Source organism: Lysobacter sp. TAF61 (assembly GCF_052113485.1).
In the GTDB taxonomy this organism is placed as follows: Bacteria; Pseudomonadota; Gammaproteobacteria; order Xanthomonadales; family Xanthomonadaceae; genus Lysobacter_J.
The window spans coordinates 341,645-399,315 of sequence record NZ_JBFRDH010000003.1 but is presented as its reverse complement, the minus strand read 5'-3'; the positions used below and the strand labels follow the sequence as shown (position 1 = coordinate 399,315).

At 67.0% G+C, this 57,671-nt stretch carries 45 protein-coding genes and 1 tRNA gene (1 of these 46 cut by a window edge); 20 read left to right on the top strand and 26 right to left on the bottom strand.

Going from position 1 to position 57,671, the window contains the following annotated elements:
• On the bottom strand, window positions 1–1,247 hold the 5' end (the start) of the coding sequence (locus AB4Y64_RS09435; RefSeq protein ID WP_441816185.1) for an efflux RND transporter permease subunit. It extends 2,227 nt beyond the left edge of the window; 1,247 of the gene's 3,474 nt are visible here — the first part of the coding sequence; its start codon is at window positions 1,245–1,247; its stop codon lies off the left edge, out of view.
• 15 nt (window positions 1,248–1,262) lie between these two features.
• Entirely contained in the window at window positions 1,263–2,399 is a 1,137-nt protein-coding gene (locus AB4Y64_RS09430) for an efflux RND transporter periplasmic adaptor subunit (protein ID WP_441816184.1), read from the bottom strand.
• Between the two features lie 300 nt (window positions 2,400–2,699).
• On the opposite strand from AB4Y64_RS09430, the gene AB4Y64_RS09425 reads away from it, so the two are divergent.
• Together AB4Y64_RS09425 and AB4Y64_RS09420 are read left to right on the top strand one after the other, a co-directional pair.
• Window positions 2,700–3,083 carry a c-type cytochrome gene (locus AB4Y64_RS09425; protein ID WP_441816338.1) on the top strand — a complete coding sequence of 128 codons (384 nt, stop codon included), beginning with the start codon at window positions 2,700–2,702 and terminating at the stop codon, window positions 3,081–3,083.
• Between the two features lie 11 nt (window positions 3,084–3,094).
• Window positions 3,095–3,529, top strand: a complete 435-nt coding sequence (locus AB4Y64_RS09420) for a c-type cytochrome (RefSeq protein ID WP_441816183.1) — start codon at window positions 3,095–3,097, stop codon at window positions 3,527–3,529.
• A 147-nt stretch (window positions 3,530–3,676) separates the two neighbouring features.
• Here AB4Y64_RS09420 and AB4Y64_RS09415 read toward each other — a convergent pair whose 3' ends face one another.
• Window positions 3,677–5,488: a hypothetical protein gene (locus AB4Y64_RS09415; RefSeq protein ID WP_441816182.1), complete on the bottom strand. Its 1,812-nt coding sequence runs from the start codon at window positions 5,486–5,488 to the stop codon at window positions 3,677–3,679.
• 19 nt (window positions 5,489–5,507) lie between these two features.
• Window positions 5,508–6,104, bottom strand: coding sequence for an NfuA family Fe-S biogenesis protein (locus tag AB4Y64_RS09410; RefSeq protein ID WP_441816181.1), 597 nt, complete (start codon window positions 6,102–6,104; stop codon window positions 5,508–5,510).
• 110 nt (window positions 6,105–6,214) lie between these two features.
• Here AB4Y64_RS09410 and AB4Y64_RS09405 point away from each other — a divergent pair, with 110 nt between their 5' ends.
• Complete coding sequence (locus tag AB4Y64_RS09405) at window positions 6,215–6,556, top strand: 4a-hydroxytetrahydrobiopterin dehydratase (RefSeq protein WP_441816180.1); 342 nt, start codon at window positions 6,215–6,217, stop codon at window positions 6,554–6,556.
• A 49-nt stretch (window positions 6,557–6,605) separates the two neighbouring features.
• Window positions 6,606–7,061, top strand: a complete 456-nt coding sequence (locus AB4Y64_RS09400; RefSeq protein ID WP_441816179.1) for an energy transducer TonB — start codon at window positions 6,606–6,608, stop codon at window positions 7,059–7,061.
• A 9-nt stretch (window positions 7,062–7,070) separates the two neighbouring features.
• On the opposite strand, the gene AB4Y64_RS09395 is transcribed toward AB4Y64_RS09400, so the two are convergent.
• Window positions 7,071–8,066 carry an RluA family pseudouridine synthase gene (locus AB4Y64_RS09395; RefSeq protein ID WP_441816178.1) on the bottom strand — a complete coding sequence of 332 codons (996 nt, stop codon included), beginning with the start codon at window positions 8,064–8,066 and terminating at the stop codon, window positions 7,071–7,073.
• A gap of 440 nt (window positions 8,067–8,506) precedes the next feature.
• On the opposite strand from AB4Y64_RS09395, the gene AB4Y64_RS09390 reads away from it, so the two are divergent.
• The gene (locus AB4Y64_RS09390) at window positions 8,507–11,719 is read left to right on the top strand and encodes an Rne/Rng family ribonuclease (protein ID WP_441816337.1); all 3,213 of its coding nucleotides are present in this window, start codon (window positions 8,507–8,509) and stop codon (window positions 11,717–11,719) included.
• A 69-nt stretch (window positions 11,720–11,788) separates the two neighbouring features.
• Here the strand turns inward: AB4Y64_RS09390 and AB4Y64_RS09385 are convergent, their stop codons facing one another.
• Window positions 11,789–12,436, bottom strand: a complete 648-nt coding sequence (locus tag AB4Y64_RS09385; RefSeq protein WP_441816177.1) for a response regulator — start codon at window positions 12,434–12,436, stop codon at window positions 11,789–11,791.
• Between AB4Y64_RS09385 and AB4Y64_RS09380 the strand changes: the two genes are divergently transcribed.
• The 7 genes from AB4Y64_RS09380 to AB4Y64_RS09350 all read left to right on the top strand — a co-directional run bounded on the left by AB4Y64_RS09380 (window position 12,384) and on the right by AB4Y64_RS09350 (window position 23,224).
• A complete protein-coding gene (locus tag AB4Y64_RS09380) occupies window positions 12,384–13,502 on the top strand; it encodes a M28 family metallopeptidase (RefSeq protein ID WP_441816176.1) in 1,119 nt (372 codons plus the stop codon). The genes AB4Y64_RS09385 and AB4Y64_RS09380 overlap by 53 nt on opposite strands.
• A 58-nt stretch (window positions 13,503–13,560) precedes the next feature.
• Complete coding sequence (locus AB4Y64_RS09375; protein ID WP_441816175.1) at window positions 13,561–14,370, top strand: isocitrate lyase/PEP mutase family protein; 810 nt, start codon at window positions 13,561–13,563, stop codon at window positions 14,368–14,370.
• A gap of 316 nt (window positions 14,371–14,686) precedes the next feature.
• Window positions 14,687–16,561, top strand: a complete 1,875-nt coding sequence (locus AB4Y64_RS09370; RefSeq protein WP_441816174.1) for a DUF1302 domain-containing protein — start codon at window positions 14,687–14,689, stop codon at window positions 16,559–16,561.
• A 31-nt stretch (window positions 16,562–16,592) separates the two neighbouring features.
• Window positions 16,593–17,951, top strand: coding sequence for a DUF1329 domain-containing protein (locus AB4Y64_RS09365; protein ID WP_441816173.1), 1,359 nt, complete (start codon window positions 16,593–16,595; stop codon window positions 17,949–17,951).
• A gap of 83 nt (window positions 17,952–18,034) precedes the next feature.
• Window positions 18,035–19,147, top strand: a complete 1,113-nt coding sequence (locus tag AB4Y64_RS09360) for a WD40/YVTN/BNR-like repeat-containing protein (RefSeq protein ID WP_441816172.1) — start codon at window positions 18,035–18,037, stop codon at window positions 19,145–19,147.
• Between the two features lie 26 nt (window positions 19,148–19,173).
• A complete protein-coding gene (locus AB4Y64_RS09355; RefSeq protein ID WP_441816171.1) occupies window positions 19,174–21,582 on the top strand; it encodes an efflux RND transporter permease subunit in 2,409 nt (802 codons plus the stop codon).
• Between the two features lies 1 nt (window position 21,583).
• On the top strand, window positions 21,584–23,224 hold the full coding sequence (locus tag AB4Y64_RS09350; protein WP_441816170.1) for a 3-(methylthio)propionyl-CoA ligase: 1,641 nt from the start codon (window positions 21,584–21,586) through the stop codon (window positions 23,222–23,224).
• Window positions 23,225–23,296: 72 nt separating this feature from the next.
• On the opposite strand, the gene AB4Y64_RS09345 is transcribed toward AB4Y64_RS09350, so the two are convergent.
• From AB4Y64_RS09345 to AB4Y64_RS09320, 6 genes are all read right to left on the bottom strand, one after another.
• On the bottom strand, window positions 23,297–23,896 hold the full coding sequence (locus tag AB4Y64_RS09345) for an RBBP9/YdeN family alpha/beta hydrolase (RefSeq protein ID WP_441816169.1): 600 nt from the start codon (window positions 23,894–23,896) through the stop codon (window positions 23,297–23,299).
• A complete protein-coding gene (locus AB4Y64_RS09340; protein WP_441816168.1) occupies window positions 23,893–24,612 on the bottom strand; it encodes a DsbA family oxidoreductase in 720 nt (239 codons plus the stop codon). The genes AB4Y64_RS09345 and AB4Y64_RS09340 overlap by 4 nt, the downstream gene beginning before the upstream one ends.
• Window positions 24,609–25,934, bottom strand: a complete 1,326-nt coding sequence (locus AB4Y64_RS09335) for an MFS transporter (protein ID WP_441816167.1) — start codon at window positions 25,932–25,934, stop codon at window positions 24,609–24,611. Before AB4Y64_RS09335 ends, AB4Y64_RS09340 begins: the two co-directional genes overlap by 4 nt.
• 45 nt (window positions 25,935–25,979) lie before the next feature.
• The gene (locus AB4Y64_RS09330) at window positions 25,980–27,035 is read right to left on the bottom strand and encodes a 3-keto-5-aminohexanoate cleavage protein (RefSeq protein ID WP_441816166.1); all 1,056 of its coding nucleotides are present in this window, start codon (window positions 27,033–27,035) and stop codon (window positions 25,980–25,982) included.
• Between the two features lie 111 nt (window positions 27,036–27,146).
• On the bottom strand, window positions 27,147–27,995 hold the full coding sequence (locus AB4Y64_RS09325) for a TauD/TfdA dioxygenase family protein (RefSeq protein ID WP_441816165.1): 849 nt from the start codon (window positions 27,993–27,995) through the stop codon (window positions 27,147–27,149).
• 13 nt (window positions 27,996–28,008) lie between these two features.
• Window positions 28,009–28,989 carry a quinone oxidoreductase family protein gene (locus AB4Y64_RS09320; protein WP_441816164.1) on the bottom strand — a complete coding sequence of 327 codons (981 nt, stop codon included), beginning with the start codon at window positions 28,987–28,989 and terminating at the stop codon, window positions 28,009–28,011.
• Window positions 28,990–29,142: 153 nt separating this feature from the next.
• Here AB4Y64_RS09320 and AB4Y64_RS09315 point away from each other — a divergent pair, with 153 nt between their 5' ends.
• Window positions 29,143–30,183, top strand: a complete 1,041-nt coding sequence (locus AB4Y64_RS09315; protein ID WP_441816163.1) for an AraC family transcriptional regulator — start codon at window positions 29,143–29,145, stop codon at window positions 30,181–30,183.
• Between the two features lie 39 nt (window positions 30,184–30,222).
• Here AB4Y64_RS09315 and AB4Y64_RS09310 read toward each other — a convergent pair whose 3' ends face one another.
• The 3 genes from AB4Y64_RS09310 to AB4Y64_RS09300 form a co-directional block, all read right to left on the bottom strand.
• Entirely contained in the window at window positions 30,223–30,654 is a 432-nt protein-coding gene (locus AB4Y64_RS09310; protein ID WP_441816162.1) for a CBS domain-containing protein, read from the bottom strand.
• Window positions 30,655–30,883: 229 nt separating this feature from the next.
• Window positions 30,884–31,246: a hypothetical protein gene (locus tag AB4Y64_RS09305; protein ID WP_441816161.1), complete on the bottom strand. Its 363-nt coding sequence runs from the start codon at window positions 31,244–31,246 to the stop codon at window positions 30,884–30,886.
• Window positions 31,243–31,437 (bottom strand): hypothetical protein, encoded by a 195-nt coding sequence (locus AB4Y64_RS09300; protein ID WP_441816160.1) that lies wholly within the window; start codon window positions 31,435–31,437, stop codon window positions 31,243–31,245. Before AB4Y64_RS09300 ends, AB4Y64_RS09305 begins: the two co-directional genes overlap by 4 nt.
• Before the next feature lie 336 nt (window positions 31,438–31,773).
• Between AB4Y64_RS09300 and AB4Y64_RS09295 the strand changes: the two genes are divergently transcribed.
• Both AB4Y64_RS09295 and AB4Y64_RS09290 read left to right on the top strand, forming a co-directional pair.
• On the top strand, window positions 31,774–32,217 hold the full coding sequence (locus AB4Y64_RS09295; RefSeq protein ID WP_441816159.1) for a fasciclin domain-containing protein: 444 nt from the start codon (window positions 31,774–31,776) through the stop codon (window positions 32,215–32,217).
• A 233-nt stretch (window positions 32,218–32,450) separates the two neighbouring features.
• Window positions 32,451–41,156 carry a GH36-type glycosyl hydrolase domain-containing protein gene (locus AB4Y64_RS09290; protein ID WP_441816158.1) on the top strand — a complete coding sequence of 2,902 codons (8,706 nt, stop codon included), beginning with the start codon at window positions 32,451–32,453 and terminating at the stop codon, window positions 41,154–41,156.
• A gap of 34 nt (window positions 41,157–41,190) precedes the next feature.
• Here the strand turns inward: AB4Y64_RS09290 and AB4Y64_RS09285 are convergent, their stop codons facing one another.
• The 3 genes from AB4Y64_RS09285 to AB4Y64_RS09275 all read right to left on the bottom strand — a co-directional run bounded on the left by AB4Y64_RS09285 (window position 41,191) and on the right by AB4Y64_RS09275 (window position 44,451).
• Complete coding sequence (locus AB4Y64_RS09285) at window positions 41,191–43,176, bottom strand: hybrid sensor histidine kinase/response regulator (RefSeq protein WP_441816157.1); 1,986 nt, start codon at window positions 43,174–43,176, stop codon at window positions 41,191–41,193.
• A 64-nt stretch (window positions 43,177–43,240) separates the two neighbouring features.
• A tRNA-Ser gene (locus AB4Y64_RS09280) sits at window positions 43,241–43,330 on the bottom strand.
• 104 nt (window positions 43,331–43,434) lie between these two features.
• Window positions 43,435–44,451: a LysR family transcriptional regulator gene (locus AB4Y64_RS09275; RefSeq protein ID WP_441816336.1), complete on the bottom strand. Its 1,017-nt coding sequence runs from the start codon at window positions 44,449–44,451 to the stop codon at window positions 43,435–43,437.
• A gap of 104 nt (window positions 44,452–44,555) precedes the next feature.
• Here AB4Y64_RS09275 and AB4Y64_RS09270 point away from each other — a divergent pair, with 104 nt between their 5' ends.
• Window positions 44,556–45,137, top strand: a complete 582-nt coding sequence (locus AB4Y64_RS09270; protein ID WP_441816156.1) for an FMN-dependent NADH-azoreductase — start codon at window positions 44,556–44,558, stop codon at window positions 45,135–45,137.
• Window positions 45,138–45,287: 150 nt separating this feature from the next.
• On the opposite strand, the gene serS is transcribed toward AB4Y64_RS09270, so the two are convergent.
• Window positions 45,288–46,580 (bottom strand): serine--tRNA ligase, encoded by a 1,293-nt coding sequence (serS, locus tag AB4Y64_RS09265; protein WP_441816155.1) that lies wholly within the window; start codon window positions 46,578–46,580, stop codon window positions 45,288–45,290.
• Window positions 46,581–46,713: 133 nt separating this feature from the next.
• On the opposite strand from serS, the gene AB4Y64_RS09260 reads away from it, so the two are divergent.
• Window positions 46,714–47,370: an energy transducer TonB gene (locus tag AB4Y64_RS09260; RefSeq protein WP_441816154.1), complete on the top strand. Its 657-nt coding sequence runs from the start codon at window positions 46,714–46,716 to the stop codon at window positions 47,368–47,370.
• Window positions 47,371–47,372: 2 nt separating this feature from the next.
• On the opposite strand, the gene AB4Y64_RS09255 is transcribed toward AB4Y64_RS09260, so the two are convergent.
• The 5 genes from AB4Y64_RS09255 to serC all read right to left on the bottom strand — a co-directional run bounded on the left by AB4Y64_RS09255 (window position 47,373) and on the right by serC (window position 53,875).
• Window positions 47,373–48,839, bottom strand: a complete 1,467-nt coding sequence (locus AB4Y64_RS09255; RefSeq protein ID WP_441816153.1) for an O-antigen ligase family protein — start codon at window positions 48,837–48,839, stop codon at window positions 47,373–47,375.
• A 128-nt stretch (window positions 48,840–48,967) separates the two neighbouring features.
• Window positions 48,968–50,305, bottom strand: a complete 1,338-nt coding sequence (gene aroA, locus AB4Y64_RS09250; protein WP_441816152.1) for a 3-phosphoshikimate 1-carboxyvinyltransferase — start codon at window positions 50,303–50,305, stop codon at window positions 48,968–48,970.
• Window positions 50,302–51,483, bottom strand: coding sequence for a histidinol-phosphate transaminase (gene hisC, locus AB4Y64_RS09245; protein WP_441816151.1), 1,182 nt, complete (start codon window positions 51,481–51,483; stop codon window positions 50,302–50,304). Before hisC ends, aroA begins: the two co-directional genes overlap by 4 nt.
• A complete protein-coding gene (pheA, locus tag AB4Y64_RS09240) occupies window positions 51,480–52,727 on the bottom strand; it encodes a prephenate dehydratase (RefSeq protein WP_441816150.1) in 1,248 nt (415 codons plus the stop codon). The genes hisC and pheA overlap by 4 nt, the downstream gene beginning before the upstream one ends.
• Window positions 52,728–52,789: 62 nt before the next feature.
• Window positions 52,790–53,875 carry a 3-phosphoserine/phosphohydroxythreonine transaminase gene (gene serC, locus AB4Y64_RS09235; RefSeq protein WP_441816149.1) on the bottom strand — a complete coding sequence of 362 codons (1,086 nt, stop codon included), beginning with the start codon at window positions 53,873–53,875 and terminating at the stop codon, window positions 52,790–52,792.
• A gap of 179 nt (window positions 53,876–54,054) precedes the next feature.
• Here serC and msrP point away from each other — a divergent pair, with 179 nt between their 5' ends.
• Both msrP and AB4Y64_RS09225 read left to right on the top strand, forming a co-directional pair.
• Window positions 54,055–55,023 carry a protein-methionine-sulfoxide reductase catalytic subunit MsrP gene (gene msrP, locus AB4Y64_RS09230; RefSeq protein ID WP_441816148.1) on the top strand — a complete coding sequence of 323 codons (969 nt, stop codon included), beginning with the start codon at window positions 54,055–54,057 and terminating at the stop codon, window positions 55,021–55,023.
• A gap of 13 nt (window positions 55,024–55,036) precedes the next feature.
• On the top strand, window positions 55,037–55,684 hold the full coding sequence (locus tag AB4Y64_RS09225; protein WP_441816147.1) for a protein-methionine-sulfoxide reductase heme-binding subunit MsrQ: 648 nt from the start codon (window positions 55,037–55,039) through the stop codon (window positions 55,682–55,684).
• Here the strand turns inward: AB4Y64_RS09225 and AB4Y64_RS09220 are convergent.
• On the bottom strand, window positions 55,653–56,450 hold the full coding sequence (locus AB4Y64_RS09220) for an FHA domain-containing protein (RefSeq protein ID WP_441816146.1): 798 nt from the start codon (window positions 56,448–56,450) through the stop codon (window positions 55,653–55,655). The two genes, AB4Y64_RS09225 and AB4Y64_RS09220, sit on opposite strands and share 32 nt — an antisense overlap.
• A gap of 81 nt (window positions 56,451–56,531) precedes the next feature.
• Here AB4Y64_RS09220 and AB4Y64_RS09215 point away from each other — a divergent pair, with 81 nt between their 5' ends.
• Window positions 56,532–56,807, top strand: coding sequence for a polyhydroxyalkanoic acid system family protein (locus AB4Y64_RS09215; RefSeq protein ID WP_441816145.1), 276 nt, complete (start codon window positions 56,532–56,534; stop codon window positions 56,805–56,807).
• Window positions 56,808–56,833: 26 nt separating this feature from the next.
• Here the strand turns inward: AB4Y64_RS09215 and AB4Y64_RS09210 are convergent, their stop codons facing one another.
• Entirely contained in the window at window positions 56,834–57,583 is a 750-nt protein-coding gene (locus AB4Y64_RS09210) for an FFLEELY motif protein (protein WP_441816144.1), read from the bottom strand.
• Window positions 57,584–57,671 lie beyond the last annotated feature (88 nt).

Genomic DNA, 57,671 nt, shown 5'->3' with positions numbered 1-57,671 from the left:
TCTCGCAGGAACAGGAAGATGATCAGCACGGCGAGCATGCCGCCGATCACCGCATCCATCTTCACGTCGCTGATGGCGTGGCGGATGAAGAGCGACTGGTCGTCGATCGTGGTCAGTTCCACGTCCGGCGGAATCTGCTCCTTGATCTCGTCCAGGCGCTTGGTGATCGCGTCGGCGGTGGCGACGGTGTTGGCGTCGCCTTCCTTGTAGATCGCCAGTTCTACCGCTTCCTTGCCGCCCAGGCGGATGATCGCCTCGCGCTCCTTGTAGCCCTGGCGGACATCGGCGATGTCCTTCAGGCGCACGGGCATGCCGCCGGCGACGACGCCGCCACCGGCAGAATTGGCGCTCTGCACCGACGCGGCTGCGGCCATCGCTTCGGCCGATCCGGTCTGCGCCGCGATCGCGGCCATCTGCGCTGCCGCATTGGCGGCCGCGTTGTCGCCACCACTGCGGGTGGTGACCAGCATTTCGCGGATCTCCGGCACGCTGGCGAACTGGTTCACGGTGCGCACCAGGTAACGCTGCGAGCCTTCTTCCAGGCGACCGCCGGAGATGTTGATGTTCTCCTGCTGCAGGCGCTGGATGACGTTGTCGATGGGCAGGTTCAACTGCGCCAGCTTCTGCTGGTCGATGTCGACCTGGATCTCGTCCTCGAGGCCGCCGCCGACCTTGACCGCGGCAACGCCGTCGACGGGCTCGAGCTTCTTCTTCAGGTCGTCGTCGGCGTAACGGCGCAGCCCGGTGAGCTGGCGCATGGCCTCGGTGTCGCTGGTTGCAGCGGTCTTGGACGACAGCGCGATGCGAAGGATCGGTTCGGTCGACGGATTGAAGCGCAGCAGCACCGGGGCCTTGGCCTCGAGCGGCAATTGCAGCACTTCCATCTTGTCGCGCACTTCAAGGCTGGCCTGGTCCATGTCGGTGCCCCAGGCGAACTCGAGCACGACATCGCTCTGGCTGGTGCGCGACACCGACTTGAGCTTGCGCAGGCCCTTGACCACGCCGACGGCCTCTTCGACCGGCTCGCTGATCAGGGTTTCGATCTCCGACGGCGCAGCACCGGTGTACTCGGTGCGCACCGTCAGGGTCGGGTAGCTCAGGTCCGGCAGCAGATTGACCTTGAGGTCGTTCAGCGCAATGAAGCCGAACATCACAAATGTCAGCGTCACCATCATCACCGTGACCCGGCGACGCGTGGAGAACTCGACCAGATTGAAGCCGGATGATTCGTTCGCAGGTTGCGTCACGTTCGCTCTCCGCGATTACTGCTTCTTGGCTTCGGTTTTGGCGGCGGCCACCTTCTTCGCCGGCTGGCCCAGCACCTGCACGACAGTGCCGTCACGCAGCGCGGTCTTGCCGGCTACGACGACCTGGTCGCCGACCTTCACGCCGGTGCGGATCTCCGCCCAGGAACCGTCCATGTAGCCCAGCTTGACCGGCACGCGCTTGGTCTTGTCGCCGGTGACCACGAACACCGCCGGGTCGCCGTCGTCCTCGAGCAGGGCCACGCGCGGCACCACCAGGGCATCGGCGCGCTGGTCGTAATCGATCTTGATGCGGCCAAACATGCCCGGCTGCAGCACGCCGCCGCCGGCAAATGCACAGACCACACGGAACGTGCCGCTGCCCGAATCCACCACCGGAGCGACGCGGTCGACGGTACCGGTAAAGGTCTTGCCCGGCAGCGCATCGACCTGCATCTGCACCGGCAGGCCTGCCTTCAGCGTGGCCAGCTCGCGCTCGGGCACGTTGAGGGTGGCTTCCAGGCGCGAGGTGTCGACGATGCGGAAGATCGGCGTGTTGATCTGGACGAAGTTGCCGGTCTTGATCGAGCGCGAGGCGATCACGCCGGAAATCGGCGCTTCCACGTTCGCGTACGACAGCTCCAGGGTGGCCATGCGGTTGGCGGCGCGGGCCTCTTCCAGGTCGAAACGCAGCTGGTCATTGTCGTTGGCGCTGAGCAGCTTCTGCTCGGCCATCTGCTTGCCGCGGGAATAGTTGGCCTCGAGCTTGCGCATGCGCGCGTCGGTCTGCGCCGCCTGCTGCTGCGAACGAGCGGCGTCGAGGCGGACCAGGGTCTGGCCGGCACGGACCTGCTGGCCTTCCTCGACCATCACGTTCAGGGCCACGCCCGAGGTCTTGGCCACCACCTGCGACTCGGCCACCGGTTCCAGGGCGGCGGTGCCGGTGTAGCTGGCCGCGACCGGGCGCCGGGAGGCCTTGGCCACCTCGACCGGGACGGCTTCGGGCCCCTTTTCGCCGTCCTTGGCCTGCGCCTCGCCAGCGCCGCCGCCCTTGCAGGAGGCCAGCAGCAGGACGCTCGACAGGGCCAGGCAAGGCAGCAGGACACGAGCGGCGCGGTCAAAACCACGGCTGCGATTTCGGGAGAGATGACGCATGAATTGAACCCCAAGGTGGCTGATTACCGGACCGTATGCCGGTGTTGTAGATAGGTATATCACCTGCCCCGTTCACCAACATCCGCCGAAGGTCATGGTGACTGGAGCCATGTCGCGACCCCGGACGCAAGCAATGATCCGGAAGGCCGCAACAACCATCGATGCAAAATGGCACCGCTTCGTTGCATCGATATCGCAGGCTATACTTGCGCACTTATGCGCGGCCCTCCCGACGGACGGCCACGCGCAGCCAGCTTCAGAACCTTTCGCTAGCCATTCGAGATTGCGGACTACGACATGATGCGACCGCTGATGATCGCCGCCTGCTTCTTCCTGACCACCGCTGCGTCCGTCGCATCGGCCCAGGAAGCCCAGGCCCCCGCCGCTGCCCCGGCCGCAGCCACCGCAACGACGGCCGCTCCGGCCGTACTGAAGGGTGATGCCGCCTCGGGTCACCAGCTGACCTACACCTGCCAGGGATGCCATGGCATTACCGGCTACAAGAACGCCTACCCGAACTTCCACGTGCCCAGGATCGGCGGGCAGTCGGCGGAGTACCTGGTCAACGCGTTGAACGAATACAAGAAGGGCGCACGCAAGCACCCGACGATGCAGGCCCAGGCGCAGAGCTTCTCCGACCAGGACATCGCCGACATCGCCGCCTTCCTTTCGTCCTTGAAGTGAGTGAGCAGACCATGACGAACAAGATCCTCGCCATCGCCCTGCTTGCCTCGCTCGGCCTCGTCGGCTGCTCCAGCTCCGACACCCCGGCCGAGCATTCCTCCGCCGACCGCGGCGAAGGCCACAGCTCCTCGTCCGCCGGCCTGCCGGCCGGGCACATTGCCGCTGGCGAGCAACTGGCTGGCAGCAAGGGCAAGGCCACCGGCCAGTCCTGCTTCGATTGCCACGGCGCCGAAGGCAATGCCCCGATCGACGGCACCTACCCCAAGCTCGCCGGCCAGTACTACGACTACATCGCCCATGCCCTGCAGGCCTACCGCAGCGGCGACCGCGAGCACGCGCTGATGTCGAGCCAGGCCAAGGACCTGACCGACCAGCAGATCGCCGACCTGGCCGCCTACTTCGGCTCCCGCCAGAGCAACCTGCGCGATCTGCATAACGCGCATTGATTGCTTGCTGGGATTGAATGAAAAAGCCCGCTTCGGCGGGCTTTTTTGTGGGGTATTGGTTGTGGCGGCTGGCCCTTCGACTTCGCTGCGCTACGCTCAGGGCGAACGGTGCCAATTGGGGAGCCGGGAGCGGCGAGCGGCTTGCGCCTAGCCGCCGGACGGCCTCACCGAGCCGTTGTCTTCCTGCAATGCCGGCTTGAACGGAATGGGCGGCGGTGGCCGTGCTTCGGCCGGCTGGTCGTTGAGGTTCGGGTCGCTCAGGCCGCAGCCGCCGCCCAGGCTCAGCATCGAGATCACGCACTCGATGCTCTTGCCCGTGCCGGGAATCGGAATGGCGACCTTGCGCACGCCCCTGCGCACCCATTCGGCGAGCAGCGACTCGTTGGGGACCCAGTACTTGTCGAAGCTGGTCGGCTCGAAGTCGTTGGGTTTGCGACGCAGCCACGTGCCGGCGCGATCGAGGTCCTTGATCTCCTCGGTGATCGTGCCCGGCGGCTGGCCGGGTGAAGCCGACCCCGGCGGTTCGGCGATCCGCACGCTGCCATCGCTGTTGTAGATCCCGGGCTGCTCGCCGCGCTGGCCGCCGGGGCGGTTGCGGGTCGACTCGCCCCAGTCGTCGCCACGTGTCGGGGTCGACCAGGTTCCCGCGGCGGGTGCGGGTTTCGGGCCAGCGCCCGCGCCGGCGACCGGCTGGGTGCCGCTGCCCGCAGGTGTGGAAGGGCGCGTCTGGCTGGTTCCAGGTGCCGAACTGGCTGCCGCCGGCGCCGTGCCGGATCCGCCAGACGTGGCGGAAGTGGCGGGCCGGGTCGCGGCAGGCGCTGTCGCCGCGCTGGCGGCCGCCGGCGCGGCCGCCGCAGGTGCAGGCGAAGGCGTCGCAGGCGTGGGCGTGGGCGGCGACGGAATTTCGGCCGTACGGATCGCCGGCGTGCTGGAGCGCACCTCCGGCACCGGCAATGGCGGTGCCGGCAAGGCGCGCACCGGCATGTTGGGCAGCTCGAGCGGCGCCGGCACCTCGCGGACGGTGATCTCGCGCTCGCGCTGCTCGATCGCCGGCGCGGCGATGTCGCGCGGCTTGATGTCCGGGCGGATCGGTTGCACGGGCTCGGCCACTTCGGCGGTGCGCACGGTTGGCGTCTCGGCGCTGATCTGCGGCGCCGCCAGGTTCGGCTCCGGCGGCCGGCGCCGGGTCGGCGGCAACACGAACACGCTCGGCGCGCTCGGCGTGGGCTCACTGACGGCCACGGGCTGCTCGACCGCCGGTTGCGGCGGCGGCAGCTTCGGCTCCGGCACGTCGCGCTGGGCGACATCGGGTATGGGTGCATCCAACGCCGGTGTCGGCGTCGCCACCGCGGGCGGATTCAATTGTGCCGTTGGCGCAGCCGACTCAGCCGGCGCTTGCGGCTGCTGCTGTGCCGGCGCGGCAGCGGCTTGCTGCTGCGGCTGTTGCGGGGCCTGCTGCGGCTGTTCGCCAGGTTCGCCGGGGCCGCCACCGGGTTCCTTCGGCGTGCCCTTGCCGACGTACTCGATCATGACGACTTCCTCACCTTGCGGTTGAGGCGCGTTGACGGCGAGGAAACGCAGATACATCAGATACAGCAGCATCGCGCTGAAGAACACGTGCCATAGCACGGTGAAAGCGGTGGCGAACCAGTGCACGCGCCGGTCCACGCGGTCCTGCTTCACGTCACCGTGCCAGCCCTGTCGCCACAACGTGGCGAAGGACTGCCAGCGGGTCAGGTCGCCGATGCGCCTGGGCGGCGGAACGGCCAGCGGCCGGGTGAGGAAGACCTCGACGATGGCCGCCGCCGTGGCGCCCTGCACCGCGCCGGCACGCTCGCGCATGCTCTCGAACCAGGCCTGCCAGCCCGCGGGAAACTCACCAGGCGGTCGCCGCAGGTGCGGCGATACCAGCTGCAGCCGTCGCTGCAGCGCGTGGATCAGGTCGGCGGCGGAGAACATCTACGTCGCCGCGCCCTGCTCAGGCCGCCGAATCGCGGGGGATGTAAGGCGCGTCGCCGGTCTCGTGATCGGTGGCGTCACGCACCGCGGTAACACCCGGCACTTTCGTCATCAGTGTCTTCTCGATGCCCTGCTTCAAGGTCACGTCGGCCATGCCGCAGCCGTGGCAGCCGCCGCCGAAGCGCAGCACCACCACGCCCTGGGCGGTGACTTCCTGCACCGCGACATTGCCGCGGTGGGAGGCCAGCTGGGGATTGATCTCGTGTTCGACGATCCAGTGCACGCGCTCGACCAGCGAGGCCGACTCGGCCGGCTCCTCGCCCTTGATCTTGGGTGCGCGGATCTGCAACTGGCCGCCGGTGGCCTGGGTTTCGTAGTCGATCTGGGCGCCATCGAGGAACTTCACGCTGGCCGCATCGAGCCAGACCGTGAAGCCTTCGCAGTCGACCGCCCACTCGTCGCCCTGCAGGTCGCCCGGTTCGGCGAACTCCAGGCGAACGTCCGCGCGCGGCGTGCCGGCGTGGACGGCCGACAAACGCACGCCCAGGCCCGGCAGGGCCTCGCGCTCGATCAGCTTGAGGAAGTGGCGCTGGGCGGATTCGGAAATGTTGATCATGGGGGCTATTCTACCGGGGTCCGCGCAACACGATGGCGCACCCTCTTGGAATGACCGCCGACGATGGCATCCGTTCAGTCGGCGGGCCCAGCGTAAAGGAATCCTTGCCGATGAACGACCTCGTCCCCCTCGCCCATGCCCACTGCCTCGCCCGCCGTGGCAGCGAACACCGGCTCAGCGAAGCGCGCGTCCGCGAACTGCTGCCGGAGGTTCCGGGCTGGGAGCTGGTCGAAGACGGCCATGCGCTCACCAGGACCTACCCGTTCGGCAACTACTACGAAACGATGGCCTTCGTGAACGCCCTGGCCTTCATGGCCCATCGCGAGGACCACCATCCCGACCTGGGCGTGCACTACAACCGCTGCGTCGTGCGCTATTCGACCCACGATGTCGGCGGCCTGAGCGAGAACGACTTCATCTGCGCGGCCAAGGCCGACGTCCTGGCCGGCTGATCGCGACCCGTCCACTCCCCATCATTCGAGGCCGTCGGCAATGGACAAGATGAGCATGCTCCCTCGCTACCCGTCCGCGGTACTGACCGCAGCGGTACTGACCGCTGCTGCCCTGCCCTTGCTGCTCGGCGCCTGCAACAAGGCGCCGGACGCACCGGCGCCGGCAGCGATTGCACCGACGGAGTTGCTGGCGGTCAACACGCCGCCGCCCGACTATCCCGAAGAACTCCTGTGCGACAACGTCGGTGGCAAGGTGGTGTTGCTGCTGACCGTCGGGCCGGACGGCAAGGCCGCTTCGGCCGAGGTGTTCCGCAGCAGCGGCCTGGCGCCGCTGGACAAGGCCGCGCAGGAAGGCGTGCGCAGCTGGACCTTCAAACCCGCCACCCGCGGCGGTGTCGCGCAGACGACGAAGCTGCAGGTACCGGTGAACTTCCACCCGCCCGCAGTGCGGCCGCAGTCGTGCTTCGTGCTCGACGAGCAACGCCGCCGGGGCGGCGGCAAGTAAGGCCTGCCCTCAGGCCAGGCGGTCCAGCACGTCGATGAGTTCTGGCGCCAGCGGCGCATTGAGCAGGTAGGGCGTCTTGCCGTTGTCGAGCGAGAACTCCAGCGTCGAGGCGTGCAGGAACATCCGCTTCAGCCCGACCTGATCGCGCAGGCGCTTGTTGACCTCGGCATCGCCGTACTTGTCGTCGCCGGCGATGGCGTGACCGATATGCTGGGCATGGACGCGGATCTGGTGGGTGCGGCCGGTTTCGATCCGCACCTCGCAATAGGATTGCCCGCCGCGGCGCTCCAGCACCTTGAAGTGACTCAATGACGCCTTGCCGGCCGGATTGACCTGGACATGGCGCTCGCCGCCCTGGCGCAGGCCGACATGCAACGGCGCATCCACCGTCATCACGCCGTCGGGCATGCGCCCGGTCAGCAGCGCCAGGTAGCGCTTGCGGATGCCGATGCCGTCGTAATCGCGGTCCTCGCGCATCAGCGCCTGCAGTTCGGTCAGGGCCGAGCGCTTCTTGGCCACGACCAGCAGACCCGAGGTGTCCCGGTCCAGGCGATGGACGAGCTCCAGGCTCTGGTTCGGGCGCAGGGCGCGCAGGGATTCGATGGCGCCGTGGCTGATGCCGCTGCCGCCATGGCTGGCCAAGCCCGAGGGCTTGTTGAGGGCCAGCAGGCGGGCGTCCTCGAAGACGATCGCCGCTTCCAGGGCATCGAGCAGCCCCTTCGGAGGCGTCGGCCTGTCGCCCTCTTCGCTGAGACGAACCGGTGGAATCCGGACCTCGTCGCCTGCCTCGAGCTTGCGCTCGGCCTTGGCGCGGCCGCCGTTGACCCGGACCTGGCCGGACCGGACCAGCTTGTAAACCAGCGATCTCGGGGCGCCCTTGAGCTGTCCGAGCAGGAAATTATCCAGGCGTTGCCCTGCCCGATCGTCCGGGACGCGGACGGTACGAACCTGGCTGACGTCCTGGCGAGGCGCCGGGCCGGGGTTGGAGGAAGCTGAATGGGTCATCCGGGGAGGGTTATCTGATACACTCGCGACGCGAGATAAGGTTTTGATTTCGCGCAGGAACTTGCACTAAAAGGCCGAAAGCCCCTGTCCTGCGATTCCGGTCCGCGTCTAACCACTGCCCCCGGGGTAGCCATGTTAGCAGCGATGGTCCGGCGGAACCGGTTCCCGCCCGGTGGGTCAAACCACCTGTGATGAACACGTCCCGTGCGGCGTTCGCGCCGCCGGCCCTAGCTGTCAGGAAAAGTAACAAGCGCTCCCGCGGCGTGCCGTGGTGTCGTAGCGCTGGAAAACTAGAAGCCGCCGCGCCCGGGTCATGCCCTGGCAGAGGCAGGCTTGCGGTATCCAGAGGCGAAACGCCCACGGCGTTCCGCGGCTGCAGGACGCATGCGTCCTGCGCCGACCACGCGCAGGAGCGCGCGAGGAACGCAACAATGAAGCGAATGCTGATCAATGCGACGCAGGCAGAAGAACTGCGCGTCGCCACCGTCGATGGCCAGACGCTGTATGACATCGATATCGAACAACCGGCGAAAGAACAGAAGAAGTCCAATATCTACAAGGGCCGCATCACCCGGCTCGAACCCTCCCTCGAAGCGGCCTTCGTCGAATACGGCGGCGAGCGTCACGGCTTTCTGCCGCTGAAGGAGATTTCCCGCGATTACTTCCAGGCTGGCGTCGACCACAACAAGGCCGGCCTGCGCGAACTGCTGCGCGAAGGCCAGGAAGTCGTGGTCCAGGTCGACAAGGAAGAGCGTGGCAACAAGGGCGCTGCCCTGACCACGTTCATCTCGCTGGCCGGCCGCTACATGGTGCTGATGCCCAACTCGCCCACCGCCGGCGGCGTCTCGCGCCGGATCGAGGGTGACGACCGCGCCGCGCTCAAGCAGGCCATGGACAGCCTCGAGATCCCCGACGACATGGGCGTCATCATCCGCACCGCCGGCGTCGGCCGCGATGCCGAAGAGCTGCAGTGGGACCTCGATTACCTGTTGCAGGTCTGGAAGGCCATTGCCGAGGCCGCGCTGACCAAGCCGGCTCCGTTCCTGCTGTACCAGGAATCGCGCCTGATCATCCGTGCCCTGCGCGACTACATGCGCCCGGACATCGGCGAGATCCTGGTCGACACGCCGGAGATGTATTCCGAGGCGCGCGACTTCGTCGAGCAGGTGATGCCGCACAACCTGCGCAAGCTCAAGCACTACACCGACGACACCCCGCTGTTCAACCGCTTCCAGATCGAATCGCAGATCGAGAACGCGTACGAACGCGAAGTGCGCCTGCCGTCCGGCGGCGCGCTGGTGATCGACCAGACCGAGGCCCTGACCGCGGTCGACGTCAACTCGGCCCGCGCCACCAAGGGCGGCGACATCGAAGAGACCGCGTTCAACACCAACCTGGAAGCGGCTGAGGAAGTTGCCCGCCAGATGCGCCTGCGCGACCTCGGCGGCCTGGTGGTGATCGACTTCATCGACATGTCGTCGAACAAGCACCAGCGCGACGTCGAGAACCGTCTCGCCCACGCCCTCAAGCAGGACCGTGCGCGCGTGCAGATCGGCCGCATTTCGCGCTTCGGCCTGCTCGAGCTGAGCCGCCAGCGCCTGCGTCCGTCGCTGGGCGAATCCAGCCAGATCGTCTGCCCGCGTTGCGAAGGCCACGGCCGCATGCGCAGCGTCGAGTCGCTGTCGCTGTCGATCCTGCGCCTGGCCGAAGAGCACGCGATGAAGGAGAACACCGGCCAGGTGCTGGTGCAGGCTCCGACCGAAATCGCCAACTACCTGCTCAACGAGAAGCGCCGCGCCCTGAGCGAGATCGAGAAGCGCCATGACGCGCCGATCCTGATCGTCGCCGATGAGCAGCTGCACACCCCGCACTACGAAGTCACGCGCATCCGCGAGAACGAGCTGGGCGAGGAATCGAGCAAGCCCAGCTACCAGCGTGGCACGCCGCGCAAGCTGCCCACGCACGCGCTGACCAAGGCCCACCTCAACATCCCGCCGACCCCGGCGGTGACCAACGTCAAGCCGGCCCAGCCGGCACCGCTGCGCGAGCCGCGTGAGCAGGCGATCGAGCAGGCCCCTGCGCCGGCGCCGGTCGTGGCGACGCCGACCCACTCGGTGGGCGTGGTCGAACGCATCCTGCGCTTCTTCCGCGGCACCCAGCCGGTTGCGGCACAGACGGCCCCGGCAGCACGTCCGCAGGACGGACGTGGTCGCAACGAGCGCAACGATCGCAACGCGCAGCGCCGCGATGGTCGCAACGGCAAGGCCGGTGGCCGCGACGGTCGCCGTGACGAGCAGCCGCGTCGCGACGAGGCACGCCGCGATGAGCCGCGCCGTGACGAACAGCGCCGCGAAAAGCAGCAGGCCCAGGGCGGTCAGCCCAACCAGGCCAAGCAGTCGCAGCAGGCCAAGCAGCAACAGCCGCAGCAGCCCAAGCAGCCGCAACAGCCCAGGCAGCCCAAGCCGCAGTCCGACGAGCGCCAGCAGGCGCAGGCCCAGCAGCAGGCACAGGGCGAAACCGCTCCGCGTCCGCCGCGTGAGCCCAGGCAGCCGGTAGCCAAGCCCGACGCAGCGCCGGTGGCAGACGCCGCCATCCTCACCGCAGCAGCACCGGTGGCCGTTGCCGCCGTGGTCGCAGGCGAAGCGGCCGAAGCTTCACAGGTCGAAATGGCCGAAAGCGTGACCAACCCGGGCGAGAACGCCGCCACCGCAGAAGCTGCGGGTGAAGGCAGCGGTCGTCGTCGTCGCGGTCGTCGTGGCGGTCGTCGCCGTCGTCGTGGTGGCGCCGGTGAAGGTGCTGCAGGCGGTGATGAAACCGGTCTGCAGGATGACCATCTGCTCGATGACGAAGACGAGGCCGGCAGCGAGCATGCTCCGACGCCGGCAGTGGCCGCGAACCGTTCGCAGCCCGAGTTCGACTTCGACGACGAGAGCGATGGCGCCATGCCGTCGGCCAAGCCCGCGCCCGCGGCTCCGGCAGCGGTCGCCGTTGCGGCAGTCGCCGCCGCGGCACCGGTCATCGCGGTTGCAGCCGCCGCCGAGGAAGTGGTGAAGGTCGAGCCGGTTGCTGCGCCTGTCGCGGTTGCCGAGCCCGTCGCGGTTGCAGAGCCTGTTGCCCCGGCTGCCGAAATCGCAGCGGCCGCGCCGCAGCACGAGGAAGTCGCCGTGACTCCGGTGGCCGTCGTCGAGCCGCAGGCTGTCGTGGCCGAAACGGTGCAGGAACCGGTGGCCGTCGAGCCGCCGGCCGTGGTCGAGGCGCCCGTCGTCGAGAAGCAGCCTGACGTGCGGCCTGAAGCGCAGCAGGAAGCGCCCACCGCCGAAGACGATGCGCAGCAGGATGTATCGAAGTCGGAACGCATCGACGAAGTGCTGATCACCGATTCGCGTCCGGTCGCTCCGGTTGCGCCGGTGGCCGACATCCCGCGCACGGCCGGTCTGTTTGACGCGCTGCCGCAGGAAGGCATCGCGCCGGTCGAAGCGGAGCCGGTGGCAGCTGCCGCCGATGCCGCAGTTGCCGGCGCCGATGCCAACGAGCAGGCCGTGGCCGAGCAGACCACTCCCGCACAGGAAGCTGCCGAGTCCACGCACGATGTCATCGCCCACGAGGCAGACAAGCGCGACGCGCAGCCCAGGCACGAGGAAGGCCACGCCTGACAGGCAGCCTTCCGTCGATCCAACGCGATGAAAGAACTGGCCGCCATTGGCGGCCAGTTTCTTTTTCGGCTACAGCGCCTTGACCGGATCGACCAGGCCGTAGCGACTGGCCATGCGTGCCAGCGCGATGCTGTCGTTGATATCGAGCTTCTCGAACAGGCGCGCCTTGTGCGTGTTGACCGTCTTCGCGCTCAGGCTCAGTCGCTTGGCGATGTCGTCCTGGCGCAACCCCTGCACCAGCAGCAGCGCCACTTCCAGTTCGCGTGGCGACAGTTCGTCAAAGGGCGACGAGTCGCCGGTGATCCCGGACAACGCCAGGTTCTGGGCAATGCTGCTGGCGAGGTAACGCTTGCCGCGCGACACGTCACGCACCGCGCGCACCAGTTCGCTGGCGTCGCCACCCTTGCCCACGTAGCCCGACGCACCGGCTTCGAGCAGGCGCTTGGGCATGGGGCCGTCCTCGAGAACGGACACGATGATCACGCGCGTGCCGTGATCGCCTCGCACCACACGCTCGGTGACCTCCAGGCCACTCAGGCCCGGCAGGTGCAGATCGCACAGGACCACGTCGGGTTTCAGTTTGCGGATCATCGGCAAGGCGATCTCGCCGCTCTCCACATCCCCCACCACATCCATGTCGGTCTCGACCGACAGGATCATGCGCATGCCCGTCCTGACCAGCGCATGGTCGTCCACGATGAAAACTCGGATCGTCATCCTTTTCTCCCGGCAGTTCTCGCAGGGGCCCGAGGCTACGCGCCACCTGAGGGGGGCGCAACCCGGTCAGGACCAATGGACCATTGCACTTGCAGCGCGCTTGGGCACACTGCGGGTTTTCCCGACAAGGATTCGACCAATGCGTCTAGTCACCACTGCTATTGCCGCGCTCCTCGTTGCCGCATGCGCGCCGACAACCGAGGCCACGCGTCCGAATGCCGATGCCAACGCGGCAGTTGCCGCCAGCTCGCAGGCAGCACAGTGGCTGGGCGACGTTCGTGCGATTTCCGACGCCGGCGAGAATGCGCAGCGCCGTGCAGTGATCGCGCAGCGCATGGACGCGATGGGCATCACCTGGCACAAGGCGACATTCCAAGACGGCAAGCGACAGGGCGAGAACCTGATCGCCGATGTCGGCGGCCCCGAAGGCGCGCCGCTGCTGCTGATCGGCGCGCATTCCGACCGCGTCGAAAAGGGCAAGGGCGCCACCGACAACGCCTCCGGCAGCGGAACGGTGCTTGCCCTCGCACGACGCCTGCAAGCCCAGCCGCTGCAACATCACCGGGTGGCAATCGCATTCTGGGACCTCGAGGAAGCCGGGCTGCTGGGCTCCAAGGCGTTCGTCACCGACGGCAAGACCAGGCCCGCCCTCTACGTGAACTTCGACGTCTTCGGTTGGGGCGACACGCTGTGGATGATGGCGCCCGCGCAGGGCCAGTCCGCACTGGTCGACAGCAGCCGCGCCGCGACCAGGGCCGTGGGCATCGGATTCTCGCCCGGCGAACAGTACCCGCCCACCGACCACCTGCCCTTCATCCGCGCCGGTTGGCCGGCCGTCTCGTATTCGCTGGTTGGCGCCGACGAGGTCAAGCTCGTGCTGGAGGCTTACGCCGGCAAGAAGCCTTCCGCTCCAGCCAAGGTAATGACGGTCATCCACAGCGACGCCGACACCATCGACCAGGTGGATGCAGCCGCTGCCATTCGTGGCGTCGACGCCGTCGAACAGGCACTGCGCAGTTGGGATGCCTCCTCCGCGCCGGCGAAGACGTCCGGAAGCGGCCAGTAAGCCAGCGTCGCCCGTGCAACGCTTCGCCTCTCCCCCCAATGACTTCGTGAGAAACGCCATGTCGAGCAGCACTCCGCAAGCAACCCGGTTCCGCCAGCTGCATGCACAGGGCCTGCTCTTGCTGGCCAATGCCTGGGATGCCGGAAGCGCGCGCCTGATCGAGAGCCTGGGCGCGAAAGCCATCGCCACCACCAGCGCCGGCGTCGCCTGGGCGCATGGCTATGCAGACGGCGACCAGTTGCCCATCGGGCAGCTGGTCGCGTCTGCGGCGTCGATAGCGCGCGTGATCGCAGTACCGCTGAGTGTCGACGTTGAAGGCGGCTATTGCGATGATCCGGCAACGGTCGCCGACAACGTCGTGCGACTGGCGGAGATTGGCGCGGTGGGCATCAATCTCGAGGACGGTGCCGGCACGCCGGAGCTGCTCTGCGCAAAGATCGAGCGCATCAAGCGCGAGTGCGCGCAGCGCGGCCTGGAGGTCTTCATCAATGCCCGCACCGACGTCTACCTGCGTGGCCTTGCGCCCGCAGGCCAGCGGGTTGCCCCCACCCTTGCCCGCGCCGCGCTGTACCGCGCCGCCGGCGCCGATGGCCTGTTCGTACCCGGGCTCACCGAAGCGGCGGAGATCGAAGCCATCGCATCGCAGGCGGGACTTCCCCTGAACGTGATGCTTCGCCCCAACCTGCCCGACACGGCCACGCTGGAAACGCTCGGCGTGCGCCGACTGAGCGCCGGCTCCAACCTGTCGGAAGAGGCCTTTGCGCATACGCGCGCCGGCGCGCGGGCGTTCCTCCAGAGCGGTCGTGCCACCGCGTCGGACGACGCCATGGGCTATGGCGCGATCAACGCACTGTTCGCGGAAGGCTGACCCGGGGGCCTCCACAGCAGCTCGATCCAGCCCAGTCCGGGCGCAATCGCGGACATGAACCGGGACCGGGCCTTCCTCCCAAGCTGGCCTTTGCCTTTGCCGCAGAACGCGTGTCACGTGAATGTGACATCGCCGCTGTTCATGAAAACGGTCCGAAGGCCTTGTCATGAAATGACAAGTCGCTGACGCCGTTTGTAAAAATCTGCCCCCCTCCGCCTCCCTATAGTCGGACGCTCCATTCGGTTGCCGCCGCGAAAGAACGGTCGGCCCGGAGGACTTTCGAACACAACCACGGGGGCGGGGTGCAGTGAAGTCATTGAACACGAACAAGGCAGTATCGAAGGCGCCCAGGCGCCTGCTCAGCGCCATGATCACGGCGGCGCTTGCGGCCACCGGCACGGCCGGCGCCGTGGAGATCAACACCGGCAATCCGGACGTCGTCCTGCGTTGGGACAACACCATCCGCTTCAACCTGGCCAACCGTGTCGAGAACCAGGACGCGGCGATCCTCAACAGCCCGAACTACGACGACGGCGACCGCAATTTCGATACCGGCCTGGTGTCGGAGCGCCTGGACCTGCTGAGCGAGTTCGACTTCATCTACCAGGACCGGCTCGGCTTCCGCGTCAGCGCCGCCGGCTGGTACGACCTGGCGTATGAAAACCTCGACAACAACCACCTCGTCTCGTCCAACCACATGCGTGACGGCCGCGCGGCCATCGGCCTGAGCGACGAAACCGACCGCTACTTCCACGGGCCGTCGGGCGAGATTCTCGACGCCTTCGTTTTCGGCAAGTTCGACGTCGGCTCGATGCCGGTCAACGTCAAGCTCGGCCGCCACACGGTGTTCTGGGGCGAGGCCATGCTCAATCCGGTGCACAGCCTGAGCTACGGCCAGTCGGCGCTCGACCTGGGCAAGCTGTTCTCGGTGCCGGGCACCGAGGCCAAGGAACTGTTCCTGCCGCGCGAAGCCCTGTCGTTCCAGGCGCAGCCGACGCCGGAACTCTCCTTCGCCGGCCAGTACTTCTTCGACTGGGAACAGGCACGCATCCCCGAGGCGGGTGCGTTCCTGGGCTTCAACGACCACCTGTTGCGCGGCGGCGAGTCGTTCATCTTCGGACCGGCGGCGGTGAGCGCGGCCAACCCCTTGGGCGTGAACCGCCTGGTGCGCGGCGAAGACAGCGACCCGGACAAGCACGGCGACTGGGGCCTGTCGGCGCGCTGGAGCCCGCAGTGGCTCGACGGCACGCTGGGGGCCTACTACCGCGTCACCGCCGACATCCTGCCGCAGGGCAACGCAACCCCGGCGGTACGACCGGCCACGCCTCCGGGCCTGTGCCGCGCGCTGGGCGCCACGCCGCTGGGCCCGCCGACCTCGACCACCTGCTACATCAATCCTTCCGCAGCCACCGTGCCGGAGGTCGTCGGCGGCACCATCGGTCGCTATGCCGCCGCTTACGCAGACGACATCAAGATCTACGGCCTGAGCCTGTCGAAGAACCTGTGGGGTGTCAGCGTTGGCGCGGACCTGAACTACCGCGAGAACATGCCGCTGCTCAGCGATACCGTCAGCGTGCTGCCGGCGTCGTTTGCACCGTTTGCGTCGGCCCTGCCGGCGGGCAGCCTGTTTGCTCCGCCTGCGCAAGGCGACAGCGGCGGTGCGCGCGGCAACACCTGGCACGGGGTCCTCAACGGCTTTGCGAGCTTCGCCGAGTCGCCGGTATGGGATTCGGCAAACCTGATCGTTGAGCTGGTCTGGAACCACTGGAGCGAGGTCACGCAAAACGCCGCCGTCTTCAAGGGCCGCAGCAACTACACCGTGATCGGTTCCGACGGCACGCCGGTCACGCCGGAAGACAAGGTCACCAAGGACTTCTACGGCCTGGCGGTCAACTTCACGCCGACCAAGTACCAGATGTTCCCGGGCGCCGACCTGTCGCTTCCGATCACCTGGTCGCAGGGCCTCAGCGGCAACTCCGCCGTCCTGCTGGGTGGCAACGAGGGCGCCGGCAGCTACTCGGTCGGCGTGGCCGTCGACCTGCACTCCAAGTATCGCTTCGACCTCAAGTACGTCGACTTCCTTGGCGATGCCACCACCAATCCCGCCAACGCCATCACCTCGTATGGCGGCGCGAACTCGCTGCTGACGGATCGCGGCTTCGTGGTCTTCACCTTCAAGACCACCCTTTGACAGCACCTCAGACATCCGCAGGGAACACACCATGAATTTCACGAAGACAGTCCTGGCCGGCGCACTGCTGGCCACCCTCGGCTCCGCGCAGGCGGCCGTCAGCGCGGACGAGGCGAAGCTGCTTGGCACTCGCCTCACCCGCGTCGGCGCGGAAACCGGCGCCAACGCCGACGGCACGATCCCGGCCTATACCGGTGGCCTGACCACGGCACCGGCCGGCTTCAAGCCGGGCAGCTCGATCCGCCCTGATCCGTTCGCCAGCGAAAAGCCGCGCGTGACCATCACCGCCAAGAACATGGCGCAGTACGACGACCAGCTGACCGTTGGCGCCAAGGCACTGCTGAAGAAGTACCCGAAGTACCGCATCGATGTGTACCCGACCCATCGCACTGTCGCGCTGCCTGACCGCGTGCTCGACAACACCGCTGCAAACGCGACCCGCGCCAGCACCAAGGACGGCGGCCTGGGCATCTCCGGCGCGATCGGCGGCTATCCGTTCCCGATTCCCAAGAGCGGCTTTGAAGCGATGTGGAACCACCTGCTGCGCTACGTCGGCGTGGCCAGCAACTTCAAGTACGACAACTGGAACGTGGACTCGTCCGGCACGCCGGCGCTGGCGACCAGCGGCAAGCTCGTCGTCGAGTATCCCTACTACGACCCGGCGGCGACCAAGCCGGCCGAGGAAACCGACGTCTACTTCCGCACCAAGATCGCCTACACCGCGCCGGCGCGCCGCGCCGGCGAAGCGCTGATGGCAGTGGACGTGGTCAATCCGTTCAAGCGCCCGCGCCGCGCCTGGCTGTACCTGCCAGGCCAGCGTCGCGTGAAGCTCGCACCGGACATCTCGTACGACACGCCCAACCCGGGTACCGCCGGCTCGGCCACCTATGACGATGCATGGATCTTCAACGGCTCCATGGACCGTTACGACTTCAAGCTCGTCGGCAAGAAGGAGATGCTGGTTCCGTACAACACCTACCGGCTGACCTACCACAACAAGGCCGCCGAAGTGACGACGCCGCAGTTCGTCAATCCCGACCTGGTGCGATGGGAGCTGCACCGCGTCTGGGTCGTGGAAGCGACGCTGAAGCCGGGCAAGCGCCACATCTACGCCAAGCGCACGTTCTATCTCGATGAGGACAGCTGGACCGCGCTGGCCGCCGACCAGTACGACGCCAACGGTCGCCTGTACCGTGCATCGTTCGCGCACATGTCGCCCAGCTACGACGCCAAGACGCCCAACGCCGAAACGCAGGTGTTCTACGACCTGACCTCGGGCGTCTACAACATCAGCTTCCTGATGGGCCCGTACGACGGCATCCACTACACCCAGCCGCTGCCGGTGAACCAGTGGTCGCCCGATGCGCTGGCCGGTGCCGGCATCCGCTGAACCCTGACGGACAGTCCACCGGCGGCGCACGCGTCGCCGGTGGACCGGTCTCCAGGTTGCTCCTGTCGCAGAACGAAACCAAGATGAATCACCACCACCTTCGCCCACGCCTCGCGGTCCTGTCCGGACTGGCGATGCTGTTCGTCGCGGCCGTCGCAATGACGGCGCCCGGCACGACCTTCACCGACGTCCTCGACCAGCCCGCCGCTGCCAGTCCATTGGCATCCCAGCGCGTGCTGCAGGCCACTGCCGTTGCCGGCAAGCGCCTGGTTGCCGCCGGCGCGCGCGGCCACATCGTCTACTCCGACGATCAGGGAAAGTCGTGGCAGCAGGCAAAGGTGCCGGTCAGCACCGACCTGACCGCGCTGCAGTTCGCCAACGCGCGCGAAGGCTGGGCCGTCGGCCACGACGGCATCGTCCTGCACAGCCGCGATGGCGGCAGTTCCTGGGAGGTCCAGCTCGACGGACGCCGCGCCAATGCGCTCGTGCTCGCACATGTCCAGGGCCTGCCCGCCAATACCGATACCGATACCGATCCGGCCGCGCTGGAGGCGCTGAAAGCCGAAGCCGAACGCGCCGCCGCCGAGGGCCCGAGCCGGCCGTTTCTGGATGTCTGGTTCGCCAACGAGAACGAAGGTTTCGTCGTTGGCGCCTACAACCTGATCTTCCACACCGGCGATGGCGGCAAGACCTGGCAACCCTGGGTCGAGCGCACGCAGAACGACCGCTTCTACCATCTGTATGGCATCCGCGGCGGCAGTGACGGCCGTGGCGGCAACAGCGTGTACATCGTGGGCGAGCTTGGCCTCGCGCTGCGCCTGGATCCGGCGACCGGCCGCTTCAGCAAGCTGCAGACACCGTACGAAGGAAGTTATTTCGGCGTGCTGACCCGGCCCGGCCTGGTCCTTGCTTACGGCCTTCGCGGCACGGCCTATCGCTCCGTCGACGACGGCCAGAACTGGGAGCCTGTCGTCACCGGCACCACCGCTTCGATCACGGCCGGCCAGGTCATGCCGGACGGCCGCCTGCTGCTGTGTTCGATGTCGGGTGAGGTGCTGCTGAGCGACGACGACGGCGCCCACTTCCGGCCCCTTCCCTTGAAGGCAGCCATGCCCTGCACCGGCATTGCCCTGTCCGGTGACTCCCTGGTCCTGAGCGGTCTTCGCGGCATGCGCGTCGCACGCCCCGCACTGTAATTCGATCTGTTCGTGAGGATCTGCGTTTGAACAAGCTAGACACCCCGCTCGAGGCGATGCCGGTCGTGCGGTCGATCGAGGATTTCGATCACCGCTCGGGCCACTTCTTCGAGCGCGCCATCTTCAATCACCGGCTGCTGATCGTCATCGCCTGCGCGCTGCTGACGTCGCTGCTCGGTTTCCAGGCAACGAAGCTGGCGGTCAATGCCGGCTTCGAGAAGATGATTCCGCACGGCCACGCCTACATCAAGAATTACCTGGAGAGCCGCGGCAGCCTGCGCGGACTGGGCAATTCCGTGCGCGTCGTAGTCGAGAATCCGCACGGCGACATCTTCGACCCGGGCTACCTGGAGGTCCTCAAGCAGGTCAACGACGAGCTGTTCCTGATGCCGGATGTCGACCGCGCCTGGATGAAGTCGATCTGGACACCGGCGGTGCGCTGGAGCGAGGTCAATGAGGAAGGCTTCGTCGGCGGCCCTGTGATGCCCGACAACTACGACGGCACGCCAGCGTCCGTGGACGCGCTGAAGCTCAACATCCGCCGCGCCAACATCGTCGGCAACCTGGTCGCCAACGATTTCCGCTCGAGCATGGTGTTCGTGCCGCTGCTCGAGCGCAATGCCGAGACCGGAGAACGCCTGGACTACCACGCCTTCTCGCAGAAGCTAGAGCAGCGCGTGCGCGCCAGGTTCGAAAGCAGCGGGCACGGCAAGGTCAAGATCCACGTGATCGGCTTTGCCAAACTCGCAGGCGACCTGATCGAAGGGTTGGTCAAGGTCGCCAGCTTCTTCCTCGCCGCGGCGCTGATCGCGGCGCTGATCATCTTCCTCTACACCCGCTGCGTGCGCAGCACGGTGCTCGTGGTCGCCTGCTCGGTGGTCGCGGTGATCTGGCAGTTGGGTCTGGTGCGCCTGCTCGGCTTCGACCTGGATCCGTTCTCCGTGCTCGTGCCGTTCCTGATCTTCGCCATCGGCGTCAGCCATGGCGCGCAGAAGATGAACGGCATCATGCAGGACATCGGCCGCGGCACCCATCGCCTGGTCGCTGCGCGCTACACGTTCCGCCGCCTGTTCCTGGCCGGCCTGACTGCGCTGCTGGCCGACGTGGTCGGCTTCGCGGTGCTGATGACCATCGACATCCCGGTGATCAAGGAGCTGGCACTGACCGCCAGCATCGGCGTCGGCGTGCTGGTGTTCACCAACCTGATCCTGCTGCCGGTGCTGCTGTCCTACTTCGGTGTCAGCCCGGCGGCGGCAAAGCGCAGCCTGCGCGAAGACGACGAGCAGGCACGCGGCCGCGGCATCGGCGCCTTCTGGAATGTCCTCGACCGCTTCACCGAGCGACGCTGGGCGCTGGCCGCGATCGCCTGCGCGGTGGTGCTGGCGGCCGGCGGCCTGTGGATCAGCCGCGGACTGCAGACCGGCGACCTGGATCCGGGCGCACCGGAGCTGCGCAAGGACTCGCGCTACAACCAGGACAACGCCTTCATCACCGCCAACTACGCGCTGTCGAGCGACCTGTTCGCGGTGATCGTGAAGACGCCCAAGGACGCCTGCCTGAACTACAAGACGCTCGTGCAGGCCGACCGCCTGGGCTGGGCCCTGCAACAGGACCCGTCGGTGCAGACGACGGTGTCGCTGGTCGACGCGGTTCGCAACATCACCGCCGGTTCGTTCGAGGGCAACCCGAAGTGGCTCACCCTCAACCGCAACCAGGACGTCATCAACTACTCCGGCCAGCAGGCCACGGTGCTCAATCCGGACCTGTTCAACACCGAGTGCTCGGTGCTGCCGGTGATCGCCTACCTCACCGACCACAAGGCCGACTCGCTCAAGCGCGTGGCCGCGATCGCCGAGGACTTCGCCGCGCGCCACAACGACCGTGACGTGACCTTCAAGCTGGCCGCAGGTTCGGCGGGCATCGAAGCGGCGACCAACGACGTCGTCAGCCGCGCCAGCCGCTCGATGCTGCTGTACGTCTATGGTGCGGTGGCGCTGCTGTGCTTCGTCGCCTTCCGCAGCTGGCGGGCGGTGATCGTCGCGGTGCTGCCGCTCATCCTCACCTCGATACTGTGCGAGGCGCTGATGGTCACGCTCGGGATCGGCGTCAAGGTCGCCACCCTGCCCGTCATCGCGCTGGGCGCCGGCATTGGCGTCGACTATGCGCTGTACCTGTTGAGCGTACAGCTCAACCAGCAACGCGCAGGCGTACCGCTGGCCGCCGCCTACCGGCATGCGGTGATGTTCACCGGCAAGGTCGTGGCGCTGGTCGGCATCACCCTGGCCGCGGGCGTGATCACCTGGGCGTTCTCGCCCATCAAATTCCAGGCCGACATGGGCATCCTGCTGACCTTCATGTTCCTGTGGAACATGATCGGCGCGCTGGTGCTCATCCCCGCGCTATCGCACTTCCTGCTGCGCAGGGTGGAGGTTTGACATGCTGGGTTTGATGCAGCAACACAAGCTGCTGGTCTCGTCGCTGATCGAACACGCGGCCGCCAGCCACCCCAATGCCGGGATCGTGTCGCGCACCGTCGAAGGTCCGATCCATCGCTGCACCTACGCCGACATCCACCGTCGCGCGAAGCAGGCGGCCCGGGCGCTGACCGCGCTGGGCGTGCAGCCCGGCGACCGTGTCGGCACGCTGGCATGGAACGGCTACCGCCACATGGAGCTGTACTTCGCCGTCTCCGGCATGGGCGCGGTCCTGCACACGGCCAATCCGCGCCTTTTTCCCGAGCAGCTCGAGTACATCATCAACCACGCCGACGACACGGTCCTGTGCTTTGACCTCAGCTTCGTGCCCCTGGTGGAGAAGCTGCTGCCGAAACTGCCCGGTGTCCGCCATTTCGTGGTGATGACCGACCGTGCGCACATGCCGGCCAGCTCCATCCCCGGCCTGCTGTGCTACGACGATCTGCTTGACGCGCAACCCGACGAGTTCGCCTGGCCGGACCTGGACGAGTGCGCCGCCGCCTCGTTGTGCTACACCTCGGGCACGACTGGCATGCCCAAGGGCGTGCTGTACTCGCACCGCTCCACGGTGCTGCATGCCTTCGGCGCCTGCACCGTCGACAGCCTCGCCGTTTCCCGCAGCGAGACCGCCCTGCTCGTGGTCCCGATGTTCCACGTCAATGCCTGGAGCATGCCCTACGCCGGCGCGATGAGCGGCGCCAAGCTGGTCCTTCCGGGCCCGGCGCTGGATGGCGCCAGCGTCTACGAACTGTTGCGCGACGAGAAAGTGACACTTGCTCTGGGCGTGCCAACCGTCTGGATGATGCTGCTGCAGCACGTCTCGACGAAGGGACTCAAGCCCACCAGCGAACTGGCCCTGCGCAGGGTCGTGATCGGTGGCGCGGCGGCACCGCGTGCAATGGCCGAGACGTTCGAACGCGACTTCGGTGCATTCGTGGTCCACGCCTGGGGCATGACGGAAACCTCACCGGTGGGCACCGTCTGCAACCTGCTGCCAGAGCACCGTGCGTTGCCGCTCGACCAGCGCCTGCACGTGCAGGCGAAACAGGGCCGCGCCGTGTTCGGCATCAGCCTGAAGCTGACCGCCGAGGACGGCACGCGGCTTGCGCACGATGGACAGTCGGCGGGCCACCTCAAGATTCGCGGCCCGTGGGTCGCCGGGGCCTACTACCGCGACGAAAGCGGCCCGGTGCTGGACGACGAGGGTTACTTCGACACCGGCGATGTGGCGACGATCGACGCCGACGGCTACATGCAGATCACCGACCGCGCGAAGGACGTGATCAAGTCCGGCGGCGAGTGGATCTCGTCGATCGCGCTGGAGAACGCGGCCATGGGGCACCTGACCATCGCCGAGGCCGCCGTCATTGGCATTGCCCACCCGAAGTGGCAGGAACGGCCGCTGATGCTGGTCGTGGTCAAGCCTGGGCAGACGATGGAGCGCGAAACAGTGTTGCGCTATCTCGAAGACCGCGTCGCCAAGTGGTGGCTGCCTGACGACGTGTTGTTCGTGCCGCAACTGCCGCACACCGCGACCGGCAAGCTGCACAAGGCGGCGTTGCGCGAGCAGTTCCGCGACTATCGCTTTCCCGAAGAGGCCTGAGTTTCCCGGTCGACGCAAACCGGCCCGGAATCCCGGGGCGGCGTGGCTCGGCGCGCTCAGGTGCGGATGAGGTCAGGCTCGATCGAGCCTGGCGATCAGCTCAGGCGCCTGCGCCCATTCGCCGAATCCTGCCGCCGGATTGAGGTGGCCGACAGCGCCAAGGTCGACCAGCTCACTGCCCCAGTCGTGCGCCAGCGATTGCGCGCGCGTGAACGCGCACAGCGGATCATTGCGGCTGGCGGCCACCATGCTCGGGAACGGGAGCCGGGTCCGTGGAATCGGCAGCCAGGCGTGTTCGCGCAGCGTGTCCAGGGTGGGATAGCCGGCTGGGAAAGGAATCTCCATGTCGGCCGGCGTGGCCAGCAGCGCGCCCTTGATGGGACGATGCGACTGCGACTGACGCGCCTGTGACTGACGCGCCTGTGACATGCGGGCCGCCCAGTGCGCCACCATCATCACGCCGGCACTGTGGGCAACCAGGATCACCGGGCCGTCGATGGCCTGCAGCGCCTGATCCAGTGCCTGCACGCGCGCGGCGCAACTGAGCTTGTCCTGCTCCAGCGGCGGCACGGTGTGCACCCTGGGCAACCGCGCAGCCAGCAGGGTCTGCCAGTGGTCGGGCACGTGGTCGCGCAGGCCCGGTACGAGCAGCATAGTGGATGGCCTGGTCATGGTGATCCCTTCGGGCCGCGTTGGCGCCCTGCAAACGGTTGGAACCGGTCGAGACGATCACCGGCTTCGGTGACGACCGACATCTGCACGGCCTTGCTCATCGCCATGAAAAGCACGGCGGCATCGCGCGCACCCGACAGCGAGAGGTGTCCGTTGAAGTTGAAGTTCGGCACTCCCGATATAGCGGAACTTGCCGGCACGTTGTGTGCTTCGCCTGGCGCTGCGTCGACGAGACTTTCAGGCACGCCCACCTCGATCGCCAATGCACGCAGCGTCGCGGCATCGCCGATGTCCTCGCCGCGCTGGAAGTACGCGGCGAACAACCGTTCGAGCATGGCCTCGTACAGGCCCGGATCGCCCAGAGTCCCGGCCCGGCGCAACAGCCCGTGCGCACGCGCCGTATTGGGCATGCGCTCGATGGCGGCCAGGTCCAGCTCGAGGTCGACCGCCCTGGCAGCCATCGAGACCTGCATGCGGCGCTGCCGGACGGCCTCGGCCGAGCCCAGGCGCCGTTCGTAGAATTCGGCGAACGGCAGCCCCTGCTCCGGCACCTCAGGCAACAGCTGCACCGGACGCCACGTACTTTCGATGGCGACTTCGGGAGACGCTTCAGCGAACCTGCTGCGTGCAAGCGTCAGCTGGCGCTTGCCGATGTAGCACCAAGGGCAGACCAGGTCGAAATGGATACCGATCCGGAGCCTGTCGCCTGCGCTCACGCTTGCGCCTGCGCGCCGATACCCACGGTGCGCACGTGGCGACCGACGTGCTGGACGTCATCGAGGTAGTGGCGCCTGGCGAAATAGAACACGGCGGCAGCGGCAACGCTGACCAGCGGCACGAGCTGGAAGGCCTTCGCCAGCCCCAGCGCATCGGCGAGCATGCCGGTGACCAGCGGTCCGGCGGCCAGTCCGAGCAGGTTGTTGGCCAGCGTCAGCGTGGCAAATGCGGTGCCGTGGATCGGCAACGGCGTGAGGTTGGCGACCATGGCGCCGGCCGGCCCGCTGGTGCCGGCCGCCAGCATCATGCCCAGGCCGATCACGACCAGTTGCGGCACGCCGTGCGGCAGCGCGAATGCCAGCGAGAGCAGCGCGCAGCTGCCCAGGCAATAGGCGATGGCGAGGTTGAACTTGTGCTGCGGCGCGTTGCGGCACATGCGATCGCTGAGCATGCCGCAGGCGATCATGCCGATGCCACTGACCAGCACGATGAGTGCCGATACGCCACCGGCCACGTCCGTGGCCATGGCGTAATAGCGATTGAGGTAGCTCGGAATCCAGACGATGACGGTGCCGCCGACGAACAACTGCAGGCCGCTGCCGATGTAGGCCCCGACCACCGAGCGGCTGTCGATCAGGCTCCGCAGTGGCACGCGCGCGGCCGGCTCGGTGGCGACGCTCGCCTGGCCCGCTTGTGGTGCAGGAGCAATGCGCTTCTCGCGGACGATGATCGGGTACAGCAGCGCCAACGCCAGACCGAACAGCGCCATCGCGGCGAACGCCCAGCGCCAGCCCAGGTGCGCGGCCACGGCCCCGCCCAGTGCCATGCCGAGCACCGAGCCGAACATGCCACCTGCCATGAACGCACCGGTCAGCGTTGCCCGCATGTCCTTGGGAAACACCGACAGCACCACGGCGACACCAACGCTGCCGTAGGCCGCTTCGCCAACGCCGACGAAGAAGCGCGCGACCAGCATCTGCGGGTAGTGCTGCGCCAGGCCGCAGGCGAGCGTGGCCACGCTCCACACGGTCGCCATCAGCGCCAGGCTCCTGACCCGTCCGAAGCGATCGGCCAACAGCGACAGCGGGAAGGTCAGCAGCCCCACCATCAGCGCCACGATGCCGCTGAGCAGGCCCAGCCGCGCGTCCGTCAACGCCCATTCCTGCTTGAGCAGCGGAAACACCGCATTGAGTACCTGCCGCGACATGTAGTCCGACAGCAGCAGGCCGAAGCTCAGCCCGAACACCACCCAGGCATAGCGGCGCGGAATGCGCGCACCGGGGTCGTCGCTACCGTGATCGGGTTGGGAGAGGTAAGCCATGGAGTGGACCTGCAGTTCTGGGCGGGGCAGTTCAGGAGGCGGGCATCAGGCGGGCTGCGGAACGCCCTTCCAGAAGGGCCTGCGGTTCGGCGCGAAGCCATTGGCCGCCAGCGTCTCGTCGGCATCCTGGTAGAAGGTGCCGATCTTGTAGATCTCGCGCGCCTGCGCCGGTGTGGCGATGTCGCGGCCGAACTCGCGCGAGATCCGCACCAGCTGCTCGATCTGCGCGACGCTGCCCATCCTGGCGTCGCGGCGCTGGGTCCAGATGTTGTCTTCGTTGCCGCAGCGCACGTGCAGGCCCATCGCGATCGCCATCATGTTCAGCGGCAGCACGTTGAGCATCGACGACTCCAGCGTCAGCACCGAGCCATCCGGGCAGGCGCGGACGAAGTTGGCCAGGTTGTAGATGTTGGGCGCATCGAAGCCGCCGCCGATCGCCACCCAGGTCAGGATCAGCGGCACGTTGCAGGTGCCCTTGCGCATCATGCGCTCGACCGTCTCGATCTGGGTGATGTTGGCCAGCTGGAAGTGGGTCTGGATGCCATTGGCCGACAGCCGGCGGATGTGTTCCTCCACCCATTCCGGACCTGCCGGGATCGTCATCTCGCGGTACGCGCGGTAACCCTCCGGCGTGCCCAGGCTGGTGCCGGCCAGGTCCGCCTCGCACATCTGCTCGACGACGTTCATCTGGTTGGTGTTGATGGCGATGGTCACCTGGTCCGGCGCCGGCGACAGCTCGGCCAGCATGTGCCGGGTGTCATCGGACAACCACTTGGCGACGTTGCCCTCGCCTTCCGGCGCGAACGAGATCGAACCGCCCACCTGCAGGATCATGTCCGGCACGCGTGCGCGGATGCCGGCCAGCAGTTCGTTGAACATCGACAGGCGCTTGGAGCCCTTGCCGTCGAGTTCGCGCACGTGCATGTGCAGCACGGTGGCGCCGGCGTTGTAGCAGTCCACCGCCTTCTGGATGTGTTCCTCCATCGTCACCGGGATGTCCTCCGGGAAGTCGGCCGGCATCCACTCCGGACCGTACGGCGCGGCGGTGATCACCAGCTTGGGCTGGTTCTCGGGGAACAGCGATCCATCGAGGAAGTTCATGGGTATCTCCGTGAAAGGCGCTGCTGCGATGCGATGCGATCGGGTCGGCAGTCGAGCGGGACGAATGAGGTCGAATGAGTTCGAAGGAAGCTGGACGGGTTCGGGCGACGGTCAGCGCGGCACGTCGCCGATGATTCCGGCGCGCTCCATCTTTCGATGGCACGGCGGGTAATCCATCACGGCGTAATGCTGGGTGCTGCGGTTGTCCCAGATGGCGATGCTGTTGGGCTGCCAACGCCAGCGAACCTGGTACTCGGGGATATGGGCCTGACTGATCAGGTACTGCAGCAGCTGCTGTCCACCGGCCGTGTAGTCCTGGCCATAACGCACGTTCTCGGGCGTATGAAAGTTGGTGAAGTGCGTGGCGTAGGCATTGACGAACAGGATCTTCTCGCCGGTATCGGGATGGATCCGCACCACCGGGTGCTCGGCATCGGGGAACTGCGCCTTCAATGCCAGGCGCTTGTCGATCGGCATCGCCGCGCCAAACGTCGCTTCGATGCTGTGCCTGGCGCGCAGGCCTTCGATCTGCTGCTTGATGTGCGCGGGCAGCTTCTCGTAGGCGAGCACCATGTTCGCCCACATGGTGTCGCCGCCGGTCGGTGGGCACTCGACGCATCGCAACACGGCGCCGAACGGCGGCGCCACGCGCCAGGTGGCATCGCTGTGCCAGGCGTTTTCGTAGCGTTCGTTGGGCTGCCCGGGCGACTTGTAGATTCGCACCAGCCCCGGGTGTTCGGGGTCGCTGCCGGAGACCGGGTGATCCTCCAGCTCGCCGAAGCGGCGGGCGAAGGCCACGTGCTCGGCGCGGGTGATGTCCTGGTCGCGCAGGAACATCACTTTGTGTCGGACCAGCAAACGGCGCAGTTCCTGGAACAGGTCGTCGTCGTGGACAGCGTCGGCCAGGCTGACGCCGGACAGTTCGACGCCGATGGCATAGGTCAATGGTTCGACGCGCATGTCTGTGCTCATCTCAGATGACGAAGATCGACGACCCGGTGGTTTTGCGCGCTTCCAGGTCGCGATGCGCCTGCACGGCATCCTTCAAGGCGTAGCGCTGGTTGATCTCGATGCGGATGCGGCCAGCGGCGACGTGGTCGAACAGTTCCGCAGCAAGCTCGGCCTTCTCGGCCGGGTCGGCGATGTAGTCGGCCAGCGCCGGGCGGGTCACGTACAACGAGCCCTTCATCGCCAGCAGTTGCGGATTGAACGGTGCGATCGGACCCGAGGCGGTGCCGACGCAGACCATCAGGCCACGGCGCTTGAGCGAATCGAGCGAAGCATCGAAGGTGGTCTTGCCGACGCTGTCGAACACCACCGACACGCCAACGCCATTGGTCAGTTCGCGAACGCGCGCGGCGACGTCTTCATGGCTGTAGTTGATGACGTGATCGCAACCGTGGGCACGGGCAATCTCGGCCTTGGCCTCGGTGGACACCGTGCCGATCACGGTCAGGCCCAGCAGCTTGGCCCACTGCGCGACGATCAGGCCGACGCCACCGGCGGCGGCGTGCAACAGGATGGAGTCGCCAGGCTGGAACGGGTGGATCCGGCGCAACAGGTAGGCGGCGGTGAGGCCGCGCATGGTCATTGCCGCCGCGGTTTCGCAGGCGATCGCCTCGGGCAGCTTGATCAGCGGCGCAGCCGGCACCAGGCGCTCGGTGCTGTACGCGCCCAGGGTGTTGATGAATCCGGTATAGGTGACACGGTCGCCGACGCTGACCTGGTCGACGTCCGCGCCGACCGCCTCCACCACGCCCGCCGCCTCCACGCCCATTCCGGCCGGCAGCGGGATCACGTAGGTGCCGTTACGGAAGTAGGTGTCGGCGTAGTTCAGGCCGGCCGCGACGTGGCGCAGGCGAACCTGTCCAGGACCCGGTTCGCCTACCCCGACCGACTCGTAGCGCAGTACCTCGGGGCCACCGGCCTGGTGGAAACGAATTGCATGGGCCATGGCAGTTTCTGAAGCCTCTCGACTATGAATCGGGGTGCCCCCCGAGGGGGCGAACGGCTTCGACTATAGGCAGGGCAAGCGCTGCAGTTCTTGCCAGACGGCGACAGCAACTTGCCATATCATGACAACCCGGCCGACCCCGCGGAGCGCCCCATGAGCAGCCTGATTCGCGCCGCCACGCTCAAGAACTATTTCGAGGTGGCGCAGCAACTGGGCCTCAATCCGCAGCCCCTGCTACGCGCGGCCGGGCTCAGCCGGACCATGCTGGCCGACCCGGAACGAAGGATTCCGGCGACCGCCGCCGTGAAGCTGCTGGAGGACTCGGCGCAACAGACCGGCTGCGAGACCTTCGGCCTGCGCATGGCCGAGTCGCGGCAATTGTCGGACTTCGGCGTGGTCAGCCTGTTGCTGATCCACCAGCCGACACTGCGCGACGCCCTGGTCACGACCATGAAGTACCGCCACCTGCTCAACGAGCTGCTGGCGATCCATGTCGAGGAGCGTGGCCGGACGGTCGTGATCCGCGAAGAGTTCGTTCCCGGCCCGGGCCCGACCTCGCGCCAGGCCATCGAGCTGGCGATGGGCGCGTTGTACCGGCTGTGCGGATTCCTTCTGGGCCCGCACTGGAAGCCGCACAGCGTGAACTTCACACACGGCGCGCCGGAGAACCTGCTGGTCCACCGCCGCGTGTTCCGCTGCGCCACCGAGTTCGACCGCGACTTCAACGGCATCGTCTGCGACGCCGCCGACCTGAGCTATCGCAACCCCTCCGCCGACCCGGCCATGGCGCTGTATGTAAAGCGACTGGTCGAAGCGCTGCCGGCGCCGACGAAGAACTCCATCATCACCGACGTGCGCAAGGACCTCTACATCCTGATGCCGATGGGACAGGCGACCATCGAGCAGGTGGCGCACGGCCGCGGCATGAACGTGCGTACGCTGCAGCGCCGGCTGGAGGAAGGCAACGCGACCTTCTCCGACATCCTCAACTCGGTGCGCACCGACCTGGTCGTGCGCTACATGGAAAACAGCCAGTACTCGCTGCAGGTGGTTGGCAGGTTGTTGGGGTTCTCCGCGCCGAGCTCGTTCACGCGCTGGTTCGCCGCCGAGTTCGGCATGGCGCCGCGTGCGTGGCGCAAGGACTTCCGCCAGCGCAGCGAGACGCGCAGCAAAGGCGCCCGTCCGGACGCCTGAGCTTCATGCAGGAGCGAGTGCGGTCGCTGACCGCGCGATTCAGTGCGCCGCGATGTAGATGTCGCGCAGCACGTCGCGCTCGATCGACAGTTCGTCGAGCCGGTTCTTGACGATGTCGCCCAGGCTGACGATGCCGACGAGGACATCATTGTTGATCACGGGCAGGTGGCGCAGGCGTGCGTGCGTCATCAGCGACATCGCCTGCTTGATGCTGGCGTCCGGGGCAATGCTTTCGACGACGCCCTTGAGGAACTGGTGCAACGGACGGGTGCCGGCCTGCGCGCCATCCTCGGCCACGGCGGCCACGATGTCCTGTTCTGAAACCACGCCTACCGGCTGCGCATCGCGGGTGACCACGAGCGCGGCGATCTTGTGGGACGTCATCTTGCGGGCTGCCGCGCCAATCGTGTCGCCGACATCGATCGTGACCACGGCGCCGGACTTGGCCTTCAGCAGTTCTTGAATCTTCATGAAACGTGACCTCGGGAGCATCAGGCTGCATCCACGGGGAGCAGCCAGCAGGTTGAAGGGCAACTCCGCAACTTCAAGGCTGCGGAGCCAACGGCCTTCACCCGGCTTCCGGGTCGCTGACCGCAAGGCAAAGCTTGCGCTTCGCCGCGGGCATCAACAGTTCAATGGGCGCTACATACTGTTGCAGCGGCCACCGCAACAGATGTATGCGCGCGCGGTCCGCGCCTGTTCAGGCGCCCGTTCCGCTCGGCAGGCTATCGGCGATCGCTTTCAGACGCGCCAGCGCCTCCTCCGGGCCAAATCGCCCGGAGCGGCCGTAACTGCCCTTCTCCGGATGGCTGTCGGAACACACGCTTGAAAGGACGGAATCGGCCAAGTGTTGATGCGGAGCGATGCGATCGGCCAGCTTGTCCAGGACTGCAAGCTCCGCCGGACCGGCCTCATGGCCATCCAACGCATACCGCCAATAGAAGTTGTCGTACGAGGCGCAGAAATCCCAGAAAGGAAGTCGCCCGGAAGCACACTCCCGCAGCAGCTCGTCATGGCGATCGAGATCGGCAACCAGCTCGGATTCCTGAGAGTGCACGTTCATCGCCCCTGGATGCCACGCGCCCGCAAAAGAAACGTCTTGAGCGCTTCGGCATAGCTGTAGTCCGCGGGAGACAGGCGCACCTGCACATCCTCCAACTGGGAGCGAAAGGCCCAGCAGAGCGCAAGCATCTTTTCGTGGCCTTCCGCCTGGATTACGGCGGTGCGGCGTCGCACTTCGATCATGTTGTCCATGACAGGCCCGTCCGTGGCAGGCCTAAGGGCAGAGGCGTTCGACAACGCAGTGCGGCCTAGAATGTAGCACCTTTGCAGCGGCATCACCGAAGTTTCACCGACACACACCGCCCGATGAACACATTCGCCGTTGTGTCGTCAGATCACGAATAACTAACAGGCCGCGGTGCAACCTCCGCTGGCACTACGACGCAATGTCGTAACGGCCACTCAGCCGCGCAGTACGCCCCATTCCCCATCCGCACTGAGCCCTTTCGCCCCTGCCACCGGCAGGGGCCTGGCTTCGGCCGTTCCCGATTCCGTACCACTGCGGATCGCATCAAAGGCAATCATTCCATGGATACCGTCACCAATACCCCCAACAGCAAGAACCTCGTCGACACTGCCGCCGCGAATGGTTCGTTCAAGACCTTCGGCAAGGCAATCGACCGCGCAGGCATGAGCGACACGCTGCGCGGCGTGGGCCCGTTCACTGTCTTCGCGCCGACCGATGCAGCGTTCGAGAAGTTGCCGGAAGGCCGCCTGGAGAATCTGTTCAAGCCCGAGAACAAGGAAGAGCTCGTCTCGCTGCTGAACTATCACGTTGTCAGCGGCCGCAAACTCGTTGCCGACATCGGCAAGTGGGATGCAGCCAAGACCGTCAACGGCCAATCCGCTCCGATCAAGATGACCGACGACAAGGTCAGCATTGATGGCGCGCTGGTTACTTCAGCCGACATCGGCTCGAGCAACGGCATCATCCACGGCATCGACAAGGTCAACGTTCCGACCAAGCAGTAATGTCGTCGGATTGACCAGGGAACGGCGGGGCTTGCCTCGCCGTTTCCTTTTCTGTGGAGGACCTGGTTCTGTGGAGGACCGCGGCCGTCACGCGGCCGCAGGGTCCGGACCTGGCCGCTGGCGCGGCACTCCCCTGGCAGGGTCGAGTGGTGTGGTCGAGCTTTCACGTCCGGGCCCAGGCCCGGATGCAAGGATGGATGCCACGACGGCGCCCCCGGCCCACAGGATATCCAATGCCCAACCGCTGGAGCATATTCAGTCGCTGGTTGCGCTTGCGCAGGCGTTTGTGGCGATGGCGCCGCGCGGCGACAAAGCGGACGCTTCAAGCCGAAGCGCCGCTGCGCTCACAGTTGTTCAACGCCGAGCAGATGGAGCTTCACGGCAGGGCGCTGGCCCGTTCGCACCGGGTGCATTCGCGACCGGGCCCGGAGCGGCTGCTGGACCGTCTCGAGGAGAACGAGGGCCTGCTGGACGATGCCAGCACACTGCTCACGCGGATGGTGCAGCAGGAGATGCGCATCACCCCCGCCGGTGAGTGGTTGCTGGACAACTACTATCTGGTGGAAGAACAGATCCACACCGCGCGCAGGCACCTTCCCAAAGGCTACAGCCGCCAGCTGCCCTCGTTGCGCGAGGGGCCGTCGGCCGGCCTTCCCCGTGTCTACGACCTCTCGCTGGAGGCGATCGCGCATGGTGATGGCCGTATCGATGGCGAGAACATCAGCCGATTCGTGGCTGCCTACCAGTCGGTCACCGCGCTGAAACTCGGCGAGCTGTGGGCAATTCCCATCATGCTGCGGCTGGCCCTGATCGATAATCTCCGCCGCATGGCCGTGCGGGTCATGCGCGATGGCGTGGACCATCGGCTGGCGAGCGAATGGGCCGAACTGCTCAACGAGACCGCTGCGGCCAATCCCAAGGACGTCGTACTGGTGGTCGCCGACATGGCGCGCTCCAGGCCCCCACTATCGGGCGCCTTCGTCTCCGAGCTGACGCGAGGACTGCAGGGTCGCGGATCGGTGCTGTCCATGGCGATCACGTGGCTGGAACAGTGGGTCGCGGACGGCGGCCACAGAATCGAGGAACTGGTTCACCTGGAAAGCCAGCAACAGGCCGCCGACCAGGTCTCGATCAGCAACAGCATCGCCAGCCTGCGCTTCCTGGCCAACATGGACTGGCGCAATTTCGTCGAGAGCATGAGCGTGGTCGAGCACCGTCTGCGCGAAGACCCTGCCGGCACGTATGCCCTGATGGATTTCAGCACGCGCGACAGTTACCGCCACGTGGTGGAGACCATCGCACGCCTCAGCGGCGCCACCGAAGAGGATGTCGCCGACATCGTGCTGCAGCTGGCACAGGCCGACGCGGACGCGGCCATTGACCCGATCCAGGCGCACGTCGGCTATTACCTGGTCGATGACGGGGTGAAACAGACCCGGGCCGCCGTGGCAGCGGCCAGTCAGGCCCACCGGCTCGCGAGGCTGCCATCTCGCCGCATTCCGCTGCCGGTCTACCTGGCGCCGATCGCCGCGATCACCGGACTGTTCGCATGGGGCCTGCTGTCGGATGTTGCCCGCATTGCGGCGCCTGCCGTCCCGCTGTGGGTACTGCTGGCGCTGGCGGTGGTGGCCTTCAGCGAAATGGCCATCGCCCTCGTCAACTGGGCTGCGACCCTGCTGGTGGCGCCGCGGCCGTTGCCGCGAATGGATTTCTCGAAAGGCATTCCAGCCCAATCGCGCACGCTCGTGGTGGTACCCAGCATGCTCGGCAGTGCGCAAGGCGTCGACAGCCTGGTGGAAGGGCTGGAAGTACGCTTTCTGGCCAACCGCGACCGCCATCTCCACTTCGCGTTGCTGACCGATTTCCTCGATGCAGACGAGCAGACCATTCCCGCGGACGAAGCGCTCGTGGCGCGGGCCGTGCAGCAGATCGAACTGCTCAATACGCGCTATGCGCCAGAAAGCGGCGACTTGTTCTTCCTGTTCCACCGCCCGCGCCAGTGGAATCCACGCGAAGGTCGCTGGATGGGCTACGAGCGCAAGCGCGGCAAACTGGCGGCGCTGAATCAGCTGTTGCGCGGCAAGGGTGATGAGGACTTCCTGCAGGTGACCGGCAAGACCGCCGTGCTCGGCGACGTGCAGTACGTGATTACCCTGGATACCGATACCCGCCTTCCACGCGATGCGGCCCGCGAGTTCGTCGCCACCCTCGCCCACCCGCTGAACCGCGCCCGCTTCGACTCGCGTCAGCACCGGGTCATGCGCGGCTACGGCATCCTGCAGCCAAGCGTGGGAACGAGCCTGGGAGGACGCCGCAGCTCGCGCTACGCGCGCATGTTCGGCAGCGAGCCTGGCATCGACCCGTACACGCGCACCGTATCGGACGTTTACCAGGATCTGTTCGGTGAGGGCTCGTTCGTCGGCAAGGGCATCTACGACGTGGATGCGTTCGAGTCCGCGCTGGCCGATCGCTTTCCCGACAACCGCATTCTCAGCCATGACCTGCTGGAAGGCTGCTACGCGCGTGCAGGGCTGGTCAGCGACGTGCGCCTGTTCGAGGAATATCCATCACGGTACGCAGCCGATGTGAAGCGGCGCTATCGCTGGATTCGCGGCGACTGGCAACTGCTGCCCTGGCTGCTGCCGTGGGTCCCGCGCGCAACCGGGGGCTACGAGCGCAGCCCGCTGTCGTGGTTGTCGCGCGGCAAGCTGCTGGACAACCTGCGACGCAGTCTGGTGCCGGTCGCCGCCACGTCGTTGCTGGTGCTGGGCTGGCTGTTCTCGCCCCATCCGCTGGCCTGGACAGGATGGTTGCTGTGCCTGTGGCTGCTGCCTGTGCTGCTGCCTGCGCTTCGCGACGCCTTCGTCATTCCGGTGGACATGCCACTGGAAGCCCATCTGGTACGGATCGGAAACTCCACGCTGCGCCAGTTGCAGCGTGGCCTGGTAAACATTGCCTGCCTGCCATACGAAGCCTTCCTGAGCCTGGGCGCGATCGCGCGCACCCTGTGGCGCCTGGCAGTCAGTCGCCGGCACCTGCTGCAGTGGAACCCCTCCAGCGAGGTGGAGCGAAGCCTGGGCAGCGGCATGGGGGCGGAGTTCCGCGGCATGGCGCCGGCGCCGCTGTTCGCGGTCGCCGTGACGGTGCTGCTGGCGCTCGTGCAGCCTTCGTCACTGTGGGTTGCGGCTCCCCTGCTGGGGCTGTGGTTGCTGTCGCCGGCGATCATGGCCTGGATGGGCCACCCGCCCTCGCGGCCCGACGCCAACCTGTCCGCCGGCCAGCTGGCATTCCTGGGCAGGCTGGCACGCCGCACCTGGGGATTCTTCGAAACCTACGTCCGCGCCGAAGATCACTGGCTGCCGCCGGACAACGTGCAGGAGCATCCGGCACTGGTGGTGGCACGACGCACGTCGCCGACCAACATCGGCCTGTCGCTGCTGGCCAACCTCTCGGCCTACGACCTGGGCTACGTGCAGGTGGGCACGGTGATGGAGCGCACGCGACTGGTGTTCGCCACGCTGGAAGGGCTGCCGCGCCATCGTGGCCATTTCTTCAACTGGTACGACACCGAGACGCTGCAGCCGCTGCATCCGCGCTACATCTCCACAGTCGACAGTGGCAACCTGGCCGGGCATCTGCTGACCCTTCGGCAAGGGCTGCTGGCGCTTGTCGACGCGCCGGTGCTGTCGGGCTGCACATTCGACGGACTGGCCGATACCGTCGGCGTCCTCGACGAAACGCGCAGGGACGCAGGCCTCGGCAATGAAGCACTGGTCGCGGCGGTGGCCAACTTCCGTGCCGCGCTCGAACCTGCCCGTGCGCAGCCGCCCGCCACCATGGGCGATGCCGAACGCACCCTTTCGCAACTGTTGCTGCGCGCCGGTGAGATTCACGCCGTCTGGCCGAAGATCGCCAGCGATGACACGAACGCACCGCATTGGCCCACCCTGCTGCTTGAGACCTGCGAGGCCGCACTGGCCGAGCTGCGCCTGTTCGCGCCCGACCAGGCGGAGGATGCCGCTGAAGGTGCCGCGGCCAGCCAGCCCGTTCCCACGCTATCGCAGCTGCGCCAGCAGCCCTCGGCTGGGCAGGCGTCGACACGCGCGCGCGAACGCATCCACCAGCTCGAAAGGCTGGCGCATGTCGCGGGCCAGTTCTCGCTGATGGAATACGAGTTCCTTTACGACCGCGCGCGCCACCTGCTGTCGATCGGCTACAACCTCGACGAACACCGGCTGGATGCCGGCTTCTACGACCTGCTGGCATCGGAAGCGAGGTTGTGCAGCTTCGTGGCGATCGCCCAGGGCAAGCTGCCACAGGAAAGCTGGTTCGCATTGGGACGGCTGCTGACCGAGGTCAACGGCGATGCCACGCTGTTGTCGTGGAGCGGCTCGATGTTCGAGTACCTGATGCCGCAACTGGTGATGCCCAGCTATCCCGATACCCTGCTGGACCAGACCTCGAACCATGCGGTGGAGGCGCAGATCGCCCATGGTGCACAGCGGTCGGTGCCGTGGGGGGTGTCGGAGTCCGGATACAACACCGTCGATGCCCGCATGAACTACCAGTACCGCGCCTTCGGCGTGCCGGGACTGGGGCTCAAGCGCGGCCTGGGCCAGGACCTGGTAATCGCGCCCTATGCCAGCATGATGGCGTTGATGGTGGCGCCGGAAGCGGCGTGCCAGAACCTGCAGCGACTGACCGCGCTGGGCTTCGGCGGTCACTTCGGCCTGTACGAAGCGATCGACTACACGCCCACACGCGTTCCGCATGGCCAGGAATTCGTGGTGGTGCGCTCCTTCATGGCCCACCACCAGGGCATGGGCCTGCTGTCGCTGGACCATCTGTTGCGCCACCAACCGATGCAGAAGCGCTTCGTCGCCGATGCCGAATTCCAGGCCACCGTGCTGCTGTTGCAGGAGCGCATCCCGCATACCGGTGTGTTCCACCCGCACGAAGCCGAGACCCTGGGCACGCGCGCAACGCCGGGCGAGTCGGAGACTCAACTGCGCGTCTTCCGCAATCCAGGCACCACACGACCTGCGGTGCAGATGCTGTCGAACGGCCGTTACCACGGTTTGCTGACAAGCGCCGGCGGCGGCTACAGCCGGCATCGCGAGATGGCCGTCACGCGTTGGCGCGAGGATGGCACCCGCGATCATTGGGGCAGCTTCTGCTACCTGCGTGATGTCGAAAGCGGCGAGTTCTGGTCGGCGGCCCTGCACCCGACCGGCGTCCCGGTGGAACAGTACGAGGCGATCTTCTCCGATGCCAAGGCTGAATTCCGCGGACGCAAGCGCGGCTATGACAGCCACCTGGAGATCGCCATTTCGGCCGAGGACGACATCGAACTGCGCAGGGTGCGGCTCAGCAATCGCAGTCGGCGCACGCGCACGATCGAGATCACCACCTACGCCGAGGTCGTGCTGGCCCCGGCCATTTCCGATGAACTGCATCCGGCATTCAGCAACCTGTTCGTCCAGTCCGAGATCGCGCGGGAGAAGCAGGCGTTGATCTGCACCCGGCGGCCGCGCGCGCACGATGAGGTGCCGCCGTGGATGTTCCACCTGGTCGCGGTGCATGACGCCGACATCAGTGCGATCTCCTACGAAACCGACCGTGCGCGCTTCCTCGGGCGGGGCAACACGCCGCGCGTTCCGCGCGCGCTCTCGACCGATGAAGCGCTGTCGGATACCCAGGGGTCGGTGCTCGATCCCATCGTGGCGATACGCTGCAGGATCGAACTGGCGCCTGAACAGACCGCGATGATCGACATGGTCTACGGCGTAGGCGCGGACCGCGATGCCTGCCTGGAACTGGTCGACAAATACCGTGACCGTCGCCTGGCCGACCGCGTGTTCGACCTGGCCTGGACCCACAGCCAGGTGGTCAGGCGCCAGATCAACGCTTCGCAGGCCGATGCGCAGCTCTACGAGCGCCTGGCCGGGCTGATCGTCTATGCGCATCCGTTGCTGCGCGCCGACGCGGAGGTGCTGCTGCAGAACCAGCGCGGCCAGTCCGGGCTGTGGGGCCATGCGATCTCCGGCGACTTGCCCATAGTGCTGCTGCAGATCGCCGACTCGGACAACATCGAACTGGTTCGCCAGATGGTGCAGGCGCATGCGTACTGGCGATTGAAAGGCCTGCGAGCCGACCTGGTGATCTGGAACGAGAGCCAGGCCGGATACCGGCAGCAGTTGCAGGAACAGATCCTGGGGATGGTTTCCGCCGACCCGGAGGTCAACGTGCTCGACCGCCCTGGTGGCATCTTCGTGCGTCCCGCCCAGCAGATCTCGCAGGAGGACCGCATCCTGCTGCAGTCGGTGGCGCGGGTGATCGTCAGCGACCAGAAGGGCACGCTCGCCACCCAGGTTGGCCGCCACGTGACGCCGGAACGCACGGTCCCTGACCTGCTGCCGGACGTGGAAACCACGCCCGACGTGCCGGATGCAGACGGATGGGCCGGCTTGCCACCGGCCACGACCGGCGTCGACATGGAAGATGCCTGGCCATTCGACGCGGTCGCCGACGAATTGCTCTTCGACAACGGTACCGGTGCCTTCTCGGCCGATGGTCGCGAGTACGTGATCGTCTCGCGCGAAGGTGCCCCCACTCCGGCACCGTGGTCCAACGTGCTGGCCAACGAGAATTTCGGCACCGTGGTGAGCGAAAGCACCCCGGGCTATACCTGGTTCGAGAACGCACACGAGTTCCGCCTGACCCCGTGGCATAACGATCCGGTCGCCGACACCGGCGGTGAAGCGTTCTATCTGCGCGACGAGGAAACCGGACACGTCTGGTCGCCGATGCCATTGCCGCGTCGCGGTCGCGGTGCCTACCGCACCCGTCACGGCTTCGGCTACAGCGTCTACGAACACATCGAGGATGGCATCGCCAGCGAGTTGTGGGTGTATGTCGCCACCGAGGATGCCGTCAAGTTCTCGGTGCTGAAGCTGCGCAACCTGTCCGGCCGCGAACGTCGCCTGTCCGCGACCGGCTACGTTGAATGGGTTCTGGGTGACCTACGGGTCAAGTCGCAGATGCACGTTGTCAGCGAGCTCAATACCGACATCGGCGTGCTGACGGCGCGCAACCCCTACAACACGGAGTTCAGTGGGCGCGTCGCCTTCTTCGACACCGATGCCAGCGGTTGCAGCTACACCGCCGACCGCACCGAGTTCCTGGGCCGCAACGGCAGCCTGGATGACCCGGCGGCGTTGCGGCGCGAGCGCCTGTCCGGCCGGCTCGGCGTGGGACTGGACCCGTGTGCGGCCATCCAGGTGCCACTGACCCTGGGCGATGGCCAGGAGGTGGAAACGGTGTTCCGCCTGGGCGTCGGCAAGGACTATGGCGAAGCCCTGCAGCTGGCGGCAAGGTCGCGCGGCACACAGCGGGCCCACGATGTGCTCGATACCGTGCGTATCCATTGGCGCCATGTGCTGTCCACCGTACAGGTGAAGACACCGGACCCGAGCGTCGACGCACTGGCCAATGGCTGGCTGCTTTACCAGACGTTGGCTTGTCGATATCTGGCGCGCAGCGGCTACTACCAGTCCGGCGGGGCGTTTGGTTTCCGCGACCAGCTGCAGGACACCATGGCGACCGTGCACGCCATGCCGGCGCTCACGCGCGAGCACCTGCTGCTGTGTGCAGCGCACCAGTTCCCGCAAGGCGACGTTCTGCACTGGTGGCACCCGCCGCAGGGACGCGGTGTGCGCACGCGTTGCTCGGACGATTATCTGTGGCTGCCACTGGCTGCGTGCCGATACCTGGCGGTGACCGGCGATACCAGCGTGCTGGACGAGAACGTGCGCTTCATCGACGGGCGCCCGGTCAATCCCGACGAAGAATCCTATTACGACATGCCAGTGGCCTCGTACCTGCAACAGCCGTTCTACGACCACTGCGTGCTGGCGTTGCAACGCGGCTGCTCGCTGCTGGGCGAACGCGGCCTGCCGCTCATCGGCACCGGCGACTGGAACGACGGCATGAACCGGGTCGGCGAGGCCGGTCGCGGCGAGAGCGTATGGCTGGGCTTTTTCCTCTTCGACGTCCTGCAGCACTTCAAAGAGGTTGCCCACGCTCGTGGCGACGACACCTTCGCCGCCTATTGCCATGACCAGTCGCAGCGATTGCGCGCGAACCTGGAAGCCCATGGCTGGGACGGAAAGTGGTATCTGCGTGCGTGGTTCGACGACGGCACTCCGCTGGGCTCCACCAGGAGCGACGAATGCAGGATCGACTCCATCTCGCAAAGCTGGTCGGTGCTGTCGGGCGCCGCCGACGACGCGCGTGCGCGCCAGGCCATGGCATCGCTGGACCGCTATCTGGTGCGGCGCGATGCCGGGCTGATCCAGCTGTTGGATCCTCCGTTCGACCGGACCACCAATGACCCCGGCTACATCCGCGGTTACGTGCCCGGGGTGCGCGAGAACGGCGGGCAGTACACGCATGCCGCGGTGTGGGCGGCGATGGCGTTCGCCCGGCAGGGAGATTCGGCGCGGGCCTGGGAGCTTGCGCGCATGATCAATCCCGTCAACCACGCACTCGATGCCGATGATGCCGCGCGCTACAAAGTCGAACCGTACGTACTGGCCGCCGACGTGTACGGGGTGGCGCCGCATGTGGGCCGCGGAGGATGGACCTGGTACACCGGTTCGGCGGGCTGGATGTATCGCCTGCTGACCGAATCGCTACTGGGCCTGCAGCGCACCGGTGCCCACATGTCGCTGCATCCGTGCCTGCCCGCCGACTGGCCCGAGTACCGCCTGCAATACCGTTACGGGACCAGCCTGTACTCGATCCGGGTCAAGCAGCGTGATACAGGACCTGCAACGCTGCGCCTGGATGGCGTCGAACAGGCGGACTTCGGTTTCCCGTTGGTCGACGACGGCGTCCTCCACCACGTCGAGGCGGAATGGCCTCTTCCCGCGCCATGAGCGCGCGGACGCGGGCGAGCGACCTGCGCAGGCCCTAGGTTTTGCAGGCGGCGGGCAGTTCGGAACCTCGCCCCGAGCCTTGCAACGATGCAAGCAACCTGACGAGGATGGGAATCGCGACGGGCTTGACCAGGTGATGATCAAACCCCGCGGCAAACGCGCGTTCGCGGTCGGCGGGCTGGTCCCAGCCGGTCAACGCGATGAGTGGCACTTTGACTCCGCGCGCCCGGAGGGCGCGGGCAACATCATAGCCGGTCATTCGGGGCATTCCGATGTCGAGGATCACGACATCCGGGTCGACACTCTCGAACTGGGCCAGGGCGTCAGCGCCGTTGTCGACGACATGCACCACCGCGCCAGACAGGCGCAGCACTTCGGCAAGGCTGTTGCCGGCATCGCATACATCATCGGCAAGCAGCAATCGAAGTCCGGGGACGATGGCAGCGTCGTTCCGGCTGGGATCGGCCAACAAACCCTCGCCGTTGTCGGGTAACGGAATTCGCAGGGTGAAGGTGCTTCCCTTGCCCGGACCGCCGCTGGAGCCGTCGAGCGAACCTCCGTGCAAGGCGGCCAGGCGGCGCGACAGTGTCAAGCCGATACCGAGTCCCTCCTGGTGAGATGACCTCGCCGACCCTCCCCGGGTGAACATCTCGAACAGGTGTGGAATGTCCGAAGGCTCCATGCCCATGCCGGTGTCGCTCACCGACAGCAGCAACGAGCCATCGGCCACGTGGGCACGCAGCACGATGTCGGCGCCTGGCTCGGAGTACTTCGCGGCGTTGTTCAGCAGGTTCGTCAGGATTTGCGCCAGGCGGACGCGATCAGCCTGCAGCACCAGCGACGGTACCGGCATATCGATGGCCAACCGATGGCGGCCTGCGTCGATTTCCGGCTGCACGGCTTCCACAGCACTCTCCACCACCACCCCAAGCTCGACCGGCTCGAGCTGCAACGACACGTTCCCCCGGGTGATGCGCGACACATCCATCAGGTCGTCGACGAGACGCACGAGGTGGTCGACCTGGCGCTCCAGGACCTCGTGGATCTGGACGTGCGGGCTGTCGGCACTGGTCGTGTGACGAAGGATCTGGATCCCGTTGCGCAGGGGAGCCAGCGGATTGCGGAGCTCGTGGGACAGCGTCGCCAGGAACTCGTCCTTGGCCCGGTCGGCCTCGGCCAGCCGGTCTGCGTGTTCGCGAACGATCTGCTCGGCGGCTTGCCGATCGGTGATATCCCGCGTGGTCCCCGCCACGGCGACCACGTCGCCGGCAGCGTCGAACACGGGAGCGAAGATGTAGTCGTAGATGCGGCGACCGTTGGTGCCGGTGAACGGGATCTCGCCCCGGATCGGCGCCTTGGTCGCGATGACCTGCGCCAGCTCACGGTCGTGCATGTCGGCGTGCCACTGCTCGTAGCCCAGCTCCATCCACACCTTCCCGCGCACGTCCTCGACGCCCCACACTTTCCGCAGGGAGTCGTTGGCGTAAATGGCGCGCAAGTCGGTGCCGAAGATGTAGACGAAATCGGGCGTGTTGTTGAGTGCGGTTTCGTAGATGCGGCGCTGGTGCTCGGACTGGGCAGTCAGGCGTTCGCGGTCCATCGCATCCAGGATGGCCGTCGAGCCGTGACGCCGCTCGGTCGCCGCGTCCTCCGCCTGATGGAGGATGTATTCCACATCACCGGCGTCATTGAGGATCGGGCTGTTGACCGCCGACCGGTAGCGCTCCACGACATTGCCAGTGGAAGGATCAAGGACGTCGAATCGCTGCGCGTGGTGGTCCGTCGAGCGGGTCCGTATCACGCGTTCGAACGAGGCGGTAAGCGAGGCCACGCACCCTGGCGCCTGCGGCGAGTCGGGAAACAACTCGAAGTACGGACGCCCGAGGGTGTTGCCCGGGTCTACCGAGGTGGAGCGCATTTGCCGGGTCATGGCGACAACCGGAAATCCCGGGACCGCTCGCAAGAGAACCGATCCGCCCTGAAGGCTCTCGAAAACACGGTTCAAATTGCGCGTATCCATGGGCGCGTTGGCTGGGTTCACGGAGGCTTAGGCTACAACAGCGGCCGTTCCCAGGCTGCAAGCATGGCGGAGAGAGTGGGATTCGAACCCACGGTGGTATTGCTACCACGGCGGTTTTCAAGACCGCTGCCTTAAACCACTCGGCCATCTCTCCGGATTGTCTGGCGACTACGCTTCACGCATGACCCGCCTGGCGGGTCGCGCATTGTCGCATGCCTTCGCGCTGTCAAGCCTGCGTGCCGTCGGGCCTGCGTGCCGTCAGGCCTGCGTGGGAATGCGGATTTCTGCCGCCGGAATCGGAGCGGTCGCGTCCTCCGGGCACGGCATGCCCTTGATCTCTTTGCATTGCAACCGGGCCGACTCGACCAGTCCGGGCGCCTTTTCGGCAATGAAATCTATGAATACCCGCACCGCCGGCAACAGGCCGCGGCGCGAGGCGAACACGGCGTGGAAGATGCCCTGCGGCAGGCGCCAGTTCGGCAGCACCACTTCCAGCTCGCCGCGCCGCACGGCGTCGGCGCAGATGGTCTCAGGCAGCAGGGTGATGCCGACGCCCTGCTGGGCCAGCGACATCAGCATCGGGAAGTCGAAGCCCATCACGCGCGGCTTGAGTTCGACCCGGCGCACGTCGCCATCGGGGCCGTGCAGCTCCCAGCGCTGGCGCGCGTCGTCCTCGCTCATGCTGAGGGTGACGTGCTCGCTGAGTTCGTCCGGGTTCTTGGGCCGGCCCATGCGGCGCAGATAGTCGGGGCTGGCGACGAGCAATTCCTGGATCTGGCCGAAGCTGCGCATCACCAGGCTGCCGTCGTCGTCGAGCTTGGCGCGCACGCGCAAGGCGACGTCGATGCCTTCATTGATGATGTCGACGCGGCGATTGCTCACCAGCAACTGCACCCGCACCTGCGGGAACCGGGCGAGGAACTCCGGCAGCAACCTGGGCATCTGCTGCTGGGCCATGCCGACCGGGACGCTGACGCGAATGACGCCCCGCGGCTCGGCGCTGAGGCGGTCGACCACTTCGTGCGCCGCCTGGGCCTCGGCCAGCATCGACTGGGCGTGCCGGTAGACGCTGTTGCCGACGTCGGTGACGGCGAAGCGGCGCGTCGAGCGCTGCAGCAGGCGAACGCCCAGATCGGTCTCGAGCTGGCTGATGCGGCGGCTCAGGCGAGACTTGGGGATGCCCAGCGCGCGCTCGGCCGCGGCGAAACCGCCGTGCTCGACCACCATCGCAAAGTAGTACAGATCGTTCAGGTCCTGCATGGCGATAATTCCAATTCCAGAACAGTTAGTGGTAGTTGACCAGCTTTATCCCAAATAAGCAACGGCCTAGATTGTCGTCCAACCCGGCACTCCCGCCGTATCTGCTGCAGAGGCCCGTCATGAAGCTCCTTCACCTCGACTCCAGCGCCCTGGGCGCCAATTCCATTACCCGCGAACTCAGCTCGGCGATCGTCAATCGCTGGCAGGAGTCGCATTCCGGCTTGAAGGTCGAGTACCGCGACCTCGACGCCGATCCGATCCCGCACCTGACCGGCCGTGCCCTGGCCAAGGCCGACCAGGCTGAGGCCGATGCCGCCGAGGCGGTGATCCAGCAGTTCCTGGATGCCGACGTAGTGGTGATCGGAACCCCGTTTTACAACTTCAGCATCCCCTCGACGCTGAAGGCCTGGATCGACCGTGTCGCCGTTGCCGGCCGCACGTTCCACTACACCGAAGCCGGCCCCGAGGGCCTGGCCGGTGGCAAGCGCGTGATCATCGCCAGCGGTCGCGGCGGCATCTACGGCGACACCAGCCCGGCCGACTTCCAGGAGTCGTACCTGCGCCATGTGTTTGGCTTCCTGGGCGTGACCGATCTGGAGATCGTCCGGGCCGAAGGCGTGGCCTACTCCGACCAGCACCGCACCGACGCCCTGGCCGCTGCCCATGCGTCCATCCGTTCGCCTCTGGCACAGGCCGCCTGATAACCCCCGAGGATTCCCCTTCCTTGATTCAGGCCGCCTGACTGGGCGTTCCCGCCCCACCCCTCCCCGCTTGGGGCGGAAACGCAACGGGCCCGCGATGCGGGCCCGTTTTTTTTGTCCGGTCGGAACCGGTCATTCAATGCGGGAGCGTCAGGCGATCCGCTCCTGGCCGCCCATGTACGGACGCAGGATGTCGGGCACGGTGATCGAGCCGTCCTCGTTCTGGTAGTTCTCCATCACCGCGATCAGCGCACGGCCCACGGCCACGCCCGAACCGTTGAGGGTATGCACCAGCTCGGGCTTGCCCGTCGCCGGATTGCGCCAGCGCGCCTGCATGCGCCGCGCCTGGAACGACTCGCAGTTGGAGCACGAGGAAATCTCGCGGTAGGTGTCCTGCGAAGGCAGCCAGACCTCCAGGTCGTAGGTCTTGGTCGCGGCAAAGCCCATGTCGCCGGTACACAGCAGCACGCGGCGATACGGCAGGCCGAGCTTCTCCAGCACCACTTCGGCGCAGCGGGTCATGCGGTCGTGTTCGGCGTAGCTCTCTTCCGGCTGCGCGATGGTGACCAGCTCCACCTTTTCGAACTGGTGCTGACGGATCATGCCGCGGGTATCGCGGCCGTGGCTGCCGGCTTCGGCGCGGAAGCACATCGAATGCGCGGTCATGCGCAACGGCAGTGCCTCGGCCTCGACGATCTCGTCGCGCACGATGTTCGTCAGCGGCACTTCCGAGGTCGGGATAAGGTAGCGTTTGTGCGCGCTCTCGCCGTCGCCGACCACGGTGGCAAACAGGTCGTCCTCGAACTTCGGCAGCTGGCCGGTGCCGCGCATGCTGTCGGCGTTGACCAGCAACGGCACGCTGGTTTCCTGATAGCCGTGCTCATTGGTGTGCAGGTCAAGCATGAACTGCGCCAGCGCGCGATGCAGGCGAGCGAGCTGCCCGCGCAGCACGGTGAAGCGCGCGCCGCTGAGCTTGGCCGCGGTGTCGCCGTCGAGCCAGCCGTTGCGTGCGCCCAGTTCGACGTGGTCCTTGACCGCGAATTCGAAAGCACGCGGCGTGCCCCAGCGGTGCTGCTCGACGTTGTGGCTTTCGTCCTGCCCGGCCGGCACCGATTCGTGCGGCAGGTTGGGCAGGGTCAAGGCGATCGCCTCGATCTCGCCGCGGATGGTTTCCAGGCGCGCCTCGCTGGCTTTGAGCTCATCGCCGAAGCCGGCGACTTCGGCCATCAGCGGCGCCACGTCCTCGCCCTTGGCCTTGGCCATTCCGATCGCCTTGGAACGGGTATTGCGCAGGTTCTGCAGCTCCTGGGTCCGGACCTGGATCTGCTTGCGCTCGCCTTCCAGCGCTTCCAGCGCATTGGCGTCGAGGTCGTAGCCCCGGCTCTGGCGCAGGCGCAGCGCGAGTTCGGCGGGGTTTTGGCGCAGCAGGTTCGGATCGAGCATGTCGGGGGCGTGGGGTGATCGAGGTCGCGATTATCGCGTGGAATGGCACTCAGCGGCATCCCGAGCCGTCTGGTTGCCGAATCATTAACGCTGCGATGGTCAGAATCGCCTGAGAATCCCTGACGGACGGCCCATGTCCCTATCCGCTCCTGCGACCCCGCGCCTTCCGTCGGCAGCTTCGCTGTCCAGCTGGCTGCCATCCCGACGCTCACTGCTGTGGGTCCTGCTGGCGTTCATGGCAGGCCTGGTGCTGTTTGCCCTGGTCCTGTCCCTGGGTCGAAACCGCGACGCCGGACGCGATGTCGGCTCGTTGCCCACCACCGCTTCGCCCGACTACGCCCCACTGCCTGCGCCCATGCCGGCCGCAGGAGCCGACAGCGCCAGTCGCGTGGCCAAGCCACCGGGCAGCGACACCACCGGAGGCGACGAACAACCGCGCCTGGTGGAGACCGCGCCTCCCGTTGCGCCCCCGACCCTGCCGCACCCCGCCCCGGCGCCGGTTGCCGTTGCCACTACCCGGCCCGAACCGCTTCCGGGTCAGACGCCCTCGCCGCGATACCCAACCCAGTCGTTGCGTCGTGGCGAAAGTGGCACCGTCAACGTGCGGGTCGAGATCGGAGCCGATGGCGTTCCGGCACAGGTCAGCGTCGAAGGCAGCAGCGGATCACGCTATCTCGATCGTGCCGCAGTGGACGCCGTTCGCCGCTGGCGTTTTCGTCCGGCCATGAGCAATGGCCAGCCGGCCAGTGGCTCGGTGATCGTGCCGATCAGGTTCGACGCCCAGCGCTAGCGTCACGCGCCGGCGGCCGAACCGCGGCGCCGGATCAATGCATAGGCGATGCAGCAGCCAAACAGCAGCTCCTGCGGCGCGCGCGCGTACTCGAAACGCCATAGCAGCGAATCGAACGAGTTGGCGACCAGGACGATGCCGACGCAGCCGATCAGCGCCCAGAAGCTCGCGGTGGAAATGATCCCGGTGCGCCATGCCAGGTAGAGCTCGCGCATCACCATGGCGAACACCAGCAGCAGCAACAACGAGCCCACCAGCCCAATCCCCACCAGCGCATCGAGGTAGGAGTTGTGCAGGTGGACATGGTGTTCGCCGGCCAGGTCCAGGTGCGCGGCGTCGATCAGCACTGGCGTGGAGTCCAGGCCCCATCCCAGCAGCGGGCGCTCCTTGAAACGCGCGACGCCCAGCTCGTACAGACGCATACGGATGCCGATGGCCTTGTTGCCAGGAACCGTGGTGTCGATGGTACTGGTGGGCGGAACGTCGGCAGAAGCCTCGGAGACCGCCGCGGGGATGCCCGGATTTCCAGCGGGTCTGGCTGCTGCCGGTTCAGCAGACGCGGTGCTGTTACGGGCAGGCGCGGTGGCATCAGGCGACGGCGTCGGCGACCCGGTCGCGGCCACCGAGGTTGAAGCCTCCTCCGCGACCGGCAGCAACCGGTCAGCGCCGGCAAAGCGCACCGAGAAAATGTCCCACGCCGCCAACGTCAGCAGCACCGAGATCACCGCCACCAGCGCGATCGGCTGCCACGGCAGCGACCGCAGCCCGCGCGGACGCCGCGTCAGCCAGTAACCCAGGATGGCCACTGGCGTGGCCGAGAGGAATGCGAGCCAGGCGCCACGCGACTGCGAGAACAGCAGAACGCAGAAGCTGCCGGCATAGGCGATCAACCCCGCCGCGATCAGCCAGCCGCGACGCTGGCCGCGTGGATGGTCGCGCCAGACGCCGATCAACAGGCACATCGCCAGCCAGCCACCGACCGCAGCCAACTGGCCGCTGAGGTTCTCCGGTATGCCGAATCGCGGGCGCACCTGGCCATCCCAGATGCCCGGCAGCGAATGCCACGGCATGTGGTACAGCACGGCCACGAGCAGACCCAGCACCATCAGCCCCAGCAGCCCTGGAATGGCGCGCGGATGGATCGACAGCCACCAGCCCACGACGCAGCAGAACACGCCCAGCCGGACCAGCTTGGCGACGATGGACAGCTGGCCCGAGTAATCGGTCTGGGGCACGACCCAGGTCGCATATGCCGCGTGCACGAGCAGGAAGGCGATGAAGATGCCCAGCACCCGCACGACCGGCAATGCCTTCAGCTCCCGCCACGGCGCCCAGCCGGCGAACAACATGGCCAGCAGGGCGATCGCCGCACCAGACTCCGGGCGCAGGTACAGACCGAAGTCGGTCATGGCGAAGAACGCCAGGAATCCCAGGCCGCACAAAGCGACCCGCAGCAATCGCGGGGACACGTGGGCAGACACGACGGCTGCCGCGGGCACATTCCGACCCGCACGGCGGCCGGTCATGCCCGTGTGAAAAGTCTGCTGGGACACAATCTTGGCTTCGGGGGACACGGACAAGACCTTTCGAGTCTAAGTCACGGCGCCGTGCTCAGCCATACGCCAGCTGAAGCGGCAAGGGATTCAAATCCGGGGAACGACGTTGCAACGTTGGCTATATCGGCCACGCGCACCTCACCCGCTGCACGCTGCGCGGCCACGGCGAAGCTCATGGCGATGCGGTGGTCACCGTGGCTGTCGACTGTGCCGGCGCCGATCGGCCCGGGCACGATGGTCGCCCCGTCGGGGTGCTCCTGAACCTCGATGCCCAGCGCGCGCAGGCCCTGCGCCATGGTGGCGATGCGGTCGGACTCCTTCACGCGCAGCTCGGCGGCGTCGCGGATGGTGGTGTTGCCCTGCGCACACGCGGCGGCGACGAACAGGGCCGGGAACTCGTCGATCATGTCCGGCGCCAGGTCGCCGCCGATGTCGATGCCGCGCAACGGGGCGTACCGCACCAGCAGGTCGGCAACGGGTTCGCCACCCTGCTCGCTGGCGTTCTCCTCGCGGATGTCGGCACCCATCCGCCGCAGGGCGGTCAGCAGACCGGTCCGGCGCGGGTTCATGCCGACGGCCTCGAGTCGAATCTCGGAACCGGGAACGATGCTGGCGGCCACCATGAAGAATGCCGCCGAGGAAAAATCTGCCGGCACCGCGATGTCCGTCGCCACCAGCCGATGGCCGCCGCTCAGTCGCGCGTGCCCGGGCGAGAACTCGATCGGCCAGCCGAAGGCGGCCAGCATGCGTTCGGTGTAGTCGCGCGTCGGGTGTGGTTCGTGCACGCTGGTCTCGCCGTGCGCGTACAGGCCGGCCAGCAGCAGCGCGGACTTCACCTGCGCGCTCGCCACCGGCGAGGCGTAGTCGATGCCATGCAGGCTGGCGCCACCACGGATCCGCAACGGTGGCAGCCCGCCCTCCTGCGAACCAATCACGGCGCCCATCTGCGACAACGGCTCGGTCACGCGGCGCATAGGCCGCTTCGACAACGAAGCATCGCCGACCAGCACGCTGTCGAACGCTTGCCCGGCAAGTACTCCGGCAAGCAAGCGCATGCCGGTGCCGGCATTGCCGCAGTCGAGCGGGTTGCTGCTGCCGACCAGGCCGTGCAGGCCGACGCCATGGACGATGCGTTCGCTTGCGCTCGGGGTTTCGATGCGTACGCCTATTTGCTCGAAGACGCGCGCGGTGGCGCGCGTGTCCTCGCCTTCCAGGAAACCGCTGATCCGGGTCGTGCCTTCGGCCAGTGCGCCAAGCATGATCGCGCGGTGCGAGACCGACTTGTCGCCGGGCACGCGAAGGTTGCCGCGCAACGGGTGTCCACCGCTGCGGGCGATCCAGTCCTGGCGGGTGTTGCCAGTGCCTGATTCCGTGCTCATGCCAGCACCGCGTCCAGTGCCGCCAGCAGGCGACGGTTCTCGTCGGCCGTGCCGACGGTGATGCGCAGGCACTCGGGCAGGCCGTAGCCCCCCATCGGTCGCAACACCATGCCGCGCGCGACGAGGTCTGCCTCAATCTGCGCCGTGCGCGGACCGAACTCGACCAGCACGAAATTGGTCTGCGACGGGTATACGCGCAGCCCACGCTGCCCAAGCTGCGCAGCCAGTTCGGCGCGCTGCGCAGCATTGCACTCGCAGGCCCATTGCAGGTGCGCCTCGTCGCCCAGCGCGGCTTCGCAGGCGGCGAGCGCTGGGCCGTTGACATTGAAGCTCTCGCGAAGGCGCTCCATCACCGCAACCAGGCCCGGCGCGCCGATCAGGTAACCCACGCGCATGCCGGCCAGGCCATAGGCCTTGCTGAAGGTGCGGGTGAGCAGCAGGTTCGGGTACGCGGCCAGTGCGGGCAGCGCGCTGGCGGCATCGGCATCGGCCTGCGCCATCTCGGCGTAGGCCTCGTCCACGACGACGATCACCTCGGCCGGCACGCGCGCCATGAAGGCCTCAAAGGCCTGGCGACCAAACCAGGTGCCGGTCGGGTTGTTCGGATTGGCCAGGAAGACCAGCTTCGTCTTCGCGCCAATGGCCCGGGCGATCGCGTCCAGGTCGTGACCCAGCGGCATCACGGCGTGGTCGCGCGGCAGCGCGTCGACCATCCGCAGCGTGGCGCCGGCTGCCTGCGTGGCCAATGCAAACACCGCGAATCCGTACCGCGAGCAGACCACTTCGTCACCGGGCCCGGCAAACACCTGGCCCAGTTGCATCAGCAGTTCGTGCGAGCCATTGCCGAGCAGGATCTGCGCCGGATCGACGCCATGCCTGGCCGCCAGTGCCCGCTTGAGGTCGGCGCCGAGCGGATCGGGATAGCGGTGCAGCGCTTGCAACTGCTCGACCACCGCCTGGCGCGCGGCCGGCGACGGGCCATAGGGATTCTCGTTGGAACCGAGCTCGACCAGGTTGGCCTCGCCAAAGCGCTTGCGCATCCCGACCAGGTCGTGGCCGGGGTCGTAGGCGCGCAGGCGCTGCACGCCGGCACTGGCGCGACTGGCGAACCAGGCCTCGTCGAACGCCGGACGCTCGCCGGCGCGCCCTGCCCCGTTGTGGCCAGCCGCCAGGCTCATGCGATCGCCACCGGGTAGGACCCGAGCACCTTCACTTCCTGTGCGTACTCGTCCAGTTCGTCCAGCGCGCGGCGCATCGCCTCGTCATGGACATGGCCACCGACGTCGATGAAGAACGCGTACTGCCACAGGCCGGTATGGCCCGGGCGCGACTCGATCCGGTTCATGCTCAGGCCGTGCCGGGCGAACGGCGCCAGCACGTGATGCAGCGCGCCCGGCTGGTCCTTGATGAACACCAGCAGCGAAGTGCGGTCGTTGCCCGAGGTGGTGAACAGTTCGCGGCCAAGCACGAGGAAGCGCGTGGTGTTGTCGGGACGGTCCTCGATGGGGCCGGCGATGGACTTCAACCCGTAGACGTTGGCGGCGCTGATGCCGGCGATGGCGGCAGCGTCGTCGGCACTTCGCGCGCGCCGGGCCGCCTCGGCATTGCTGCCGACCGCGATCTTCTCCGCCTTGGGCAGGTACTGGCGCAGCCAGGCCTTGCACTGGGCGAACGACTGCGGGTGCGAGTAGACGCGCTCGATGTCCTCCATGCGGCCGCTGCGCGAGAGCAGGTGCTGGTGCACGCGCAGTTCGACTTCGCCGCAGATCTTCAGCTTGGACGTCAGGAACATGTCCAGCGTCGACTGGATGGTGCCCTGGGTGGAGTTCTCCACCGGCACCACGCCGAAGTCGGCATGGCCGGCCTCCACTTCCTGGAACACTTCCTCGATGCTGCCCAGCGGCAGGCCGTGGATGGAGTGGCCGAAGTGCTTGTACACGGCCTGCTGCGAATGGGTGCCTTCCGGCCCGAGGTAGCCGATCTTCAGCGGCTCCTGCTGCGCCAGGCATGCCGACATGATTTCCCGGAACAGGCGCACCAGGACTTCATCGTTGAGCGGGCCGTCATTGCGATCGACCACGCGACGCAGCACCTGCGCCTCGCGCTCGGGGCGGTAGTAGTCGACCGCGGCGGCGAGCTTGCCCTTGGCCTTGCCGACCTGGTTGGCGAACTGCGCACGCTCGGCGATCAGCTGCTGGATGTGGCGGTCGATGCCGTCGATGCGCTCGCGCAAGGCAAGCAGGTCGGGCGATGCCAGCGAGGCCGGTGCTGCCGGGGCCGTTGCGGCAGCCGTGCCCTTGCCTGCGCCGGCGGCCTTGGCCACCTTCGACACCTTGCCTGCCGCTGCCTTGATGGCCTTGGTGGCCTTGGCCGGGGTCTTCTTTGCTGCCGGCTTGGCCGGCGACTTCTTGTTGCTGCTCATTTCGTGTATCGCCTTGTTGTCTCTTGAGCCCCCTCGCCCGCGGACGGGAGAGGAGCGGATCGTCAGCCGTTGCGCTGCTGGAAATCGCGCATGAAGGCCACCAGCGTCTGCACGCCCTCTTCCGGCATCGCGTTATAGATCGACGCGCGCATGCCGCCGAGCACGCGGTGGCCCTTGAGCGAGATCAGGCCGTGCTGTGCGGCCTGCTCGAGGAAGGCGGCATCGAGCGCGGGGTCGTGCAGGAAGAACGGCACGTTCATGCGCGAACGCGCCGCCGGCGCCACTTCATTGCGATAGAAGCCACCGGAGTGGTCGATCGCGTCATACAACAGGCCGGCCTTGCGCGCGTTGCGGCGGGCGAACTCTTCCACGCCGCCCTCCGCCAGCATCCACTTGAACACCAGGCCGGCCAGGTACCAGTTCCAGGTCGGCGGCGTGTTGAGCATCGAGTCGCCCTTGAGGTGGGCGCGATAGTCGAGGATCTCCGCACGCGGCTGGCCGGCACGTTCCAGCAGGTCTCGGCGGACGATGACGACCGCTACGCCGACCGGGCCGAGGTTTTTCTGCGCGCCGCCATAGATCAGCCCGAAGCGGGAGACATCCAGCGGCTCGGAGGCAATCGAAGAACTGAAATCGGCAAACAGCGGCACGTCGCCGACGTCGGGAATGTCGCGGAACTCGACACCGTGGATGGTTTCGTTGGCGGTGTAGTGGACATAGGCGGCATCGGGCGAAAGCTGCCAGGTGTCGCGGGCCGGGATGTCGCGGAAACCACCCGCCTCGCCATCGGCGGCGATGTTGACGTCGCAGTACGGCCGGACCTGCTTCAGTGCAGTCTTGCCCCAATGCCCAGTCACGACGTAGTCGACACGTTGACCCGGCGAGGTGAAGTTGAGTGCCATCAGCGCCTGCTGGAGCGTCGCCCCGCCCTGCAGGAACAACACCGCATAGTCGTCCGGGACCGAGACCAGGCTGCGCAGGTCGGCCTCGGCCTGTGCGGCGACCTTCATGAACTCCGGCCCCCGGTGGCTAAGCTCGACGATCGAGGCGCCTACTTCGTGCCAGTCCAGGAGTTCTTCCTGGGCCTGCCGCAGGACCGGCTCGGGCAGGGTTGCGGGACCGGCGGCAAAGTTGAAGGCGCGGGACATCGAACGCTCCAGTCAGGTAAGGGTTCACAGGGGGATTGGCGCTGAGCGGCCAAGTATGCCGCACTGCAACAGGTAACGGATTCATGGTTACCCGCGCAACTTTTCCCGCGCTCGCGCCCTCTATAGTCGTGAATGGTGCGCTCCCCCCGCGCATCGCCGTACCGATCCGGAGCAGCACAATGTCACTGCGTGACGCACTGAAGATCCCCTCATCGCACATCACCGACGAAGCGGTTTACCGCGGGCGACGGCAGCTCCTGGCCGCGGTCGCCGCGGCGCCGGCGTTGGCCCTGCCCGGCTGCTCCGGAGCCGAGCCGCCGCCTCCGCCAAAGGTGGCGATAACGCCGGCACAGGCGCGCTCGGGCTTCCGCACCGACGAAGTGCTGACCCGCTACGAGGACGTCACCAGCTACAACAATTTCTACGAGTTCGGCACCGGCAAGGCCGACCCGTCGCAGGCCGGGCGAACGCTGCGCACGCGTCCGTGGTCGGTGGCCGTCGGCGGCCATTGCGCCAAACCCGGCACACTTTCGCTCGACGACCTGATCAAGGGACTTACCCCGGAAGAACGCGTCTACCGCCTGCGCTGCGTCGAGGGCTGGTCGATGGTGATCCCGTGGCTGGGCGTGCCGCTGGCCGCGGTGCTCAAGCGCTTCGAGCCGACGTCGCAGGCCAAGTACGTGGCTTTCACCACCTTGGCCGATCCAAAGCAGATGCCGGGCGTGGGCTATCCCGCGCTCGACTGGCCCTACCGCGAGGGGCTGCGCATCGACGAGGCGATGAACCCGCTGACGCTGCTGGCCACCGGCATCTACGGCAAGCCGCTGCTGCAGCAGAACGGTGCTCCGCTGCGGCTGGTCGCACCATGGAAGTACGGCTTCAAGTCGATCAAGTCGATCGTGGCCATCGATTTCGTCGAGAAGATGCCGGAGACGGCCTGGCACGAAGCCCAGCCCAGCGAGTACGGCTTCTTCTCCAACGTCAATCCCAACGTCGACCATCCGCGCTGGAGCCAGAAGAGCGAGCGCCGCATTGCCGGCACGGCCAGCAAGCTGTTTGCCGAACGCATCCCGACGCGCATGTTCAACGGCTATGCCGACCAGGTCGCCGGGATGTACACCGGCCTCGACCTGAAGAAGTGGTTCTGACGGCGTGGCGGGCATGAGCGTGTGGCGACCCGGCCCCAGGGCCCTGTTCGCCAGCAAGGCCGTGGTGCACCTGCTGGCGCTGACGCCGGCGGCGATCCTGGCGTGGCAGATCCGTGCCGAGTTCCTCACCGGCAGCGGCGGCCTGGGCGCCGACCCGGTGGCGGCGATCGAGCATCGGCTCGGCCTGTGGGCGTTGCGGTTCCTGATGATCACCCTGGCGATCACGCCGTTGCGGCAACTGAGCAACCAGCCGGCCCTGCTGCGCTTCCGCCGGATGCTGGGGTTGTACGCCTTCGCCTACGCAACGCTGCACCTGAGCGCGTACCTGGTGCTCGACCTGCGTGGCTACTGGGCGACGATCTTCAGCGAGATCGTCAAGCGCCCCTACATCACCGTCGGCTTCGCGGCGTGGCTGTTGCTGTTGCCACTGGCCATCACCTCGACCCAGGCGGCGATCCGCAGGCTCGGCCGCAACTGGGCCCGCCTGCACCAGCTGGTCTATGTCATCGCCGTGCTGGCGGTGCTGCACTTCTGGTGGCTGGTCAAATCCGACATCCGCGAACCGGCCCTGTACGCCGGCATCCTGGCGTTGCTGCTGGGCTGGCGGGCGTGGAAGAAGCTGCGCGCGCTCAACGCGCGCCGTACAGCAGCAACAAGCTGAGCGCGGCGGCGATCAGCAACGCCGCCAGCAACAGCCAGGGCATGCGCCGGACCGACTGCGGCAAGGTCGAAGGCGCACGCGGCTCCTCGACGGGGGCGGTGCGGACCGGAGCAGGAGCGCTGGCCTCGATGCCGGCCATGCGCTGCACCGGCGCCTCGACGACGAACCGGTGCTGGCTGCCAAAGACCACCTGATCGCCCGGCTGCAGCAGCGCGTGGCGCACCGGCCGGCCGTTGACGATGCTGCCTTCGACCGAACCCAGGTCGCGCAGGACCACGCCGTCGGCGTGGGCTTCCAGGCGGGCATGGCGGTCGACGAAGGACGCCTCGTTGATGCGGATGTCGCACTCGCCGGCACGGCCCACGGTCCGCGCCCGGTCAAGGGTGAAGCTGCGGCCGTGATGGGGGCCGCCGACGCCACGCAGCAGCATCCGCGTGTCGGCGCCGCCGGAGAATCCGTAATCGACCGGTGCCGGCAGCGGGTCGGCGGCGAGCAGCAACAGCTCGATGCCGTCGACGAAGATCGCGTCGCCAACACGCAGCATCGCCATCCGCCGCACCGGTCGGCCGTTGACGTGAAGGCCGTGCGCGCCTTCGCGAACCTGCAGCCAGACGCCGCGACGGTCCACGCAGAACTGCACCAGCGCCGCATCGCCGGACACCGGGCGCAGCGCGGCCTGGCTGTCATAGCCAATGGCATGCACGCCCGGGCTCAGCGCCAGGTCGGCATGTTCACGGTTTTGGAATCGCAGTCTGAGGGAATTCACGCCCGCGCAATCTAGCATGCGTCGCACACTTGGATGGAGGGGGTGGTGCCCGCACAATACCGGCACTTCGGAGGACCAGACATGTCGAACATCGATATCCACCACGCCCATTCGCTCTCGCCCGACCAGGCCCGCCAGGCCGTGCAGGAAGTGGCCGAGAAACTGTCCGAGCGCTTCGGCATGGACTACGCCTGGGACGGCGACGTCCTCAACTTCAATCGCAGCGGCGTCGATGGCCACATCGAGCTGGAGCCCGAGCAACTTCACGTCACCGCGAAGCTGGGATTCCTGCTGAGCACGATGAAGGGCCCGATCGAAGCCGAGATCAAGCGCGTCCTCGACGAACGCTTCGCCTGAGGCCACCGCCGCGGGCCGGGACGACCTCAGTCGATCTGCCCGCGGAACGGATCCGGCTCGCCAGCGAACACGCGCTGCGACACCTCGCGCTCGTCGACTTCGATCTCGGCGATGAAACTGCGCACGTCGCCGAGCTTCGAGAACGCCTCGAAGCCGCGCTCGAGAAACCCCTGCAGTTCCGACAGGCCCGTGGCCTTCGCCGGCCCGTGGGACAGCTTGAGCAGCATCGAAATGCCGGGCATGCGCAGGGCATTGCCCAGGCCCAGGCCGACCCGCGAAATCAGGTCGATCTGGTGCGAGCGCAGCCGCGGCAGGCCGGCCTGCCGGTACGCCCGCGCATAGAGCTCGGCGTTGAGCTTGCGGCGCTGCCCGCCGAGCTCCTGCAGCACCTGGGCCATGCGCAGGTCGAAGGCATGGGTGAGCAGGCCCAGCTCGATCGCGTCCGCCACCGTCTCCAGCAAACCGGTCGGCAACAGGCGCTGCATCATCGGCAGGACCTTGGCGATGTCGGCGTCGCGGCGGCTGAAGTCGTGGTCGTTGTAAACGTCGCTGAGGAAGAACTGCGCGGCCGGGCGACGCCTGGGGTCGCTGAGGAACTGGTCGAAACTGGCTTCCAGCCGCCGCGCCTGCCAGCGCCGCACCTCCGGCAGCCAGCGCAGGCGGTTGCGCGGCTCCTGCGCCGGATCGTGCAGCGCCTGGTGCTCGTGCAGCAGCCATTGCAGCCGTTGCGCCAGGGGACGACGACGGTGGCTGCCACTGGGCGTGTGCGGGGACATCAGGCCGATGATCGCGGCCGCCGCCGGCCCCTGCAAGCCACCCCGGCCGCCCGCCACGCGCGCCCCGGCAATAGCGCTTGTGCGGCAA

Coding starts and splice junctions, on each gene's coding strand:
- AB4Y64_RS09335 (WP_441816167.1), bottom strand. CDS start 25,934: ATGGCTTACCTCTCCCAACCCGATCACGGTAGCGACGACCCCGGTGCG.
- AB4Y64_RS09350 (WP_441816170.1), top strand. CDS start 21,584: ATGCTGGGTTTGATGCAGCAACACAAGCTGCTGGTCTCGTCGCTGATC.
- AB4Y64_RS09305 (WP_441816161.1), bottom strand. CDS start 31,246: ATGAACGTGCACTCTCAGGAATCCGAGCTGGTTGCCGATCTCGATCGC.
- AB4Y64_RS09285 (WP_441816157.1), bottom strand. CDS start 43,176: ATGGATACGCGCAATTTGAACCGTGTTTTCGAGAGCCTTCAGGGCGGA.
- AB4Y64_RS09325 (WP_441816165.1), bottom strand. CDS start 27,995: ATGCGCGTCGAACCATTGACCTATGCCATCGGCGTCGAACTGTCCGGC.
- AB4Y64_RS09210 (WP_441816144.1), bottom strand. CDS start 57,583: ATGTCCCCGCACACGCCCAGTGGCAGCCACCGTCGTCGTCCCCTGGCG.
- AB4Y64_RS09430 (WP_441816184.1), bottom strand. CDS start 2,399: ATGCGTCATCTCTCCCGAAATCGCAGCCGTGGTTTTGACCGCGCCGCT.
- AB4Y64_RS09330 (WP_441816166.1), bottom strand. CDS start 27,035: ATGAACTTCCTCGATGGATCGCTGTTCCCCGAGAACCAGCCCAAGCTG.
- pheA (WP_441816150.1), bottom strand. CDS start 52,727: ATGAGCAGCAACAAGAAGTCGCCGGCCAAGCCGGCAGCAAAGAAGACC.
- AB4Y64_RS09360 (WP_441816172.1), top strand. CDS start 18,035: ATGAATCACCACCACCTTCGCCCACGCCTCGCGGTCCTGTCCGGACTG.
- AB4Y64_RS09290 (WP_441816158.1), top strand. CDS start 32,451: ATGCCCAACCGCTGGAGCATATTCAGTCGCTGGTTGCGCTTGCGCAGG.
- AB4Y64_RS09400 (WP_441816179.1), top strand. CDS start 6,606: ATGAGCATGCTCCCTCGCTACCCGTCCGCGGTACTGACCGCAGCGGTA.
- AB4Y64_RS09215 (WP_441816145.1), top strand. CDS start 56,532: ATGTCGAACATCGATATCCACCACGCCCATTCGCTCTCGCCCGACCAG.
- AB4Y64_RS09310 (WP_441816162.1), bottom strand. CDS start 30,654: ATGAAGATTCAAGAACTGCTGAAGGCCAAGTCCGGCGCCGTGGTCACG.
- AB4Y64_RS09365 (WP_441816173.1), top strand. CDS start 16,593: ATGAATTTCACGAAGACAGTCCTGGCCGGCGCACTGCTGGCCACCCTC.
- AB4Y64_RS09395 (WP_441816178.1), bottom strand. CDS start 8,066: ATGACCCATTCAGCTTCCTCCAACCCCGGCCCGGCGCCTCGCCAGGAC.
- AB4Y64_RS09420 (WP_441816183.1), top strand. CDS start 3,095: ATGACGAACAAGATCCTCGCCATCGCCCTGCTTGCCTCGCTCGGCCTC.
- serS (WP_441816155.1), bottom strand. CDS start 46,580: ATGCTCGATCCGAACCTGCTGCGCCAAAACCCCGCCGAACTCGCGCTG.
- hisC (WP_441816151.1), bottom strand. CDS start 51,483: ATGAGCCTGGCGGCTGGCCACAACGGGGCAGGGCGCGCCGGCGAGCGT.
- AB4Y64_RS09315 (WP_441816163.1), top strand. CDS start 29,143: ATGAGCAGCCTGATTCGCGCCGCCACGCTCAAGAACTATTTCGAGGTG.
- serC (WP_441816149.1), bottom strand. CDS start 53,875: ATGTCCCGCGCCTTCAACTTTGCCGCCGGTCCCGCAACCCTGCCCGAG.
- AB4Y64_RS09410 (WP_441816181.1), bottom strand. CDS start 6,104: ATGATCAACATTTCCGAATCCGCCCAGCGCCACTTCCTCAAGCTGATC.
- AB4Y64_RS09425 (WP_441816338.1), top strand. CDS start 2,700: ATGCGACCGCTGATGATCGCCGCCTGCTTCTTCCTGACCACCGCTGCG.
- AB4Y64_RS09345 (WP_441816169.1), bottom strand. CDS start 23,896: ATGACCAGGCCATCCACTATGCTGCTCGTACCGGGCCTGCGCGACCAC.
- AB4Y64_RS09225 (WP_441816147.1), top strand. CDS start 55,037: ATGAGCGTGTGGCGACCCGGCCCCAGGGCCCTGTTCGCCAGCAAGGCC.
- AB4Y64_RS09415 (WP_441816182.1), bottom strand. CDS start 5,488: ATGTTCTCCGCCGCCGACCTGATCCACGCGCTGCAGCGACGGCTGCAG.
- aroA (WP_441816152.1), bottom strand. CDS start 50,305: ATGAGCACGGAATCAGGCACTGGCAACACCCGCCAGGACTGGATCGCC.
- AB4Y64_RS09270 (WP_441816156.1), top strand. CDS start 44,556: ATGAAGCTCCTTCACCTCGACTCCAGCGCCCTGGGCGCCAATTCCATT.
- AB4Y64_RS09300 (WP_441816160.1), bottom strand. CDS start 31,437: ATGGACAACATGATCGAAGTGCGACGCCGCACCGCCGTAATCCAGGCG.
- AB4Y64_RS09380 (WP_441816176.1), top strand. CDS start 12,384: ATGCCCGTCCTGACCAGCGCATGGTCGTCCACGATGAAAACTCGGATC.
- AB4Y64_RS09260 (WP_441816154.1), top strand. CDS start 46,714: ATGTCCCTATCCGCTCCTGCGACCCCGCGCCTTCCGTCGGCAGCTTCG.
- AB4Y64_RS09385 (WP_441816177.1), bottom strand. CDS start 12,436: ATGACGATCCGAGTTTTCATCGTGGACGACCATGCGCTGGTCAGGACG.
- AB4Y64_RS09390 (WP_441816337.1), top strand. CDS start 8,507: ATGCTGATCAATGCGACGCAGGCAGAAGAACTGCGCGTCGCCACCGTC.
- AB4Y64_RS09295 (WP_441816159.1), top strand. CDS start 31,774: ATGGATACCGTCACCAATACCCCCAACAGCAAGAACCTCGTCGACACT.
- AB4Y64_RS09405 (WP_441816180.1), top strand. CDS start 6,215: ATGAACGACCTCGTCCCCCTCGCCCATGCCCACTGCCTCGCCCGCCGT.
- AB4Y64_RS09375 (WP_441816175.1), top strand. CDS start 13,561: ATGTCGAGCAGCACTCCGCAAGCAACCCGGTTCCGCCAGCTGCATGCA.
- msrP (WP_441816148.1), top strand. CDS start 54,055: ATGTCACTGCGTGACGCACTGAAGATCCCCTCATCGCACATCACCGAC.
- AB4Y64_RS09320 (WP_441816164.1), bottom strand. CDS start 28,989: ATGGCCCATGCAATTCGTTTCCACCAGGCCGGTGGCCCCGAGGTACTG.